Below are 57,671 nucleotides of genomic sequence, written 5' to 3' on the forward strand. Positions count from 1 at the left end.
ATCCCCAAAAATATCGAACCCCGCATTATTAAACATAGACACCGCATGAAATATGCCATAATAAATCGCTTTTCCCAGTGGCATATCAAAAGCCCAGCGAATAGACAGCAGCAAAGCGGCACAGCCTTCTATGACAAGAGAATATATGAGGACTCTTCGGATCAGCCGCACAATTCCTTCCATAGAGCCTTGATTCATGGCTTCCTGTAGGATTAGCCTGTCCCGCAAAGATATTTTACGCTTTAACACCAGTGAAAATAGAGTGGCCATGGTCATAAAACCTAAGCCGCCGATCTGGATCAGGATCATAATTACGGTTTTCCCAAAAATCGTGAACGAAGTTCCGGTATCCAGCACAACAAGCCCTGTTACACAGGTTGCCGAAGTTGAAGTAAATAATGCATCAATAAATTCCACGGAATTCCCGCTTGTGCTTGAGATGGGCAGCATAAGCAGCAAGGCCCCTATCAGAATAATCGATGCAAAACCAAGCACCAGTATCTGCGGCGGCGAGAGCTTCAGAAACTTAAATTCAGAACTCCTGCGAAACTGTGAAGCCACTTTGCTCACCTTCTTATCAAAAATTCCAACAAAAAAAGCACTGGAAAACCAATGCTGACTTGGTTCCTGCAGTAAATTAGCCTACGAGGTTAGCTGTCGGATTCGGACTGTGCAGGCTGCCCTATTCGTTCCCAGAACGAAATTCACCCCTGATGAAAGTGCCATTTATCGTGTACACTCCACTTTTCATCACTTCTTATGGTTCCCCCGTTTTCACCAGAAATTCGGCTACTATACAATTGCATACAAATTATATACGTTATTTAGTGAATTCACAAAGACACAATTAATGCTCATTCGCATGAAAAAATGCGGTTTAAAGAGACTGCATCAAAAGGAGTGCCTTTTCTCATCACTTTTCCGTGTTTTCCCTGCAATTACACCGATTCTCATCATTCGTGCAGAAATGAACACGATAAAATTCATGGTATAAATTCACATGACTATTCTATACTATCTCTATTACCCATAAAAAGAACATATAATGTTTTTTGTAACCAACCAGGCACTAATACTATAATGGAACATAACATTGTCAGTACATAACAAGGAGGCGTTACATGAATCCCGTCGGCCAGCCCTTACAGCAACGTGCCCTCTCCAAGAGGCTCATCATCTCGGGCATTATCGGTCTTATTCTATTTATTATGTTTCAGATTTCCCCTTCACTGCTTAGTAGCCCTACAGGTGAAGATACCACCGTCATTAGCAAGGCAGAAGCCCGTGACCAAGCCGTATTATTCGCAGAACAAAAGCTCAATTACACCGAAGCACCAAACGATCAATGGAATGTACTTTACGAGACGGACTCTTCCTTTTATGGTTATATGTCTCGCGAGAAGCTTGTGGAGGACTATACCAAGAAAAAATTGGATCAAAAATATCCTTTTGATGTCTTTCGTGCAACGCTTACTCCGTCAGCGGATCAAGAGCCGCAAATCATCGTTGACCTCAATATGTATACCGGCGAGATTGTCGCTTTCTCAAAGGCTGCAAAAGTTGCCTCCGAAGAGGGGTCTGGCATTGCTTCCGTTGGTGCAAAAGAGGACAAGGGAGCTGACCTCACTCTAGCGCAGAAGGAGAATCTTGCTCGTCCTTGGCTTCAGGAATGGGAAGTAAATCCTGCCAAGCTACAAATTGAATCGAATACAGGAAACCATGGGCTGGTGTATACGGATAGCACTGTTCAGGTCGGCGAATCCTTATTGCACTATTATTTTGATTTCAGTGGAGAGCAGGTCTCCAGCTTTAATGCCGGATTCTCTGCACCGGCTTGGCATACCTCCTACGTACAAGGACAGACCTCTTTAGCGGAAAAGCTGACATTATTCGGTTACGGTATACCCACACTGATTTTAGGAATTCTGGCACTCGTCTACAGTATTCTTAGAAGAGAGCATACTTCCTTTAAACGTGGGGTATTCCTAAGCTCAGCCTATTTTGTAATCATGATGATCAGCACCTATAATATGCTGCCTGAATCAACAGGCGAAGGGCTAGAAGCACAGATTACCTCTGTCATTATGTTTATCATTTATGCTTTATACAGCCTGCTGATGTCCTCCTTGCTCTACTTCTCTTTAGTGGGCGGCAATGGCCTATGGCGAAAAGAGGGAGGCATGAACCCTTGGCCCCGCGCCAAAGAGCCCGGCTATGGACAATATGTGTTGGATAGTATCCGGGCTGGATACATGTGGGCTTTCGTTCTGCTAGGGGTGCAGACGGTTATGTTCATCATATTATCGTTTACCTTGCACAATTGGTCTACTACAGACGCCACCCAGTCTCCTTATAACATGAGATATGCTTGGCTTCTGCCTATCGTCGCATGGCTCGCTGGTTTATCTGAGGAAGCCATTTATCGCTTTTTCGGAATCCCTATGCTGAAAAAGGTGTTCCGGAACACTTTCGTCGCTTGCTTGATCACCACGCTGGTTTGGGCGTTTGGCCATACGTTATATCCGATCTATCCCATCAGCTCCCGTCCGATTGAGCTGACCGTAATCGGGCTGCTGTTCAGTTATATTTTCCTTCGTTACGGATTTATTGCTGTCATGTTCAGCCACGTCGTGTTTGACAGCATCCTGATGGGCGCTACGCTGATCTTTATGAAGGAGAGCGTAAATGTAGGCGCGGGTATCTTCGCGATTATTATGCCATTCATAGTCGCTTACATCGTCTATCGATTTAATCCACCACAGAAGACTAAGCCGGTGGAGCCTTCTTCTTTGATTTAAGAAAATAAAATAGTGTACATCCTATAACCAAATTTAAAAAAGGGCATCATAGCAGCTTTAGTCGCTGCTGTGATACCCTTTTTCTTTTGTCACCATTGCTATGAGGTTGGCTCTTCGTCCTTGAGCGCATCAAGAATTTGTCTTGCCAGCTTTTCTCCAATAGAAAGTGTACGGAAATCATCCACGGAGGCTTCTTTAATTTTCTTAAGCGATCCGAAATGCTTAAGCAGCGCTTTACGGCGCTTCTCACCTATACCAGGTATAGAGTCCAGCTTGGAGGTAACCATGGACTTCCCGCGCTGTTCACGGTGGAAGGTGATCGCGAACCTATGGACCTCATCCTGAATCCGTTGCAAAAGGTAAAATTCCTGACTGTCCCGGGCTAGCGCGACAGGTTCTGGCGGATCTCCAACCAAAAGCTGAGCCGTCTTATGCTTATCATCCTTAACAAGGCCGCAGACCGGAATGAATAATCCCAGCTCATTCTCCAGAATATCAATAGCAGAGGAGATTTGCCCTTTCCCGCCATCGACCACGATAAGATCCGGTATCGGAAGATTCTCCTTCAATACCCGTTCATATCGCCGCCGAATGACCTCGCGCATCGTTCCATAATCATCCGCACCCACTACCGTACGAACCTTATATTTACGATACTCTTTTCGTGCAGGCTTGCCATCAATGAAGACAACCATCGCTGAGACCGGGTTAGTTCCCTGAATGTTCGAGTTATCGAACGCCTCAATGCGGCTCAAGCGTTCAAGACCCAAGCTCTCACCTAAGCTGATCGCTGCTCCAGAGGTACGCTCTTCATCCCGTTCAATCAGCCGGAATTTCTCGTCGATAGCCACTCTTGCATTTTGACAGGCCATGCCAACCATCTGCTTCTTAAGGCCGCGTTGTGGCACAAGCACCTTAATGCCCAGCCACTCCTGCAGAATGGAAGCACCGCCGGCGGCATCCACGATCCCAGCTGCAGCAGCTTCCTCCGCCGCCGTCGCACGTGCCTCAGCCTCTTCAGCCGATTCAGGAGTATCTTCACCCTGTTGTAAATCCGCTTCTGCTGGAGCAGCTATGGCGATCTCGGGTTTACTCTCTTTATTAGCCAGAGACTCCTCATCGAGCACATCCGGCAGCAGGATCTCCTGCGGCAAAGCGGGATTATCACTATAATACTGCGTCACATAAGACATAAAGTCACTGTAGGCTTCACCATAGAACGGGAACACGGAGGAATGGCGCTGAATCATCTTCCCTTGTCTCATGTACAGAATCTGTACACACATCCATCCCTTGTCTACAGCATAACCAAATACATCCCGGTCCTTAGTATCTGTAGTGTTGATCTTCTGCTTCTCCATCAATGCATCGATATGGATAATCTGATCCCGCAGTTCCTTCGCCCGCTCAAAATATAACTCCTCAGCAGCTTCCTGCATTTTTTGCTGTAAATCCTTTTTAACCGCCTCATGACCTCCGCCTAGAAAAGCAGCGATATCCTGCGTAATCTGCTCATACTCGGATTTCTGAACCTCCTTCTCACACGGTGCCAGACACTGGCCCATGTGATAGTAAAGACAGACCTCCTTTGGCATCACACCGCATTTACGAAGCGGGTACATACGATCTAGGAGCTTTTTTGTCTGCTGAGCAGCATAAGCATTAGGATAAGGGCCAAAATATTTTGCTTTATCTTTAATCACCCGGCGTGTAACCTCAAGGCGCGGGTGAGTTTCATTCGTTATTTTTATATAAGGAAACGTCTTGTCGTCTTTCAAAAGCACATTATAACGCGGCATATGTTTCTTAATCAGATTACACTCTAGAATGAGCGCTTCCATGTTACTGGACGTAACGATGTATTCGAAATCAGCAATATTAGCGACAAGCCGCTGCGTTTTACCATTATGACTGCCTGTAAAATAAGACCGCACCCGATTCTTGAGTACCTTCGCTTTGCCCACATAAATAATAGTGCCTTCCTGATTCTTCATCAGATAGCAGCCAGGCAGATCGGGTAGTAGTGCCAGTTTATTGCGGATATTGTCCAAAATGATCCCCTCCAGCTAAATTGGACCCATGATTAGTTGGCATTCAGCACACAAAACGCCTCCGGAATGAACCGAAGGCGCTGAGTGGCAGGGCCGAGGCCCGAACAGTAGCATCTATCAATTATTGATGTTTTGCTACGATATTTTTCAGGGATTCTTTGGAGTTCAGTCCCACAACTTTATCTACCGGTTGACCATCTTTGAAGAAGATCAGAGTTGGGATACTCATAACACCAAAACGGGAAGCCGTTTCCGGATTCTCATCCACATTCAATTTTGCAATTTTCACGTCGTCTCCCAGCTCTGTGGACAATTCATCCAAGATTGGAGCGAGCATTTTACAAGGACCACACCAAGGAGCCCAGAAGTCTACTACTACAGTACCTTGACCTTCCACTTCGTTACTGAAGGATTGGTCAGACACGTTCACGATAGCCATGATATTGTTCCTCCTTTAAGTTTTGCGAAGCATTACGCACATCTTAAGCCAAAGCTTAGTTCATGGAAGCTGCTCCGAAATATGAGTTAATAAATTGTTTCATGTAATATGATAACCAAATTACCACTTACCGACACATTACAAGTATAACATATCTTTATGGGATATGTGAAATATCACTCGCAATTATATTGCCTTCAATGTATTTTTTTTGCGTACTCTTTTCTTTACAACCTCCCCAGCATTTCGGTATACTTAAAGAAAGCGCATTAATTGTCAATGACTTATTTCATAAAACTAATGTCAATTTGCATCTAACAATACAGGGCTTGTCCCTGTAAGGAGGCAGAAACTATGGATGTTAACGCGCAAGTACGGGACCCACGAGAACATATCAACGAAGAACCCCGCAATGATCTTGGGGATTTAATGACCGGATTTTTCGGAATGACCACGTTTATGACGGTTGTCTTTTTCGGAATGGTCATCCTTAAATTCATTCTCTCGGAGTAAAGGAATCATCGCACAATAAAAAGAAGCTGTCTCAAAAGTAGTGAATGCTACTTATGGGACGGCTTCTTTTTTTGAGAATAATGAGGGAAAACCTCCCTGATTATAGCCGATAATTGCTATAAATGAACAGAATCAGGGAATTCCTCCCTAATAATCGGGAGAATATCTATTTTCGCTGACGAATCAGTTCATTTTTAGGGAGATATTCCCTAATTAGTAGTCTAATGAGCAGAAACCTCTGAATTTTAGGGAGGTATTCCCTAATTATCGATCAGAGTGAGTATGCCCGCCAGATGTTGCAACCGGAAAGTGTGTTTGGACAATTAAAGTACACTCAAGACTTCCGGCGATCCTGCTTCGCAGCATGGAAAAAGCGGCGTTTGAGTTCGAATAACTAAAAAAACGAAGAGCAGCCATCCTCCAATAAAAGGAGAACCACTGCTCTTTTGAATTTTACATTATGAATATTCCAGCTTATCTATTGGCCCCTCGCTGATTCTCCCCATGCAGTGGAAGCACATCCACAAAAGGAGCAATGCGATCCATTAGTCGTTGGCCTTTATAGACCTCTTCACCATCTTTGCTCGTAAAGCTAAGATGTTTCTCCAAGCCATCCAATGGATAATTCGAGGTATAGAAGGTTGGTTTGCGGTTCATCCGATAATTCAAGATCGCCCCAAGTACATGATCACGAGCCCAAGGATTCAAATTTTCCGCACCAATGTCATCAAAAATAAGCAAATCACAGTTTTTCATCGTATCGACAGTTTCCTTCATTTTCTGGCCATCCATCATGATCGATTTCAAGTCCTCTATAAAGTCTGGCATGTATACGATCACTCCGGTATATCCAGCAACAGCAAGCTCATGCAGCAAATAACACATCAAAAAAGTTTTGCCTGTTCCGAAAGAGCCATGTAAATAAATGCCGCGTGAAGTCAGGCCTTCCTCTTTAACACTGGTGATATAATCAAATATTTTATTCACAGCCGAGACCCGGCGCGGGTCTTTGCCCATAATATCTATCTCATCATAACCGCCGTTAAGTACACGCTCGTCCACATAAAAGCTACGAATACGTTTGCGGATATTATCCTGATTATCTTGTGCCACTTTAAGTCGGCATGCCGTCTTGCGTTCATATAGATCCACTGAACCATTCACAGTTTCTACCGTTAGTTTACTATAATGGCCAGGAAAATCATTTGGACACTTCTCTAGTCCTGGGCAGTTCGCACAGTTTCGGCTTTCCTCTACATATTGATACAGGCGACTCATATGAAGCCGCAGTCGTGATTCGTCCAGCTCAGGATGTTCGGACTGTAATGCCTTCACAAGTGGATGATTGAATAACCCCTGTTCAAGATCGCGTTGACGCTGCCGTAGAGTTGGATTGTTGATCGAACGAAGTACATCGCCCATAGACTCCATTGTTCCACCTCTCTTTCATTAAGGCGTTTGCGATACGCCTTTTTTCTTACTAGCCTTAATTTCTGCCGCTTTCTTCATCATCGCCGCGAATTCCTCTTCCGATACTGTTCCGGCACTTCCATCATCCAGCACAATCGGAATTTCCGGTTTATTGGATCGGCCTGTATTTTTGGCATAAGAACGTGATCGTGTTCCTCCAGCAGTATTAGGCGTTGTCCCCTTGCCCTTCACTTTGGACTGATCTCTAATATATCTTACAGCCTTCTCATAGGTGTTCACTTGTTTAACCAGCATATTGGAGGCGATAGCCTCTACAAAATTGCGGTTCATCCGCTGTTCTCCACCCGAAGCTACCATAGTCATTAAATAATGAATGAGTACATTAATTACTTCACCGCTCAGCTTATAGTTCAGATCTATTTTCTCGAACATATCCATCAGATGGCTGGGCACTGCACCCGGGAAAAAGGTTTGTAGCAGTCTTGTATAAGGTTCGTTACGCAGCATCATATTATATTGGTGAATGTCGCATTTGGACAAAAATTGTGGCGGTACTTCTACATAATACTCCATCTCAACTGATTGCTCTGGTGGTGCTATAGAATCATCATTCTCTTCGGTCGCACTGGACCGGATGGAAACAACTTTTGCAGCCGCAATTTCACGTTTTTCCTGTCGTTTCATATCTTGCCTGAAATGTTGGCTCGCTTTATATTGCAACGCATCCAGCATTACCTCGCCCTCCGGTGAGAACACTCCATCCTCATCCAGCAAACGACATAAATCCTGCGGACTCAGTTCGTATTTATGAGCAACATAGTTAATTACACCCATTTGAGTATGGTCAAAGCGCAGTTTTTCTACATGAGCCCGATTCACAGACTCCCGTGGAAAACGCAAAATAATGTCACTATATCCGATTGCCTGCTCTCCGGATTCAAGCGTGCCGGGCTGTCGAACAGAGGCTACCTCCGCCAAAGCTTGCTCCAACTCATAATCAATGACATGTGTATTAAGTTGAAAAATATCATAAAAAGGCACGGAAATATTCTCTTTGCCTATAGATCTGCGACTCCACTCTTCCGGCTCGCGATTCCAGAACTGTTCCCGTAAGGACAGCACAGCAAATTTGCCAATCTTATCACGTAACAGCAAGGTTAAATGCTGAGTGGCAAAAAAGTCGGCTGGCGATAGCGGCGGCATTAGCTCATATTCATATAAATAATCATCTGTTTCCGGCACATAGATTCGACAGGTCTGCAACAGACCCACTGCTTCTAACCGGGAAGCCTGATCAATTAAATATTTGCGGCCTTTCTCATTGGGTTCAACACCCAAAGTCATAAATAGCCTGCGCTGTTGCTCCACTCCAGAATAGCCAATGCTATCTGCTGGCACATGTTCAACCAGCAAGCGATAGAAACTGATTGCAAAGGCTCCCACCATAGGTTGATATACAGAGCTAAGCATACGTCCATCTATAACACTAAGACCAAATTCGCGGGAAACGCAGTACCGATGATGTTCGGTGAAATGATGTAAGTTACTCATCCGCATCTACGGATACCCCCTTGTTTACACGAATTCATACAGGATTCTATTCTATCACAAATTAACATAGCGAAAATGTAAATAAAATCCCAATTTCGACTCTTTTCGCAATATAATCAACTTCTTCTTACGAATATCTACCTCTATTAAACAAGAAGAAACGGCTTCGCCGTCCTCTAAAGAGGAAGGTATCCCGTTTCTCGCAGAAATATAAGACTGATTCATAACATAGGCTCTTTCGAATCTTTAAAACATCTTGTAACCGCCAAAGCGCAGCTTTTGAATGGTCCATCCACTAAGTATAGCACCTGCAAGACCAGCGACACCTGTAAGATAATCAACAAAGTGGAAACTGGAGAGATGCTCCCAGAGCGACATCGCGTTTCTATCCCAAATAGAATAGATTACGACGGGTAGAATAATAAGTACGAATAGATAAGCGGGGAACCAGGTTGTCTTCATTAACATGTTAAGAATAAAGCCGATACCAAACATCATCACAAAGAATAAAACGGCTAGGATAAACACTGGAATAAATCCCATCTTACCGTCTCCACCCCTTTCTATAAAGAAGCGCACATCTTTTACAAGCTAGTAGTAAGTTTACTAGAAAAAATGTCACGAAGCAATGAACTTTATTCAAATTCACGCACTAATTCGCACACTTACAGGATGCCTCCGTTTGCTCTTGGCGGCTTGATTGCGATACAATGCAAGTAGATTAATCAGATCATACATAGCCTATGAAGCAGATGCTTCGTAAGACTAAGTTTATGCTTCAATTGCGAGTTTTACGCGATGTTATTTTGGGCGAGGCTTATGCTTCGTAAAACTAAGCGTGCTTTGGGAGCAAGTTTTACGCGATGTTATTTCAACGAGGCTTATGCTTCGTAAAACTTTTAAGGAGTGAGATCATGATCGAAGCCGCTTTGACACTGGAAGGCTGGTATGCACTGCATGACTTCCGCTCTCTGAACTGGACCGCTTGGACGGCAGCAGATGATGAAGAACGTGCCGTTGCCCTGGAAGAACTACATGCTTTTATGCAGGAATGGAGCCCTGTTGAGGAAGCTAAAGAAGGCAGCACCGCAGTATACTCCATAGTGGGCCAAAAGGCCGATTTTGTAATGATGTTTTTGCGCGAAAGCCTAGAAGCTTTGAACCAACTTGAGACCGCCTTTAACAAAATCGCTTTTGCTCAATATACAACCAAAGCTTATTCATATGTAAGTATTGTTGAATTAAGCAACTACGCTGCTGGTGGCAGTGGCAGCGACGGCAGCGATCCAATGCAGAATCCGCATGTTGCCGCACGGCTAAAACCTATTTTACCGCAAGCGAAACACATCTGTTTCTATCCTATGAACAAAAAACGCGAGCTTGCCGATAACTGGTACATGCTTGATATGGACAAACGCCGGGAACTCATGGCTTCACACGGGTTAATTGGACGTTCATATGCAGGCAAAGTGAAGCAAATTATCACCGGCTCCGTCGGTTTTGATGACTGGGAATGGGGCGTGACTCTGTTCGCTGAAGATGCACTGCAATTCAAAAAGCTGGTATACGAAATGCGTTTTGACGAAGTAAGTGCTCGTTACGGCGAATTCGGACCTTTTTATGTCGGCAATCTGCTGACTGAAGAATCTTTTGAAGAAATGCTCAAGCTGTAATAACAAAAAAGGGTGTGTCTCCAGTTCGTATGGAGACACACCCTTTTTATTACCATATTATTAGATTAAGACACCGAAGTTCCTGAATCCTCATCTTCGTTATCCTCTTCATCTTCACGTAAACTTTCCAGATATTCAGCCGTGGCCCGATCCCGAGCGCGCCCTTTATCCTTCAGGCGTTCGATACCAGGGAGAATGAGCAGATCAATTTCCTTCTGAACGATATAAGCCAGATCATACTGGTTCTGATCCTCCAGATAAGATCCAACCTCTATCAGTCCGTTATAACGGTCCAATTCTTCACGAGTCAGCAGTCCGCGTACCTGTACGCTGCAATGGCGCATCTTATAAGAATCTTCCTTTTTTCAGAACCAGCGGAATTCCGCCGATAATGAACAAGTAGCGCATATCTACAACTTTTTTCAACTGAGCGGCAGTCCAGCCCTTGTAAGTTTTGCTGCCTACTACAGCGATTCCTTGGCCTTTGCCTAGGGAAGCTACGGTTCCTTTATTGCTGAATGCGAATTTCTTCGGCTGTTGATTGCGGATTGCTGCCACCAAATTATGCGCACAGCATTCACCCTGCTGCATAGCAATTTGAGCGGTTGGCGGGTAAGGGCGTCCTTCCGGATTAATCATAAGGGAGCCATCACCAATAATGAAGATATTCTCTTGACCCGGTGCACGTAGATATTCATCTACCTTCACGCGCCCACGCATAGCTTCAAATCCGGCAGCCTCAATAAGACGATTGCCACGGATTCCGCCTGTCCAAATAATTGTGGAGGCTTTGATTTCTTCGCCTGATGCCAGAATCACCCCGTTTGGCAGACACTCCTTGATCGCAACCCCCATCTTGAAGGTAACTCCCTTTTTGGTGAGCAAGTCCATCGCATACTCAACAAGCTCAGGAGCAAAACCAGGGAGTGCTGTCGGAGCAGCCTCTACGTTATATATATTAACCATACTTGGATCAACGTCATATTCTTTACACAGTCCAGGGATACGGTCAGCTAATTCAGCTACAAATTCGATACCGCTAAAGCCGGCACCACCGACAACAAAATTAATATGCTCCTGAGCATTGTTCTCGTTCTTGTACTTAGCGAATTGATATTCAATATGCTCGCGAATTAAACGAACGGAATTGATGCTCCGGATTGTCAGTGCGTATTTATCAAGTCCAGGAATACCAAATGTTTCAGGCTCTCCACCTAAAGCAATGACAAGATAATCGTACGATAGGGTACCATCCTCCAAAATAATCTTTTTCTGCTGAGTACGAATTTCCTGAACAGATGACTTCACGAGGTCGATCTTGAATTCATCGATTAGTTTCGAAATGGACACCCGAGTGTGTTCAATACTGTCCGTACCCGCGGCAGGCATATGTAGATGGGTAGTAAAATAGTGGTACTCGTGACGGTTTACAAGCGTGACATCCGCTTCATTATAATTCAAAGCCTTCTGCAAGCGCTGTGCGGTCAAAATACCCCCATAGCCCGCGCCTAAGATAACGATTTTGGGAATACTACTCATGTTCCGGCTCCTTCCAAGAGGTAAATCTGTCTTTGTATTTTTTATTGAAACAATGTACGGTCCTTTTTGTGAATTTATACACTTATATTTAGAAGAAATTCCAATCAAACTTGAAGCATTTCTAAATTGACCATATCCATTGTAAACCTTAGTGTAGCATTAATCAAACATTAAAATACTAAAAAACGTCACACTTTTATTGACTTCTAAAGTCTTTCTTTGCAGGTGTGTGTCACAATGATTATAATAAGTAGGTACACAAGTATGGCAAAATGAATATATCAACTCGGAGGTGTAATATCCCGTGACCCAAGAGCAATCCAGCGTTCCTATGAGCGACCTTTTAATCATAGGTGGCGGGCCAGCTGGCATGTTTGCCGCATTTTACGGCGGAATGCGTCAGGCATCAGTAACCCTTATTGAAAGTATGCCCCAATTGGGGGGACAACTTGCTGCCCTTTATCCAGAAAAATACATTTATGATGTGGCAGGTTTTCCAAAAGTAACAGCACAAGAATTGGTCGACAACCTGTCTCGGCAAATGGATATGTTCCAATCCAATATCCGGCTGGAGGAGAAAGTGATTTCTGTTCAAAAACGGGACGAACGTCATTTTGTGGTTACAACCGATGTAGCCGAATACCACAGTAAGGCGATCATCATTACAGCTGGTGTAGGTGCATTTGAACCTCGTCGTTTGGAATTACCCAACGCTGGACGTTTTGAAAAAGCAAACCTCCATTATTTTGTAAATGATCTAAATGCCTTTAAAGATAAAAAAGTTCTGATCAGCGGTGGCGGTGACTCAGCAGTTGACTGGGCACTCATGCTGGAACCCATCGCTGAACAGGTAACCCTGATTCACCGCCGGGATAAATTCCGTGCGCATGAACATAGCGTTGAGAACCTGATGGCTTCCAAGGTTAACGTAGTTACCCCTACTGAAATTACAGAGCTGCATGGTGAAGAGTTCATTACTAAGGTTACATTGTCAAATATCAAGACCAAAGAAACTCAAGAAATTGAAGTGGACAGCGTTATTGTTAACTTCGGATTCATCTCTTCCCTAGGTCCTATTGCCGAATGGGGTATTGAGATTGAGGGGAACTCCATTGTTGTTGACTCGCGTATGGAAACAAGTATTCCAGGCATATTTGCTGCCGGCGATATCACAACTTATCCTGGTAAGCTGAAGCTGATTGCTGTAGGATTTGGCGAAGCTCCAACGGCTGTGAATAATGCTAAGGTGTACATTGATCCAGAAGCCAAGCTTTCACCGGGTCACAGCAGTAATATGAAACTCTAAATCTATTAACACAATAAAAAAGGGTATTCTTACAGGCCTGTTGATAACAGCCTGTGAGGATACCCTTTTATGTTTGTTTGTGCCTCGCGGTTTTATATATGTAGCCTGCTACAAAGTTATCCTTTGCGCTTTTTAATGAAGAACCGCATGTACTGGAGAGTGTAAGTTTCGTTTGCGAATTTCAACGAGTAGAAGAGCGATGAAATCATGCTCTAGTTGCAGCTCTATTGCTCTATGGTAAGAGTCAAGCAGCATCTCATCCGACAATTCAACCATAAACTTCATCTACCTTTCCTTTATTTGGATCTGAATCTATCATATCAAACTATCATTTTTCGAACAAGCGTTCGCGTTATCCACAAGTACATGTGGAAATCCTGTGTATAAAATGTGTGTAAGCGTTATAAAGGTACTAGCTACACAGTGGACTATGGGGATAATAGTTATACACAGGATTGAACCACTTGTATACAGCTAAAAATATATTTTTATTGTAAATAAATTACAATGTTATTTACCCCAAAAGAACGCAACTAAACGCAATTTTATCTTACTACTCTATTATCGTCAATTCTTAAAATAATTGTTAATTTATTGAGGTCTTGTATTAACCTCCAGAATCCATATTTTCCCTGAATAATCTACAGCATAATCAAAGCCCAGCTCACCTATTCCCGGAAAATGCCGTTCCATAATTCCGATACATACATGGGTTAGTCTCCGCATTTCTGCTTTCTTCGCTGAAGCTTTAATCCGCGGCAACGATCTACGAAGTCCTTCACGACATGATAGCATCGTTCCCCCTTTACAAAGATTGGTCACGAACAGACCTGGCCGAGCCAATCTACCTACCATGGAGCGAAATTCCCAAACATCACCATTTTTAACTACTTTGACCCGATAATCAATAGGCCGCCCGCCGATTCTCGCCAGGGAAATCCCTTGTTGAATCAAATATCTGCGTCTTGCTTTCACAGTATTAAGCGCACGTCTCATGGATCCAAAATCCTTGTAAATTCGAGTTCTGTCCATATAGGTGAATCCATAACCGCGACTATCCCGAAAAACTTTGATTACACCGTAACCTCCGCCACCCACAATAGGTTTAATGACAACATTTCCATATTTACGAAGCATTGCCAGGAGCGTTTCTGCCCTGTACCCCCTTGTCATTGGGATATAGGGTGCAACCCGAGCATCGGTCAGCAACGCCTCTGTCTTCAGCCACTTACTGGCCAATTGTCTTCCTGCCATCGTCCTTTCCCTCCCTTCACAATCCAGCCTACCCTATACATTACTCAGAGAAGGTCTCGCCCTCTTGTATGATTGTCCGTGTAAGATGCCGCTCTTAGCAAAAAGGGCTTAGTGTTTAGCACAGCATCAGTCGACAGCGACAGGGTACAACCGCGGATTTTGTAGATTCAGTTCTCAAGAAATTCGACATCATTATCTTAATGGATGAGTTCACTATAACTAGAATAATCTTCAAAATCGTTGTATTATTAATAGCGGTTACATTTTCAATTTCTACTATTATAGTGAGTACTAACAGAATCACTAAAAAGCACAGCGCGGGGAGGGCTCAGAATGGCACAGTTTTTTGAGGTTTTATATTGGGTGGCTATGCTTGGGATGTCCATTGTATTGGCTGGAACGACTATACTGATCTGCGCCATCGGCTTTAAATTTATTAAAGACAAACGCAGAGCACTGGGTACGGGCTGTATCGCCTTCTCCCTTGGAGCTGCAGCGCTCATCGTATTTATGATTAATTACAAGTTTATTATTCCAGCCTAATGTACGCAGGGACTGCCTATAAGCAGCTTATTTCTATGAACAGACGGTCCGACCATCGCAAAAAAACAACAGAGCAGCGATTCTCCAGTTATGTGGAGAATCGCTGCTCTGTGTTTTTAAACAATAGCTATCTGCTTCAACAGCGTCTTTAACCCATGAGCATTTCGGACCCATATGACGTTATTTGCAGATTTTCAACCTTTTAGGCGTGGTTTCGGACTCCAGTGACACTATTGCTTAAAAAGAGCTTCATATTTACTGATTTTCATAGCAATAGCGGCAATGCGGTCCGTTGGCACCACAAATATGGGGAAATGCGGCGTTTAGGGTCATCTGTGTCCGATACAAGGTTCGCGATACATGGTTTGCTTCCTATGTAAAAGAATAAAGAGCTACCCCAGCGCACATTAAATGGCTTCTGAGAAACTCCCCTTTTACTCATAAATCTAGCGACAGGCGTATCATATCTATGACTTGAATCCCATTTTCAAAGATCTCTTCGCTGTAATGCCTAATAAAAAAGTCTCTATCAATTCCGGTGATTCTGAATCCGCATTTCTGATAAAGTGCCAATTGTCCAACGCTCGAATTTCCTGTGCCAATTTCAATGGTTTTTGCCCCAAGCAGCTTGGCATTCTGAATCGCATGGTTCAGCAGCTGTTTTCCTATACCTTGCCCGTGTTTATTTTCGTCGACGGCGATATTAACAATCTCTACAGTCTCCGGTCTTGTCTGCAGCACAACGTAGACTCCGATGATGCTGTTATCTACCTCAGCCACACAACATAACCCTCTTCGTAAATATCCGTTAACTAAGCTCTCCGAAGGATCTGCTAATAGAAGTAATTCTAATGGAGGCTGTTCACCAGCTTTTAATTTTCTGATTTCCATTTCCGAACTCCTTGTGATGATTTTTGTCATTGAGAATAAAAAAAACTCCAAGCCTGTGTTGTTAGAATCCAACACGGGGCTTGGAGCCGTGATAGCTGCTATTAGCAAGGCTCTTCGTTAGGTTTCCCTGCATCCGTAGCTGTACGGAAGCTTGAGCCGCAGCCACAGGTTGCAGTAGCATTAGGGTTGTTGATGGTGAAGCCACCCGTCATGCCGGATTCTTCAAAGTCGATTTCGAGACCATCCAGGTAACGAAGGTTCTCCTTCTCCACAACCACTTTCATGTCTTGAATGTCCATATATACGTCCTGATCGGTTTCATTATCATCAAAGCCCATAGCGTACGAGAATCCACTGCAACCGCCGGGCGTTACTCCAATACGGAGGAACATGTTCGGTACTTCTTGTTCAGCAAGCATCGCCTTTAATTGTTCTGCTGCCTTTTCACTAATATTAATCATGATCTCATCCTCCTACAAATTCGTCTCACTTCATAAGCGGAAACTTATGTTTAAGGGGCCTTCCGGCCAAAAGTTATTTCTTAAAAATATAAGAAAGTATAAGTGTTGCACCTATTCTTTATGTCTTATATTTCTCGCTCAAACGCTTATCACCTTTATAAGGATGCCAATGACGTTTATGCTTGATAAATTCAGTATAACCGACTATTCCGTTACCCTCAAGTCACAACTGCCTTAGGCATGACCCTTCACAGCAAAAAACACCATCAATATCAAGCTGTTGATACCCTTAGGAGAGTAGGTTTATAATAGGGAAGGCACTCTAAGTAAAAATTCGGAAATTTGTCACGGAGGCAAGCTCGCCTCTTTCTTTTTTAGAATGAACAGCTACCACTTGGGTACGTCTGGAATTTATCTTCGAGCAATCTGCTCGTAAACTTTCAGGAGGAAATCATAATATGTCTACTCTTTTTACCCCCCACACGGATGCCCGAATGGCGAACATTATTGATAAGGTTCGCAGCGGCGAAAGATTGAATTTGGAAGATGGCGTTTATTTATATCAAAGCAACGATTTACTTACCATTGGCCAGCTAGCGAATGAAGTCAATATCGCCAAGAATCACAACCGGGTATATTTTATCGAAAACATGAGTCTATATTTCACCAATGTTTGCGAATCGCACTGTGCATTCTGCAATTTCCGCAAAGATGATGGAGAAGAGGGAGCCTATACCCTTTCCGGTCAGGAAATGGTGCAATATGTCGAACAACATATCCACCCAGGCGTACGCGAATTCCACATTGTTGGTGGCCATAACGACAAGGTTCCCTTCCAATATTATGTGGATTCTTTAAAGGCTTTGAACGAACGTTTCCCTGAGGTTACCTTAAAAGCCTACACTGCCGCTGAGATTGATTTCTTTACCCGTATTAGCGGTTTGAGTATTCGTGAGGTACTGGAACAATTGCGTGCTGCTGGACTTAAAACACTCACCGGTGGTGGCGCAGAGATATTATCCGACCAATATCGTAAAAAAATGCGTGTAGACAAAGCTAATGTGGAAGAATATCTGGAAGTCCATCGGACAGCACATCAGCTTGGGATGAAGACCCATACCACTATGCTGTACGGCTCCATTGAATCTCACGAAGACCGTATCCGCCATATGATGCAAATCCGTGATTTGCAGGACGAAACCAATGGCTTTATGGTATTCATTCCATTGTCCATGCAGCCTAAGAATAAAAACGCTGGCATCATGCGCCGCAACTCTGCTTATGAGGATCTGAAGACCATTGCGATCAGCAGATTGATGTTGGACAATTTCGATCACATCAAAGCGTACTTCATTAACATTGGCCCTCAGCTTACTCAAGTTGCGCTGAACTTCGGTGCATCAGACGTGCATGGCACAATTCTAAAAGAACGGATCAGCCACGCGGCTGGCGCCTTAACACCGGAAGGTCTGACTCGCGACGAATTGATCTGGCTAGTGAAAGGTGCTGGACGAATTCCTGTCGAACGTGACACTTTCTATAATGAGGTTAAGGTATACGAATAAGAAGACTACCTGAGATTTGTTATCCCATATTGGAAAGGAAGTTCGGTCAGCATGAGAACAATACTCGTTCTTGGCGGTGGCTACGGCGGCCTAGCCTTAATTCAAGAATTACTCAATAATCATCTTCCTCATGATGTTGAAATTATCTTAATTGACCGAATGCCTTATCAAGGAATCAAAACGGAATATTATGCGCTCGCCGCAGGTACCGTAACTGATTATCACCTGCGCATTCATTTTCCGGTTCACCCCCGGCTTACTGTCCGGTACGGTGAAGTGAATTCCATTGATTTGGAGAGCAAAATAGTCAGTATGGAATCCGGTGAGATTGTATCTTATGATCTCCTAGCCATTGCTCTTGGCTGTACCGACAATTACCACAACATCCCTGGTGCTGATCAATATACCTGCAGCATCCAGACCTTTGCTGGTACTCGGGAAACCTACCGCCGTTTAAATGATGTGAAGCCTTACGGAACGATAAACATCGTAGGTGGAGGATTAAGCGGTGTTGAATTAGCCGCAGAGCTTCGGGAGAGCCGTCCAGATCTTAACATCGCTATTCTGGACCGCGGTGAACGTGTTTTATCTGCCTTTCCGGCAAAGCTGTCACAGTACGTAGAGGAATGGTTTCATCACCATCAGGTGCAAACGCTGGGACGAATCTCTGTATCTCATGTAGAGAAGGATTCGATTTTTAACGGTACCGAGGAAATCCTTTCAGATGTAACAGTATGGACCGCAGGGATTCAACCTGTAAAAGTAGTTCAAGATTTGAATGTGTCGAAGGACCGCGGTGGACGGATTATGCTGGATGAGTATTATCGTATACCGGATTATCCTGAGGTATATGTGATTGGTGACTGTGCCAGTCTGCCATTCGCACCAAGCGCACAAGCCGCTGGAGCACAGGGTGAGCAGGTAGCTCAGGTTATTCAAGCCACCTGGCGCGGTGAGACTCCTAAGCTTCATCCTATTCGCCTGAAGGGTACTTTAGGGTCACTAGGCAAAAAAGCAGGATTCGGACTTATGGGACAACGCTCCGTCAAAGGACGGGTTCCCCGCATCCTCAAGAGCGGAGTGCTCTGGATGTCGAAACGCACTTTAGGATAAGCCTAAGATTGGTTCATAAGTATTCAACGAAGCTACTCTCAGATAAACACGAGAGTAGCTTTCTTACGTTATTGGTGCGTATACCCTACGGACTCAGATATCCTTATTCGCAAATTTTTAGCCTTTGGAGGAGAGTTTCGGACTCCAGTGAAGTTATTGCTTATAATGAGGTTCATTTATGCTGCTTTTCAGGTGAATAGTGACTATGGGGTCCGATAGCAATCCAAATGTAGGAAAACACTCAATATAAGGTCGCCTGAGTCCGGTGGCACCTTCACGATAGCACCTGCACTCTCCAATATGTTGCCTAATCGATCAAATTGGTGGATTTTGTTCAAGTAAGGTTCCAAAAAGAGGGAGCACTCCATAATTTAGATTATGGAGTGCTCCCTCTTTTTTTCTCGAGAAATTTAGTCAAGATCTATATTAAACCAAGCCTCAAGCTCTTTGATCTTGGCCTCAATTTTCTCTTCTAGCTCTGCAACAGTGTCTGCTGCAATAATGTCACCTTCAACCATGGCGAAAGGCATTAAATAACACTCTCCACAATTGTTCAGACATCCGTATTCAATGACATCATAATCCGGATTTTCCTCCAGCTTATGCATTAGCTTGTCTGTTCCGTGACCCATGTTGCTGGAACAAAATTCAATAATTGGTCTCATGATGATCTCCCTATTCCGCCTAACCATTTTATTTTTTAACTTTTTGTACTATAATGAACTTACGAAAGGAGTGATTGAGAAATGAGTGAGAATGCACAAAGCACCGAGATGTATGATGAAGTACTAGAAGTGCTGGATAAGCTTCGTCCGTTCCTGCAGCGCGATGGCGGTGACGTAGAACTGGTCGATGTGGAAGACGGCATCGTTAAGTTGAAACTTATGGGTGCCTGCGGCAGCTGCCCAAGCTCCACGATCACCTTGAAAGCCGGGATTGAACGCGCCCTCCTTGAAGAAGTAGAAGGCGTTGAAGAAGTAGTTCAAGTATTCTAAATCCCGTTCAATAACCCTCCCGATCCTCCTGTAAAGGAGATCGGGATTTTCTTATTATAGAGGATTTAACATTCTCTCACAACCTTAGAACATAAAACCCGCAAGCCAACTTGGCTGCGGGTTCTTGTTATGACTATAGATGAATTTAACTTAATTCCTTAAAACGCTGGAATGATCGCACCTTCGTACTTTTCTTCAATGAAAGCTTTAGCTTCTGGAGAATTCAGGGCAGCAACCAGCTTTTTGATGGCTTCGGAATCTTTATTGTCTTGACGGGTTACCAAAATGTTAGCATAAGGGGAATCTACACCCTCGATGAACAGTGCATCTTTAGTTGGCACAAGACCAGCGTCTAGTGCAAAGTTCGTGTTGATCAAAGCAAGGTCTACCTCATCCAGTTGACGTGGGAGCATTGCTGCTTCCAACTCAATGATGTCGAGGTTTTTCTTGTTTTCAGTGATATCTGCTTTCGTTGCAGCAATGTTTGTATCATCTTTCAAGGTAATCAGACCATTTTTCGCAAGTAGGATTAGTGCACGGCCACCGTTAGTAGCATCGTTCGGAATGGCAACTTTTGCACCATCAGCCAACTCATCGATCGATTTGATTTTTTTGGAATAAGCTCCAAAAGGCTCAACGTGAACGGATGCAACGGAGACCAGATCTGTTTTATTATTTTTGTTTTGGTCATCCAGATACGGTTGGTGTTGGAAAAAGTTAGCGTCTAACTCCTTCTCATCAAGCTGCACGTTAGGTTGAATATAGTCAGTAAATTCTTTAATTTCAAGTGTAATTCCATCTTTTTCAAGCAATGGAGCAATAGCCTTCAAAATTTCAGCATGAGGCACAGGTGAGGCACCAATAACCAGTTTCACAGGATCTTTAGTAGGTTCACTTGTTGCTTCTGCGTTTGGTGCTGTTGTAGCAGCCGAGCTCCCAGCATTATTAGATGCATTGTTGTTACCGCAAGCCGCAAGCACCGCAACCAGTGTCAGGCTAAAAAATGTAAGTAGTACTTTTTTCATTGTAAATCCCCCTCTAATCTATATTTTGTATTGAATAAGGATATATATGGATGTACCTTATTTCCGTGTGTAATGTTTTACGAGCCGGTCACCGGCCATTTGTAGCAATTGCACCAGTACGACAATAAATATTATAGAAATAATCATAATCTCCGTCTCATAGCGGTGGTAGCCGTAACGAATCGCCAAGTCACCTAATCCGCCGCCCCCAACCATACCAGCCATTGCTGTATAGGAAACCAGTGTAACCAGTGTGATCGTAACTCCAGCTAGCAGACCTGGACGAGCTTCTGGCAAAAGAACACGCATAACGATTTGATTCGTCGATGCTCCCATACCTTGTGCGGCTTCGATGACTCCGCGGTCTACCTCTCTTAACGACGTCTCTACCAAGCGGGCAAAAAACGGAGCTGCACCAATCACCAGAGGTGGAATCGTACCGAGTACACCAATGGAGGTTCCAACAACGGCTTTGCTGAAAGGAATTAGAGCCACCATCAAAATGATAAAGGGTACGGAACGTAGGATATTTACAAGTAATGATAAGACCGAGTAAGTTACTCTGATTACTATACTATTCGATTTCCCCCATAAATACAATAGAATTCCGAGTGGTAAACCAAGAATAATTGTGAACAATCCTGAAAAAAATATCATTTTTATAGTAGCAACCGTAGCATCCATCATTTCTTGCCAATTTAGATCTGCAAAATTCATTACGAAATCACCTCCACATCAAGGCCTTGAGCAATTAGTCTGGAGATCGTTACAGCAATTGCCTCAGCTGGCCCTTCAAACCGCACAATCATCTGTCCATAAGGCACATCTTTAATCGTTGAGATGGTACCATGTAAGATTGCAAAGCTCACACCCGTATCACGCACGACATCGGATAGTGCCGAGCCGTAAGTTTTTTCTCCGAAAAAAGTAATTTTGACAGCTTGAGAGTTATCCCCGGCAGCAGCATCAAGCGCCACTCGAAGAGGCCCTTCATTCTGTGTCTCACTGCGGATGAAATCGCGTGTAACCTCATGCTGCGGCTTGAGAAATACCTCTGTAACTTTGCCTTGTTCAACAATCCCACCACCATGTATGACCGCGACACGGTCGCAGATGCTCTGGATTACATGCATTTCATGCGTGATCAGCACAATGGTCAAATGGAATCTTTTATTAATATCAAGCAGCAGCTTAAGAATGGAATCCGTTGTCTGGGGATCAAGCGCAGAAGTGGCCTCGTCACACAACAGCACATCAGGGTCACTGGCTAGTGCCCGGGCGATGCCGACCCGCTGCTTTTGTCCTCCAGATAACTGAGAAGGATACTTATCTGTATGTTCTTCAAGCCCAACTAGAGCGAGCAGATCTTTCACTTTTGTATCAATAGCTGTTCTAGATGTACCTGCAAGTCGCAGTGGAAAGGCAATATTATCATACACAGTCGCCGAAGAAAGCAAATTGAAATGTTGAAAAATCATCCCAATCTTGCGCCGCTGTTCCTGTAATTGACCTTGGTTAAGGCTAGTTAGTTCAACACCGTCTACCCAGACCTCACCTTCTGTCGGACGTTCCAACAGATTAATGCAACGGATCAATGTACTTTTCCCCGCTCCAGAGTGGCCGATGACTCCGAATATTTCACCTTTCTCGATGGACAGATTCAATCCAGAAAGCGCTGTTGCCGCATTACTCCCTTTTCCATAAACCTTTGTTATCCCTTTTAGATTAATCAACTCTCGTCGCCCCCCCTTTATATTTCACTTATTCTATACAAAAAAACCTCCAACGATCGATGCAGATCGCAAGAGGCTCTGTGGGTTTATTAAGACAATGCCTTCTCATCTGCCAACGACCGCAACCTGCGCCATTGTAGGAATTAGCACCATGACATTTGTACAACGCTTCCCGCGCTGGATACAAATCGGTTGCCGGGCTTCATCGGGCCTATCCCTCCGCCGCTCTCGATAAGATAAAGTTATGAAATTATATTTTTTCTGAAATCGTACATACTTTAATGCAAGCATAAGTATAGTGAGTTTATCGATTTTTGTCAAAAGGAAATATATTGAACGATTACGATTTTATGCTCTTTGCCCTGCTTATTTCCTTACGCAGCTGTTCATTGCTGTAGCTGAATGCCGCGATTAATGTCTTACAGTTCATTTCGAGCGATTGTTTTAAATCCTCAAGATGGCTATCCAGATCCTCGAGCTGAATTTTATCATGCAGACCTTGATGCCGCTGCCACAGATCATCCTGCATTTCAGAATTCATATAATGAATTTCAGCATTTCTGCGCTTGCGTAAATTCTCCAATGGATCGCGGTAGGAGTTCTTGATCTGTTCCAGTTGATCCGCTAATGCAGGATGCACATTCAATAATTGAAGCTGACGCAGCACTGTAAAGTAAGAAAAGTGCGTTTTTAATTTGGATGTTTTGAGATCATAAAAATGATTCAGTACCGTCCCAAGCTTGTCCAGAAGAGAGAAAACCCGGATAAAGCCATCTTTATAAAAATAAACATAACGTGCATAATCGCCCTGTTCCACCGGTGTCATATCATCCATATAACCCGCGATCACTAATTTCCGGTAAAAAGCGGCCGCGAACCAACTTTGCTCCAGTTCATCCAGAGAGGAAATCAGTCCACGTGTCCAAATCTCCAGCTTGCGGTATTCATGGTCATTATCCTCATGGGCACTCATTTCCTTGCGCAGCAATGCTGCAAAAGTGGCCATATTCTCCATCGCATCAGCCAACACACCACTGTTCTTTCGAGGCGGCTCTCCAAGTAATACCCGCAGCATATCCCAGTCCTCCTAAAGTTTTGTTCAGCGTCTGCTTCCATGGACTGCTTCGTACAAAACTCGCGACGTAAGCATCGGCCAATCAGCTCCACGATATACCGGATTTCCACTTTATTATTCCGCGGGTGAAGCGCCTCTATCCACGGAGGGAATGTTCTACCAAGGCGGTGGAATCATTGGGTTCGTTACATTTTTTCCAGACACGACACTACCCGCACGATTTAGCTGCCAGACTCTTACACTCATATAACATAAGACACCAAACAAACTGGCAATCAGCAAAATATGAGCCAAAGCGGCAAATATGTACAATCTTTCATTATCTAGGGTGTAAACCACAGCCGCCCCACTAAACACCTGCATCAAGCATAACAGCACTGCAGCTACACCTAGCGCTCTAAGCTCTGGATAATCCTTATGTTTCCAAAATGCTAAATGCCCAAGCAGCGCAGTAAGCATGAATAAGAGCAAAGCCGCAATCCGATGCGTAAAAACAACACCTACACCTCCGGAAAGCTCCGGAACCCATTCTCCATTACAAAGCGGCCAACCCGAACACCCGCCCTGTGAATCCGTATGACTTACAAAGGCTCCAATATACACGACAATATAAGAATAGATGGCAGTAAGACAAGTTAAATTGCGAAAAGCCTTACTTACGGGTTTCTTTTGAGCCTCCAACGTATGATCATATTCGCGCGATTCATGCCATCTCTTGGTTCCAAGAGCCAACATCATAGCGCTCGAAAAGGCGATCAAAGAAAAACCCATATGCAGCGCCATTACAGCAGCAGATTGGGATTTAATTACTGCAAGCGCTCCCATACCACCTTGAACGATGACGAATAATAAAGTCATAAATGCATAGCCCAGCAAATCGCGCCGAGTACGGGCATAACGCCAAAAAGCAAACATCGAGGCAAGTGAGAATAACCCTGCCAAACCGCTAAACAAGCGATGGGTGTATTCAATCATCGAGCCTATAGTATAAGCCGGAATTAATTTCCCATGACAGAGCGGCCATTCATTTCCGCATTCCAAGCCCGATCCAGTCTTCGTCACTACCGCTCCTCCGAGTACAGCGAGGAACATGATAAGGCAAGTAAGATAACTAAGCCATTTCAACTGATTTGTCGTCAAAAATATCACCCGCAGTTTTTAGTAATGAAGAAGCAGCCAGACTTATATTTCAAAAAACCACCGCTTTTGCACAAACAGGCGAAAGCGGTGGTTCCTTAGGAATTACTTTTGAAGGCTTTGATGCACTTGGACCGCTTTATCAAGGAAATTTTCAATCTCTTCACGGGATTTGCGCAATTTATTAACGAATCTAACCAATTCCCGTCCATCCGAATATGCGACGAAGCTTGGAATACCCATAATATTTTGTTCTTGGCTAACATCGCCCACGGCATCAACATCTACCTCAACCAGTGTAAGGCGGTCTGCATAAGCCTGCTCTACCTCTGGGATAAAAGGATCGATAAATTTGCAATCCGAGCACCAGTCAGCCTTGAAGATGGCCACTGTTAATCGAGGTGATTGAATGGCTACCTGAAATTCAGCAGGAGAACTAATTTTGTCCATGATTTACTCAGTCCCTTCTTCAATATCTGTCTATTTTCTACTCTTTAAGTGAAGCAAAATGCAGGGTAGAAGTCAAACCTATTCTCTCATACGAACACGTGCAGGCTGTAACTTCATCAGCGGATTCAATAATTTTTGCAGCGCCCGCGGATAACTGGAGATTTCCTGTTTAGTCAGCACGCCCAGCACAATAAGCAGTACTAGATAAATAACAACAACTGCTGCTCCTACAACAAGACAAGTGATCAGAAACGCCAAACGTGCCGGCATCAGATCTGTTAACAGAATCCCAGCCTCATTCAAGCCATAACCAATCCCGCCGGACACAAGTACCGCAATCGCGAAACCGCCCCAACGTTTGCCCATAATTTCAAAAGGCACGATCGATTTCAGCATGCGTAAGTTAAGCAAAGTAATGACCACGAAACAAAGTGCTGTTGCACCGATGATTCCGTAGATGCCAAATACCTTACTAAGTAATAAGCTTGCCACTAATTTTACAATAATACCCGCTAACACATAATACATGGAAATTCGCGATTTGCCCATACCTAACAAAATAGAGTTCGTTGTCATCATCGTAATCTGAAAGATCGTTCCTAAAGTAAGCATGGCTACGATACCACTGCCATCTAAACTGGCGAACAATAATCCATTTACAGAATAAGCAGCTGCTACAAGCGCCAATACAATCGGCATCCCTGTCAAAATAGAAATCCGCAGAGCAAGCGTTATCTGCTTTTTCAAATGCCCCTCATCACGGCGGGCATAGGCAGCCGAAATGATCGGAATCAATGAAGTTCCAAGTGCGATAGCTAGAACAGGTGGAATGCCCGCTACACTCTGAGCACGATTGGATAAAATACCTAGCGCTGAAGTGGCACTATCCCTACCTATCTGATCAATCAATAATCGTACCGTAAGAGAAGTGTCAATTACATTCACAACCGGAATCGTAAGGGAAGACAGCACAATGGGAATAGACAGTGTAAAAATATCCTTGTAGATACCCCAAATCGGTAATTTTTGAGCAGTATCATAATTCAATCCTAATTGCTTGTCCTCACGGCGAAGTTTGACTGCAAAATAAATCATTACGCCAAACGCCGCGATACTACCGATCACGCTACCAAAGGATGCTCCCGCAGCAATTGTAGTGTTGCTATAACCTTGATGTAATAAAATATAAGCCAGCAAAATAGCGGTCAGTACGCGAGCGAATTGCTCCACGATCTGAGAAATCCCACCTGCCATCATATTGTTGCGGCCTTGAAAATATCCACGCATCATCGCTATTGCCGGAAAAAGCAGCAGCGCAGGCGCAATAGCTTTTATCGCCATCGCCGATTCAGGGACATCAGCAATATGAGTTGCATAAAATGGAGCCCCTATGTACAGCAAGACAGTCATAAACACCCCTGCAGCCACTGAAAACAGCAGTGCAGCATGATACACTTGTCTCGCCTCTTCAGGACGATTCAAGGCGTATCGTTCAGAGACCATTTTGCTGAGTGTACTTGGAATCCCAGCGGTGGCTACGGTTAGAAGCATTAAATAGATATTGTTAGAAACTCCGAACGATGCTCTCCCCACACCGTCAAAGATATGGTCCAGCGGCACCCGCTGGACAAGCCCGAGTACCCTTGCCACCAAAGCTGCAGCAGCAAGGATAAGCGTGCCTTTAACAAAAGACTCTTTCTTGGACAAACTCTTTCCCCTTCTTCACTGTTAAATTAAAACCGGGCGACCCATATAAAAAAGAGGACGACCATAATTACCTGCAACACGATTTTGACCAAGGTGCTGCTAAATAAGCCGAGTATGGAGCCAACACTTACCTTAGCAGCTTTAGAAGGTGAAGATCCCACGATCAATTCTCCAATAAAAGCCCCTAGAAATGGCCCAATGATAAGACCAAAAGCCGGGATAACAAAAGGTCCCAAGATCAGCCCGATCGTGCTCCCGATAATCGATGAACGTGAGCCGCCAAATTTTTTGACACCCCACGCTCCTACAACATAATCAGCAACAAAAAGAACTACAACAATCAGTGTTTGAATAATCCAGAACCAAACCCCAAAGGGCTCAAAAGAAAAGAACCAGCCGTATACAAAAAAGGCAAGATAGATCGCTAACGCACCCGGCAGTATGGGATACACAGCCCCTGCCAATCCTACAGCAAACAAAACAATGATAAGAATCCAACCCAGGATCGTCAATTCCTTAACCTCCTACTAGCATAATGCTCCATGGATTCACTTCGCAGTACTGCTTTTATTATTTGCTGCCTACAGAGGCTGCAGCTTCGGTAAAGATATACTTTTGGATGACCTCGGCAATCCCGTCTTGATTATTGGTCGCCACCACAACATCAGCCTCTTGTTTAACCGTCTTTTGCGCGTTGCCCATGGCAACCCCAAGTCCAGCCTGCTGGATCGCCGCCAGATCGTTAAGGCTGTCGCCCACAGCTACAACTTGTGACATTTCTATTCCCAGCAGCTTGCAGACTTCCTTTATTCCTGCTGCCTTATTCACGCCTAGAGGATTAATCTCCAGATTGTGCGGAGAAGAGTTCGTAATCTCCAGTCCACCCATATCTTGAAGACGAAGCAACAGCTTATGGCGAAGCTCATCATCTTCAGTGTGATAACCGAACTTAAGCCATTCTCTACCCGTTACATCCCCATCCCAGTTATCCTGTTTGAGAACTTCGTCCAGAGAATAAGCCCAGAACCAGATGTCATCTGCTTTTGCAAGATCATACATTTCTTGTACCAGCTTGGGATCCATTAGCGATCTCCGGTATATTTCATGTGGCGCTCTCCACACCTCACTGCCGTTCACAGTGATCATCGGTGTCTCTAAACCTAGCTGCTCTGCATAGGGTAAGGCACTTACAAATGCCCGGCCTGTCGACAGACAGACATGAACGCCTGCGTTGACCGCCTTTTGAATCCATTCCACCGTTGTGGGTGTAATTATCTGTTCATCATTCAGTAGGGTTCCATCCATATCCAATGCAAGCAGGCGGTATTTGGCAATCATTTGCCACCCCTCCATTCTTGTATGCTCTCTATTGAGAAGCTGTTTATTTTTTTAAATCTTAGCCATAGGGTCAGAGTTACTCGGTACCTGTAGTCTCTCCCTCCTTCGCATTATCATTAGTATTATTGCCAGACTGGAGACTTTTCTTTGGAACTCCATCAAGCCCATATTCCCAATCATAGGCATCAAATATTTTACGTGCGACTGGTGCCGCACTTTGTGAACCAAAGCCACCTTCAGGGATTACAACCGCCACAGCCAACTTAGGATTATTACGTGGAGCATATGCAATAAATACCCCATTATCGCGAATTTCACCCTTAGCTACTTGCTGAGAGGTTCCCGTCTTACGGGCAAAGTCATAAGGGAAATCAGAAAAAGCACTAACTTCACTTCGCATCCCCTGCTTAATTTCATTCCAGTAGGACTTATCGAAGTTTGTTACTTCATCAAGCACCTCACGTTTAAATTCTTTGATTATATTTCCATCTGCATCAGTAATCTTGCTAACCAGTTGAGGTTTAATCCGCTGTCCTTCATTAGCAAGTGTAGTAACATACTGTGCAAGCTGCATTACTGTATAACTTCCTTGTTGTCCGAAAGAGGCATAGACCAGTGCGGACTGCGCACTACCAGCAGCTTCTATATTGGTATAGTTTCTTTGACCCAAGAATTCATTAGGCAGGTCAATTCCCGTAGATACACCAAGGCCGAACTCTTTCATATAGACATCCCAGATGTCTATCCCTTTGCTTTTATATTTGTCATACAATCTTTTACCGACCATATCGACCATAAATGCATTCGAGGATTTCTCAATGGCTCTAGCAGGATCCAAAGAACCATATACGTGGTTAGAAGAGTTTCTTACCTTCGTTTCATGCCCAGACTTACCAAAAGTCGCAAAACCTCTATCCTGATAATAAGAAGAAGTTGAAAACAACCCTTCATTCAGGCCCACGAGTACACTCAAAGGTTTAATCGTTGAACCTAGAAGCAGTACAGATCTTAGTCCGTTCCCTGAGGTTCCCGAAGAAATAGGAGTGATCGTACCGTTCTGATAATTATCCATAATACTGTTCCAGACATCTGAAGACAAAGAACCTGATGTCCAAACATTCGTATCATAGTCAGGCATACTCGCCATAGCGACAATATTACCAGTATCCACTTCCATCGCTACTGCATATCCCGTTAAAGCATTCGGATGCGTTCTGCCTTGTACGGTATTAGAGTGCAACCATTTGAGCTGATCTGTTATCGCCTGTTCTGTCTTCATCTGAACGTTCTTATTAATTGTTGTCCAGATGTCATTTCCTTTGACAGGCGGAACGACACGCTCAATTTTCTCCGCCATATTCTGTGGATTGACGGAAATTTCCTGATAGCCGTTTTGCCCGCGAAGCTCACGCTGATATTTCAGCTCCAGCCCATCGAATCCAACAAATTCGTCATCCTTATACGTTAGCCCTGGCTCCGGATTGTTTTTCATAGCACTAAGAATGTTTTTATAAATATTAAGACTGTTCGCGGATTTGAAGGGTTTGATATAACCAATCGTCTGTACAGCAACCGTATCTTTATCATAATGACGAATGCTCTCCTCGACAATCTCAAGCCCCGGATATTCTCCTTTATGCTCCATGAAATAAGCTACTTCTTCAGTAGTCAGATCAGCCTTAATTCGCCGTGCCATAAAGCCAAGTGATTTACGAAAATATAAATCCAGCGCATCAAGTACATCTTTCTCCGTCATCTTCTCTGCATTTGGATTACCATATTTATTGAAATCAGCTACCAGCTTGGCTGCCAAGGCATCAGACTTGGCCTTAGCCTCTGGGGTCAGCGTTGTTTTACCGGTGACTTTATCTGTTTCCTTAGCCGTATACTCTTTATTGAGCGTGATATACAGCGATTGAACAGGTGTGGAATAAGCTAGCTTCTCACCGCCTGCAGCGTATATAACCCCTCTCATGGAAGCTAACGGTACATTTTTAGTATCTCTACTCGTCTCTACCTCAGTTAAAGTTGGACCTTCCACGAACTGCAGGACAGCTAGCCGTATGATGATTACGCAAAATATAACGAACGTGCTAAAGAAAAACACGTTGAGTCGCAGGCCAATGGAACTTTTGCTGCTGGTCTCGTCAGGAGGTGAGGCCTGCTTACGGAAAAAACTCACAGTTTTTCTCTCCTTTTTCTCTAATTTAAGCTTATTGTTCTTGAACGGGATCTGCCACAGGGGGAATATTCTTCTTTGGAAGCCCATCCAGCCCATATTCCCAATCATAAGCATCAAAAATCTTACGGGCAACCGGAGCTGCACTATTGGAGCCAAAGCCGCCCTCCGGAATCACAACCGCTACAGCCAGTTTCGGATTCTCACGTGGAGCAAAGGCAATAAAAACCCCGTTATCACGGTTTATATTTTTTCTATCCGTTTTTTCAGAGGTTCCTGTCTTACGGGCAAAATCATAAGGAAAATCGTCAAAAGCACTAACTTTACTGCTCATTCCCTGTTTGATTTCTCTCCAGAACGATTTATCAAAGGTTACTTTATTAAGCACTTCTTTTTTAAATTCCTTAACCACCTTACCTTGCGCATCCGTAATCTTACTTACAAGCTGTGGTTTAATTCGCACACCTTCATTTGCAAGTGTAGTAGCATACTGGGCAAGCTGTAATGTAGTATAACTGCCTTGCTGGCCAAAAGATGCGTAGACGAGCGCGGCCTGCGAGCTCCCTGCAGCCTTGAAATCCGTATAGTTAATCTGACCTGGTGATTCACCGGGAAGACCACTTTGTGTTGACACACCCAGTCCGAACTTTTTCATATATTGGTCCCAAACCTCTACGCCTTTATCTCCCAGGTATTTCTTATAAAGTTGCTTTCCGACCATATCCACCATAAATACGTTAGAGGATTGCTTGATAGCATCAGCCGGATACAGTTTTCCATAGACATGACCTGATGAATTTCTAACCGATGATTTATCATCCTTACCGAAATAGGTAATCCCCACATCTGGATAGGTGCTCGAGGTGCTAAAAAACCCTTCATTTAAACCAATTAATACACTTAACGGTTTGATGGTCGATCCCATGAATACAAGAGAGCTAAAATCATGACCCGATCTCCCGGAAGAATTCGAGGTAATAGTACCATTCAGATGATTGTTCATAATTTTATTCCAGACGGATGTAGGCAACGAGTCCTTTGTCCATACATTCGAATCGTAATCCGGCATACTCGCCATAGCGACAACATTACCAGTCTCTACTTCCATTGCTACTGCATAACCTGTTAAAGCATCAGGATGAGTTTCGCCTTGAACAGCATTGGTGTGCAGCCATTTAATCTGATCCAATATGGCCTGTTCAGTCTTCATCTGAACATTCTTATTAATAGTCATCCAAATATTATTGCCTTTTACAGGGGGAACGGTCTGTTCTACCTTCTCCGCCATATTTTGAGGAGTGACCGAAATGACCTGATAACCATTTTCTCCGCGCAGTTCGCGTTGATACTGCATTTCCAGACCATCAAATCCTACATATTCTTCCGTTTTATACATAAGTCCCGGTGAAGAATTGTCTTTCATTGCACTACGAATATTTTTGTACATCGCTATGTCTTCGGTTGATTTAAAAGGTTTGCCAAAACCCACCGTCTGCACAGCTACCGTATCTTTATCGTAGTGGCGTACACTTTCTTCCACAATGGTAATACCTGGATATTCATCCTTGTGTTCCATGAAATAAGCTATTTCTTCTGAAGTTAGCCCTGCTTTTATACGACGCGGTACATAACCCAGATACTTTTTAAAGTCCAGATCAAGTAAATCCAGCACGTCCTGCTGCGTTAACTTGGGGGCATCTGCACTTCCATATTTCTCAAACTCCGCTACTAATCTTGCTGCAAGGTCATTAGACTTATTTTTCGCTTTTTCCGTTAGTGAGGTTTCACCCGTTACTTTATCGGTAGTTTTAGCTGTATATTCCTTATTTAGGGTAAGATAGAGCGACTCAACAGGTGTAGAATAGGCTATCTGCTCACCCCCGGCAGCAAAAATAATCCCTCGCATGGCTGCCAGCGGAACAAACTTCGTATCCCGTTTAATCTCTTCTTCTGTCAGCAAAGCTCCCTCAGTAAACTGCAAACCTGCAAGACGCACAATAATGATACAAAAAATAAAAAAAGTGCCAAAGAAAAACAGATTCAATCTCAGACCTACAGAATGTTTCGAAGATTTCCCGTCCGCAGGCGGGAGCTGCTTCCCAAAGCTCACCAGCTTTCTTCCCTTCTATATAAAAATAATGTCTGAATTGCCTTAGCCAGCGACATTGCTCTTATAATGAAGGTGATTTCTAAGAAGCTGATTGTGAGCATTGCACTCGCATTTATGTTAGAGCAGTTGGTATGAGTTTATTGTACCACACGGAAGGAGTGCGGCGCCCTCACTCAGAGTGCGTTCTCCCTAATATGCGTATCGTCAAAATCCTTCGGATTAAACCAATCTCCGCTGCTCGCCCAAGTGGGATCCAATGGAATCCAAGCTTGCCGGTCACTTATATAAACTTCATTCCAGGCATGTGCGCCATACCCGCCTCGACCATCATAGCCTTGCCCCGTTACAACGCGCACCTGTAACCCTTGAGAGCGGGCCATAACAGCGTAAAGACGGGCATAATCAATACATACCCCTATGCGTGTGTCGAAGGTATCCTGCGGAGTCTGTTCATGCCAAATTCTATTTTTTTCATAATTTTCCGCTTTGGCGTAATCATAAGTTACTCGTGTTCCTACCCAATCATACAGTAGTCTGGCTTTCTTCTCGTCTCCTTGCGCTTGTCCAATAATATCTTCAGCAGCTCCCACAATATCTTGTGGAATGTCATGATCGATAACTTCATATTTTCTGCGCAGAATATCATTCATCTCAGCTGCAACGGTCTTCGTCAGAATAGGCAGCTTTTTCTGCACTGTCTCCCCAACAAAGGGTTCAAATACAGCGGCAGCGCTTTGACTGTAGATCGGAGAAGATTCCACATAACGGCTAAATTGACTTTCTGGATTTAGGCCAACACAAATGAAGAGAGCGAGCACAATAATTAAACCACGAGTCAAGCCTATAATTAATCCTATGATAGCTCCACCCATACGGCTTACTTGCGTAATCTTTCTGTCCTTAAATGTCTTGGTGCGCCGTAGCTGGTGGAATGGAAGCAGCATAGACAACAATCCCAGAAGCATGCGAATTAAGATATAAGAGAGCAATAACAACAATAGAAACCGCACCAGCGGCGATTCCGCCAGCACAGATACAGCCGTATAATAAATTTGCTGCCACTGGGTCAGCTGTTTATCAGGCAGACTTATTCCTGCTGCCCAAGTCTGAACATGAGGATTGAGATACGCCGCAGCAGGAATGGCCAGCACCAAAGAAGCTATTGTAAACAGTCCTGTTCCCAGCAGACCGAATAATCTTCCGGTAGCACTTGAGAACCCTCTGCTCCAGCCTTGCAATAGTGAAAAGACTACTACCAGCAGGAGGGCGATGGAGATGATATTTGCATCACTCAGACTAGTCAACCAACCGTTTATCATATCCAATCTCCCCTTTCAGCCGCCCGCTTGCTTGTTTTTGATAATGATTTAAACTGAGGCCGTTTATTGATGTTTCCGAGCTTCCTCGATAAATGTTTGTGTGGTATCAGTAATACTCCACTTCCCAAGACTAACTCCGCGGAAAGTAACCTCTACCTTATCTTCACCAGTAGTACCTTTCACTTCAATATTCGGAGTTGTGATCGTAAATGTTCCGTCACCATTTGAAGTGTACTTCGCATCCTGCGCCTCTTTAAGCATGACCTCTTGTGCTTCCTTCTTCAGCGTGCTTACCGTTCCATCTGCCACCTTATTCACAGCGTTACCAATTTGGTCCATTGTCACACCACTATAGATGAATAGACCTACAACGATAATAATGACAATCGCCCATTTCAACATCGTTTTGACCAAATTAACAACCGCGAACAACAGAACAAGCGCAATAACAATAACTAACCAATTCTCTCTAATAAACTGTGACCACACCTCTGGATCCATCAACCTCACAACACCCCTATCGCCTAGTTTCGTCCTAAGGATTATCTCCTCCATAGACATGACGCCAATATTAATTATTATACATGAATGCCCATCATAATTCATGGTTCCACAGCCAGAGAAAGGTATACCTGCTTACAGGAATTAAAAAAGCGGTATAAGCCCTCTCTGTCCCACGTAAAGTACAAGTAGTTGCTTAAATTTGATCTTCTTAAAATACGCCTTCCTGCATTAACCTTTATTGTAGGTGGCTCTCGGAGGTGTTTCCCTGTGAAAACTGCGCTATGGCTGTACCTGTTTCTTTTTCTGGCGTTTTTTGATTTACATGCACAGTATCCTATTCTAACGCCCTTTGCCATCTCTCTTGGTGCGGGACCCGCCTTTATTGGCTGGATGATGGGCATGTATTCGTTGACCCATCTTCCTGGCAATTTGCTCGCAGGCGTACTCGTCGATCGTAATGGCAGCCGCCGCTACATCGTCTTTAGCCTTGTTACTGCGGGAGCCATTCTATTGCTGCAGGCTCACGCTCAGCTTCCGTGGCATTTGCTGATGCTACGAGCAGCAAGCGGGTTCGCGCTCGCCTTCCTCTCTCCGGCGTGCATGACCTTGCTGGCTTCATTATCATCTGATGCCACTGAGCAGGGGAAATATATGTCCGGACATGGTATCGTTCATACCTTAGCTTCAGTGGTATCCCCAGCAGCGGGTGCCTTTATCGTAGCTAAAGCTGGCTATTCCGGCACCTTCACCACATTGGGATGGCTGCTTATCGCTACAGGAATCATGGCTTTTTTCAGTGTACCGGCGCCTGCCCGGCGTTTAGTACGCCCTGTAAACTCAGCAGCACCTCCTTTAAAAAATCAGGATCTTCCTTCGGTCCCTATATCCGATCCCAATCCAGTTTCCAAACGTTATTATCTGCTGCCTTTTTTCGTTTCTTGTTCACAAGGGGTTCTGTTCTTTGAGCTTCCTCTATCTCAGACCGGAAGTAATAGCATTGTTTCCACAGGTATTCTTTTATCGCTCCTTAGCTTAGGGGCTTTGGTAACACTCAGTTTGTTCTTCCTGAACCGCTTTTCCCCAGGAGGAAGAATAGCCGTGGCCTTGCTAGGAATGGCCCTTTGTTTTTTTGCGCTCGCCTCACTTCACAGCATTCCCGCTTCCGTTATTCTCTTTATGCTGGGTGCAGCCAAAGGAATATTATTTCCTGCAATGGCTTCGCTCTTTATTAGTCTAGGTGGACCAGGACGTATGGGACGCACCTTCTCCATGCAGTCGATAGCCATGTCACTAGGTGCATTCGCAGGGCCTGTGGCCGCAGGACAACTAAGAGACGTTGTTTCGCCTTATTTCATTGCCTTTCTATTGCTGATGGTTGCACTATTACTGCTTCCGCCAAAAAATTCAGCCAAGCTGTCCACCTACTCTTCCAAATGGAATGGGCGGGCCGCATGATTTATTGTTTTTACGACATTTCCCGGGGAATGAAGATTTTCCTGTAGAAACAGTTGTTAAAACTGCTCCTCCTTCGGTAAACTATAATGAGTCTGAAAGTTCAGGCTTCATTTCCGGAGGTGATTGTCAGCAAATGTCCATTACGATTATTGTCGAAGGCAAAAACGATCGCAGCAGATTACGACGCGTGCTGGTACCGGAAGTCGAAATCCTCTGTACCTTTGGTACATTAAATACGCTCAAACTCGAGTCCCTGCGACAAAAAGTAGGAGATGGAGAAGTATATCTTTATATGGATAACGACAGTTCAGGCAAAAAAATACGCGGGATTCTCCGCGATGCCTTTCCCGATGCTGGTCACATCTATACGCGCCGGGGTTATGCCGGAGTGGAGGGCACTCCAGATGAATACAATATTAATCAGCTTGAAAAAGCGGGTCTGGAAGAGTTCATCATTTACCCTGAACCCATTCCTTTTTGATTCGCGATATATTGCCTAAGAAATTAAAAACGCCTTTTTCGTTATCCCTTCAATAAACGGGATTCGAAAAAGGCGTTTCTGTTATGCGGTTATGTTCTATTCACGAGCCAATTCATTCAGCCTATCGGCAAGAAATTCAGGCGTTACGTTATCCGTATCTCCTGCGTCATACAATGCACGGAGACGATTGTCCCGATCAACCAATGCTATGCGATTGGCATGTACGAAATTTTCTTTACTATTCCCTGCAATTAGTACTTTAAAAGAATCAGTTGCCAGCTTACGAATCACTTCCTGATCCCCCCGTAAGAAGTACCAACCCTTATAATCTGCCTGGAAACGGTCCGCAAAGGTCTTAATGGCTTCACGTGTATCATTCTCTGGATCAAAAGAAATGGAGACGAACGCCGTATCTTTTCCAAAGTTGCCCTCGTCAACCAGAATCTTCTGTGTCTGGGATAACAGGAACGTAGTTATAGGACATACATCCGGACATTGCGTGAAAAAAAAGTATACCAGCCGTGCCTTACCTTGTGTATCAGCCAGAGTAATCTGGTCTCCATCCACATTTTCAAGTGAAAAGTCCTGCACTTCTCCGATTACCGGCAGTTTTTCTTTTCCTAAATTCAAAGAATTAACTGCCAGATAACCAGCCATTACCAAAGCAAGCAATAGTAGAATCCAGGTCCATTTATAACGCTTAAAGGTCTGCACGGACAATAATACCCTCCCTCTTCTTAACCGTGAATCGTATTTAATACAAGTACGATCAAACTTACCGTTAGGTAGTTAATGGAGAAGAGGAAGTTCTTCTTCGCCCAGACTTCGTCATCTTTTGCTGCAAAGCCCATCAAGGTTATGATTAACCAAGCCAGGGACAGCGCTGTTGAAATCACCAGATAAAAAATGCCTGCATAATCGTAGGCGTACATTAACACTGGAATAGGCAGTAACAGTGCTACATAAGGAATCATTTGAAACTTCGTACGACGTGTTCCTTTGACTACAGGCAGCAGTGGGAAACCTGCGGCTCTATATTCTTCTTTACGTCTAATCCCGAGCGCCCAGAAATGGGGAGGTTGCCACAGAAACAACATCGCAAACATCAGCCAAGCCCCTAGATCAACTGTTCCCGTAACTGCAACGTAGCCAATTACCGGTGGCATAGCTCCAGAGATCGCACCTACTGAAGTGCTCCATGTTGATGTCCGTTTCAACCAAAGGGTGTATACTACAACGTAAACGAACATCCCTACAATCCCGAACAGACCGGCTAAAACTCCGGAAAAAGCAAACAGCACAATCAAACCCGCAATCCCAAGCCCAATAGCATACAGCAATACGGTTTTGGGTTTCAATCGTCCTGTAGGAAGCCCACGATCGCGCGTTCTTTCCATCTTCATATCCAGATCACGGTCGAAATAGTTATTAAAAACACAGGCCGAAGCCATAACCAGCATTGTACCGAGCAGAGTCAGAACTAATCTGCCGTATTGAACATCCCAACCTGAAGCCAGCCAATATCCTGCAAAGGCAGCGATGAGGTTAGATCGGATAATACCGGGTTTTGTTACGGTAATGAAATCACGCCAACTTGCACCTTCCGGTGGAGATTTTGCAGACATAGCTGCAGAATCGGAAGAAGCTTGAAATGTTATATGATTATCCACACCAAATGATCCTCCTTCTAAACAAACTTCTAACGTTCTAGCCGAAGCACTAAATAGACTTCGCTGTTAACTTTATCATATCAAACCCGAGGAGACTTTGACAGTCATGGCACAGTATGTTCATGAATTTGACAATTACGTGACAATATTTATTTTCAGCCCCTTAATAACCTAAGCCGTATTTGGGTAATTATTAATAATGTACTTCCGAACAACAAAGGAGAACTGACCAATGGACACCGCTACACATTTAGTTATGGGCATAGGGTTAGCCGGACTTTCTTTCGTCGATCCCGTCGTTGCTTCTGACCCTAAACTGGCCGGGGCCGTTATGCTGGCAACGATTTTAGGCTCACAGGCTCCTGATGCCGATACCGCATTACGACTAAAGGACAATGCAATATATATTCGTAATCACCGTGGAATCACACACTCCTTGCCTTTCCTAATTTTGTGGCCCGCTCTGATTGCCCTAGTCTTAGGGCCTCTGTTTGGGTTTACTGATTTGGCAGCTTTAAGCCATGTTGCACTCTGGGGTTTCATAGGTGTAGGCGTGCACGTCTTCTCTGATCTGTTTAACACCTATGGAACTCAGGCGGCCCGTCCATTCACTGAGAAATGGATCGCCTGGAATATCATCCACATTTTCGATCCATTTATTTTTGGCAGCCATATCGCAGCTATTCTGCTCTGGATCACTGGGATTGTTCCGCCTAAACCTTTATTTATTACGCTTTATGCCTGTACCATTCTTTATTATATTTGGAGAACGATTGTTCATGCCCGCCTTACACGAAACATCAAGCTTAAAGATATACACCATACTGCTGGCGAACGTTATATTGTAATCCCTACAATTTCACTTAAACGCTGGAACGTAGTTAAAGTGAAAAAAGACGGCAGTTATGACGTTGGGCAGCTACTGAACAACCGTCTGGAATGGTTCAAACATGCGGTCTGCTCGAATCATCCCGCTGTGGAAATATCCAAGTCGCATCCAGATATTCAGTCCTTTTTATATTTCACCTCTTATGCGGTGGCCGAAGTGGAGGAGCTTCCTTCAGGATATATGGTGCGCTGGGGAGACGTTCGTTATTTACACCGCAAACAATACCCTTTTGTGGCTGTATTAGTTATGGATAACCAATATAAACCTTTAAATACTTATGTAGGCTGGCTTAGCAGCGATAAGCTCGACAAACGATTTTCCATCGACCCTGGTTCTTTACGATGAAACTGTAGACTTACTGAGAGAACTATTCTATAATCACAAAAAATCCCGGAGTATTTATAATACTCCGGGATTCATTTTAGCAGACACGGAAAGGAAGGCTCTTAATGGGTAAAGGACTCTCACTTTGGTTCGCTTGTTCTTCTATTCTTATTCTCACTGCCGCTTCAATCGCGATCAGCTATAGCTTCTGGCTGGCACTCCTGCTTGGTTTTCTCTGCGTATTGAATATTGGCTGGGGATTTATCCTCAAAGCCAGAATTAGACGCAAACAGGAAAGTTTAAGCTCTGATTAGATTAACGAGCTGGCAGAAAGCCCATCCGCTCTTTTACGCCATTCAATGTCTCAGCTGCAACAATACGTGCGCGTTCAGCACCTTCGGCAAGAATATCAGTGATCGCACCTGAACTGCGAATTTCATGATATCTTTGTTGCAAAGGCTCAAGTGTGGACACAACCACTTCCCCAAGATCCTTCTTAAAGCCACCATACATTTGTCCCTCATAACGATCGGCAATTTGCTGGAGGGACATTCCAGAACATTCCGAGTAAATACTCATCAAGTTACTAATCTCTGGCTTATTAGCCGGATCAAAGATAACTTCACGTCCAGAATCAGTCGTTGCGCGGCTGATTTTTTTACGGATCACATCCGGCGAATCCAACAGGGCAATATAGCTGCCTGCATTTGGGCTGCTCTTGCTCATTTTTTTAGTGCCATCATCCAGAGACATAATGCGTGCGCCCACTTCAGGGATATACGGTTCAGGAATCGTAAAGAATTCGCCAAAACGGTTATTAAATCGGCCAGCTAAATCACGGGTCAACTCCAAGTGCTGCTTCTGATCTTCACCTACTGGCACAAGATCCGCATTATAAACAAGAATATCTGCTGCCATTAAAGAAGGATATACGAATAGGCCCGCGCCAACCGAATCCTTACCTGATGATTTATCTTTGAACTGTGTCATACGCTCAAGCTCGCCCATTGCCGTTAACGTAGTCATGATCCAACCCAATTCCGCATGCTGAGGCACATGGGACTGCATATATACATTCGAACGCACAGGATCAATTCCTGCCGCGATAAAGAGTGCAGCTACAGCTTCAGACTGCTCACGCAGTGCCGCAGGATCTTGAGCAACGGTGATCGCATGCATATCGACAACCATAAAGAAACATTGATGATCGTCTTGCAGCTTCACAAAATTTTTCAGCGCTCCGATATAGTTACCCAAAGTTAGAGAACCGCTCGGCTGTATGCCTGACATTACTTTTTTCAACATAATATAGACCTCCGTTAGATGTGATTTCCAATTTCCGAGAACGCAAAAAAAGCCTCATCCGCAAGGGACGTGAGACCGTGGTGCCACCCTTATTCGCTGCTTAACCTTTGTATAGTCAAAAGGAAACAGCCTTAGTCTTCCGTTAACGGGGAAGATCCGGCCGGTCTACTAGGGTATCTTGCTCCCGTTCAAGCGCGGCGCTCAGGGGTCCATTCATCAGGAGTGTCCTACCGGTTCGCATCAACCACCGGCTTTCTGAAGGTACATTTCCTGCCTACTTGTCCCCGTCATCACATTCTCATCATAATTTAATGCCTTCATCATAGAACCATAAAGAGAAGTTGTCAAATCACTTAACCACTTCCGTATAAATCTGTTATGATAAGGTTATCCATGTTCTATTCGATTACAGTTACGATAAAGGAGCATATCTCATGAAACAGGTGACCAAAGGGCAGTGGGGCGGTTATGATACTTATATTTTGCACAGCCGCGAACTGGAAGTCACGCTTTTGCCGCGACTAGGAAACAACGTGATTTCATTGTTTGATGTAAAGGAACAACGGGAAATTCTGCGGCGGCCTGATGAAAGCGATCAAGCTTTCTTTATGCAAAAACCTTACCATTTTGGCATCCCGCTCTTAATTCCACCCGGAAGAATTCGTAAAGGAAAATTTCAATTCGAGGGTACAAGTTATCAATTTGACCAGAATACCGCTGGTGACAATCATATCCATGGTCTACACCGGACTCAATCCTGGTGTGTCAGCGATATTGAAGAAGACGAGGACGGTTGTGCAGTCACTACTGAATTCCTTACTGAAGATGATCCACACTGGATGGAGCAATTTCCCATTCCACTCAAATTCGAAATGACATTCAGGCTTCAGGATGCCCGGCTCAGCCAGACTTTAAAGGTTACAAATCTCGGCGATCATCGTATTCCCTTTGGGATCGGTTATCACACCTGGTTTATGATCGATGGAGAACCTGAACGCTGGAATCTCAAATTGCCCGTAAACAGCATTTATGAACTAAACGATGAATTGCTCCCTAGCGGCAATCTAATTCCACTCGGTGATCTAGAGTCTCTAAATTCTGGAATTAACCTACAGGGAACTAATTTTGATACCGCTCTGCGTATTGGTGACAAGCAGCCCGTAGAAGCATTGTTATTACGCGATGATGGTTATGGTCTTCGTTATACGGCCGACGAGAATCTTTTTCGCCACTGGGTCCTGTATACCAAAGGACCAGCCGATCAATTTCTGTGCATCGAACCTTATACCTGGCTCCCGGATGCTCCTAACGTTTCCGACGATCCTTCCTTCACTGGCTTGCTGAAGGTAGAACCAGGTCAAAGCCTTGAGCTGTCCACTATGCTGGAAATGATCTATCCCGAGAATTAAAGCAGATATACATTATATCGGTCTTCCCTTGCGTTTACGTAAGAGAAGGCCGATTTTTTGTGCGAGCTTAGTTATTTAGGCTTTCCTACCCTTACTTTTAATCGACTAATAATTACCATCCTTAAAACCTTTCGATAGCATGCATGAATTAGCCTCTTAGCGCTCATACTATCTTCACAACGGGCGAAGGAGGTGACACACATGGGTCAAGCAGGTCAAGGTCGTAGCAGCCGTTCCAATAACCTTGTAGTTCCTCAAGCAAATGCAGCGTTGCAACAATTGAAATATGAAGCAGCACAAGAGCTTGGAGTAACGATCCCAGCTGACGGTTATTACGGGAACTACACTTCCCGCGAAACTGGTTCTTTGGGAGGTTACATCACTAAACGTCTAGTACAACTGGCAGAACAACAACTGTCCGGTCGTCAGTAACATCGTTATCTTAAGTGTTTTATCCGGCTGAGGTCTTAAAAAGCCCATTGCCGACTAGCTTTCAAACCTCTCACACTTCTTCCAGAAGCTGTGGGAGGTTTTTCTAATTTATACCCTATAATCCGAGCTGCATGCAATCTTTATGTAAAACGTTTAACTTAAAAATTGATCAGCACTCTCGGCGTAAGCATTACGGGGAGATCGAATCATCAGATTCGCCATATTATAATTGGACTCCAGCGTAGCATCTACGATTAGCTTTCCCTGTCTTATAGCGAATTCATAGCTGATCTCACCATGAGTCCAGCGCCGTTTGTATTTCAGACTCTCCAGTGCCATTAGACGAAAAGAAGACTGCTGACTCTCCGTTATTCCTTCCTTTACTTCTGTGAATCCACCACCCCGACCGGCTAGAGGGTGATGACGTATGCCGAATTTGCCAATGGTATTATTTCGTATTTGCACAAATACCGTACCGGAAGATAGTCCCGATAATTCCTCTTGCAGTTCCCTAAATACCAAATCCATCTGTCTTGCTAATGATAGCTGTTCTGTCTTAAGCATATCTTTCCTCCTAAAAGTTTTGTGAGCTTAGCTTCTTCGAGTTCACTTCGTCTTTTATAAATCGAACCCTAAATATTTAGGCTAAGGATCCGTCGCTACTGCGGGGAATGTTTGGACTTCCAGCCGCTGTTGTCTCCAAATTTCTTGAATTCTTACGCGTACAGCGGGTGAAATTCGGAGACAAAGGCGGTCGCTCCCGCTCTTACAGTTCCAAAATTCCCCTCCGCCACTCCTTCCCCTTTTCCCAAATTTCTGGTTCGATTTATATTGTTTGTGAGCTTAGCTACTTCGAGTTTACTTCGTACAAATCGGCTTAGTAAGCGCTTACTTAAGCTTTTTGAGCTAAGCTCATTAGTCTTCCTTGCAAGCCTTATATAAGGCTCAAGGCTCATTATAGACCCCTTAAATACGTCAAACAACATTATTCTACAAAATTGGGTTATTATCCCTAGTAATGCGCAAAATTCATAGATCATTCGTATATTAATTTTTATAAAACGGGAGTTTTCGACAATTAACCATTAAAAAAAGACCCCTTAACCGGGGTCTTTGCGCGTTCACACTGAAATTCCGTTATTTTTAGCGCACTGAAATTTGTCTTATTTTAGACATTTCATGCTAAATGCTCAGTCATCTCCAAGAACTCGTTGATATCAGCCACGATCAAATCTGTAGCCCCTTGCCAGAAATCTGGCTTAGTCAGATCCACACCCAAATGTTTGAGCACCAAATCCTCCAATGTCATCACGCCGGTATCCTGCAACAAGCTATCATATTTGTCTGCAAAGGAAGCTCCCTCTTGTAATGCCAGACGATATAAGCCTGTACTGAACATATAACCAACAGTGTACGGGAAATTATAGAAAGGTACATCTGTGATATAGAAATGCAGCTTCGACGCCCAGAAGTGAGGATGGTATTCAGAAAGCACACCACAGAAAGCTTCTTTCTGTGCTTCCACCATCAGAGCAGACAGTTCCTCAGCATTTACAAGGCCTTCCTTACGTTTTTCATAAAAACGAGTCTCGAACAAGAATCGAGCGTGAATGTTCATAAAGAATGCCACACTGTTCTGTATCTTCGTTTCAAGCAGTGCCAGCTTCTCCTCTGCATTGCCCGCAGCTTTAACCTGAGCATCAGATACAATCACTTCTGCAAAGGTTGAAGCGGTCTCTGCAACGTTCATTGCATAATTCTGATTAAATACAGGTTGATCATCAAGCAAGTAGGAATGATAGGCATGTCCCAGCTCATGGGCCAATGTTGAAACATTGGAAGGTGTGCCGCTGTAGGTCATGAATATCCGTGATTCTTTGCTCTCAGGGAAGGAAGTACAGAATCCACCAGGACGTTTGCCATTACGATCCTCAACCTCGATCCAGTTATTATCAAAGGCACGCTCTGCAAACTCAGCCATCTTAGGACTAAATTTACGGAACTGTGTGACGATATCCTTCGCAGCTTGATCATAAGGGATTTTGCCGGAGGATTTGCCTACAGGAGCTTCGACATCGACCCATGAGAGGGAATCCAACCCCAGCAGCTTGGCTTTGCGCTGAAGGTAGGACACGAGTACAGGTTTGCTCTTCGTAATTACGTGCCACATCGTATTTAAGGTGTCCTGTGTCATACGATTGATGCTGAGCGGATCTTTTAGAACATCGTCCCAGCCTCTGCCCTTATAGAGCTTCAGGCGGAAGCCTGCTAAGTGATTTAAAGTATCTGCGCAATTATCTGCCGCTTCAGTCCAAGCCTCTTCCCATTTATGGAACATCGCTTGACGCACTTTTGGATCTGGATCATCCAGCTTATTAAAAGCTTGACCTGCAGAAAGCAGCTTTGTTCCTTCTTCATCCTCAAATGGGATCTTGATTGAGCTTACAATCGTATCATAGTGTCCGCTCCATCCATGATATCCGTCAACAGCTAATTCCAACGCTAAGCTTTCCAGCTCAGGGCTCATCTTCTCACGGGCCAAATCACGGCTCTCGCTCAGTACGAACGTTAAAGGAGCAATCTCTGGACGAGCCATCCACTCAGCCCATACCTTGTCCGTAGTCTGACGAAGTACATTGCTAAATTGCGAGCTGATCCCTTCGAATCCGGCGCGCATGCTTGTCACTTTGGCTGCCAGTCTTACCGCACCCTTGTCCATCTGATTCTGAGCGCCTAGACAGTCTGCGAAGGAAGTGACCTCCACAAGTCTTCCTGAACAGCTCTGAAGCAATGCTATAACCTCATCCAATGCTTTTGTAGACGCAACATCCGTTGGTGCCACAGCATCCTTCACAAAGCCCTGTAAGGATAAAATATCTTTTTCAAGCTTGCTCAAGAAACCTTCTAGCTCTGCAGACGAAGACCCCCCCGGAAAAATAGTATCCAGTTCCCAAGTCAGTGATAACGGTTGTTTCATTTGTACTCACCATTCCTTTGCTTTCATTTGACTTTCTTTGTAATTGTCTTAACACCATGGTAAAGTGAATAACGATATCTGAACATTTATAGCCGATAAACTTTAGGAGGGCATTCATATGAAGCCACTACAAATTTCACCGGAAACAGCCATTACGTTATCCAAGCAACTAGGCGTTCCTTTGGAACACTTGATGCATATGCCCCAACATATTTTACTACAAAAAATAGCGGAGCTATCCAAAAAACAAAATCCCCCACAAACTGAGGGCGAAAATGAAGAGACTCCTTCTGGGAAGGACTCACAATGATTCCTTTTAGTCATACCTGGCCTTATGACATCATTCTAGGCGATATGTATGTGCAATACTGTCCATTCTGCAACTCAGAGAATGTGCTTCTGCCTATGAAGCCAAAAGAATTACAAATCGTTCGTGACGGCAAGAAAAAACTGCTTGTCTTCCCCTGCTGCAGCGCCAGTCCTACAGTTATAGATAATGACGGCGATTACCTTTTGTTCGATCGAGCTGTCAGATAAGCAAATCCTAACACTTTCTTTCTACAAAGCGCAGAGGAGAATTAAATTCTCTTCTGCGCTTTTTGTTGTTCGCAAATCGTTATGAACTTGAAGACAAGCCTTCGACATCAACCTCAACCTCTACAGCCTCAGCACGCATTTGCTCCCGTAAAATAACCCACTGCTCACGTGCCGCTCGAATCATCGCCGCATCCATAATCTTCTGATCATTAATCAGACGGGAGAACCACATCACAGCCACTGAGTATTCTCCGATGCGCCGATTAAGTTCGCCGATCAGGTACATGAGCCGGGCATCATTGCCGGCAATGCCATCTTTTTCATAGACCTTAACATACTCGTCCAAAGAATAACGTAAAAAACGCTTCTCCTGCTCAGTCTCCCCTTGGTAGCGATAGAGCCAAGCAATGTGATGCAGCAGACTTGCAATAATCCGATCTTTATCGTTAATACTCTGAGCACATAAAAGCGCCAGCTTATAGGTCTCGAGCGCAGTTTCCCAGTCTCTTTTCTCCCCAAAGTCTCGGCTCTTCCAGCGTTTCCCTACCTGCTCATTAAATGCCTTACGCTGACGTTCCGTCAGCTTGTCAGCCGAATTTTCTGTGGAGGCAAACCCGCAATTGGGGCAGACCCGTACAACATAATAATCCGGATTCTCATTTTTATAATATGCGCAGAAATCAGCATCACGCCGAATAGCCTTTTTTAGGCTAGGACGTACCCGCGAGGTTGAAAATTCATTTTCACAGTTGCAACACTTGACCTTTATAGAATATAGGGGTATTAACTCTGTCAAGTACTCTCATTCCTTTCAGGATCAACCTGTCCCTTGTTATTCCTGGGGCATGTTAACAAAATGATGTGCAGGACCTGCAAGGCGGCTAAGCACGAATGAACGCAGTGGTTCTTCGACTCCAGTCTCCACCAGTGCCTCTTTCATACATTGTAGCCACTCATCAGCACGTTCTGGAGTAATAGGAATATGCATATGCCTTGCTCTCATCATGGGATGTCCATGTAATTCCGAATAAAGCGGACCCCCGCCAAAAAACTGTGTCAGGAATTGATATTGCTTCTCCAGAACTGGAGTAATATCTTCAGGGAACAAGGGTCCCAGCTGCGGATGAAGCTGTACCTTGGCATAGAACACTTCCACCAACCGATGTAGTGCTTCAGCCCCCCCTAGATTGTCATATATACTCTCATTTGGATTCATTGAGGTTACCAGCCTTCTTCCATATTAATGAAACGTTACGTATTTTATTATACCAAAGATAAGCATAACACGGATATCCGTCGAAAGTGCTCTCTAAAGTACAGAAAAAAGACGCTAAACTATAGTTCAGCGCCTGAAGAGTAAGGTTAGTAGGTCCTAAATTCCTCATCACCAGGAGGGACGAGAGAGACCCGGATTACATATACAAAAGCACAAACGAGAACTCCGGCTATAACGCTCATCGCCATCACTCCATCCCATTTAATCGTGTAACAGAGGGTGCATTTATTTATTACATAATATCATAATTCCTGCGAAAAAGCACAGATAATTGTAACCGCTTTCTCCATTTTTTTGTGCTGTTTGTCCCTCTTTTTGCATACATCTAACCATAGACCAGGAGGCGTTAATTATGACTTTTAAAAAGATTGGCGGCCCGCTGCTGGGATTCATATTGGCTGGTTGTATGCTGCTGATGTTACTTCATCCTGAAGCATCTCTTGCCGCAGCCTTACGTGGCCTGGCCATCTGGTGGGATGTGCTCTTCCCTTCACTGTTTCCATTCTTCGTCATTTCTGAAATCATGCTAGGCTTAGGCATTGTCCATCTCTTCGGCGCTTTACTTGATCCACTGATGCGCCCCCTCTTCGGTATACCTGGCAGCGGTGGTTTTGTCGCGGCCATGGGATATGTATCAGGATATCCCGTTGGAGCCAAATTAACCGCTAAGCTGCGGGAGCAGAAGCTGATCAGCAGAATCGAAGGTGAACGCCTTGTAGCATTTACAACCTCCTCCGATCCTATTTTTCTACTAGGGGCGGTATCCGTTGGGTTCTTTCGCGATGCTTCTTTGGGGCTAATATTGGCACTAGCCCACTACGGAAGTGGCTTAATGGTTGGTCTCCTAATGTCATTTCATGGACGTAAGGAACAAAAGACTCCCACCCAAGACCCAACAAAAAGTAGTTCTGACGCCCCCTCTGCTCCAGCAAAACAAGGATTCGGCAGAATACATGCCGCACTCCTTGCGATGTCCGAAGCCCGGCGCAAGGATGGACGGAGCTTCGGGGAGCTGTTAAAAGGAGCGATCCAATCCTCGCTACAGCTTATTATTGTCGTAGGGGGTCTGGTTGTATTCTTCAACGTGCTAATGGAGCTGCTTGCCCGTGCCGGAATCCTGCCCTCACTATTTAGCCTGGCCGGATCTCTCGTCTCCCTTGTTGGAGGGCCTCCCGAATTAGCTCAGGCCTTGATCAGCGGATTGTTCGAGGTCACCATAGGTGCTCGTTCTGCTGGTGAAGCCGCTTCTTCCATCCCGCTTCAATTCAAGGTCGCAGCAGCTGCCTTTATTCTCTCTTGGGGCGGATTATCTGTACATGCCCAAGTCGCCAGTATTTTGAACGGTACCGGGCTGCGTTATCTGCCGTTCTTAACTGCACGACTAATACATGCCATACTCGCAGCAGGTCTCGTGGTGGTGCTATGGAAGCCTGTGATGGGATCAGGATTGTCTTCTGCCTGGGTCTCTCTGCCTGCCTCCACTGCCTTTACACCATCAGCCTCAGGTGTCACTGCCAGTCTAGCTCTACTGAGTCTTATACTAGCCGCTGCTCTTCTAGTGTCACTGCTTATCCCTGCCTTTATGGCAATGCTCCGATTGATGCGCCGAAGTTGATTACATATTGTGTTCCGGGGCAAGATTGATTATGATCGGTGTATGACGGAATTATATAAAGGAGCTTGTACATCTTGAGATATTATGTTCTGGACCGCGGTGATGAGCTGTCAATCAAACTTGCCGAGCAATTTCACAAGCTGGCGGCGGAGCGGGATTTGCAACTGGATGCCGAGTCTCCGGAAATCGTCATCTCGATAGGTGGAGACGGCACAATGCTGCACGCTTTTCATACCTTTATCGACCAGATTCCCAACTTAGCCTTTGTAGGTGTGCACACAGGACACCTCGGCTTCTATGCGGACTGGCAAGCAGAAGAGCTGCCCACCTTAATCGATTATATGTGCGGAACCGGTGAATCTGAGCCGCAGAAACCGCGTATTGTGAAATATCCATTAATAGAGCTGGAGATTCACAAAAAATCGGGATCTTCGTCTCACATTGCCCTCAACGAATTTACCCTTAAAGGGGTGGATGGAACTATAATGATCCAAATCGACATCAACGATGTCACCTTCGAAATGTTCCGGGGCGATGGACTTTGTATTTCAACTCCCTCTGGCAGTACAGCTTATAACAAAAGCCTAGGGGGCGCTATGGTTCACCCTTCAATAGAAGCGCTGCAGATTGCCGAAATCGCGTCTATTAACAACCGTGTATTCCGGACAATGGGCTCGCCGCTACTACTGCCAAAGCATCATCATTGTGACATTTTTTCATGTAAAGACCAGCGTTTGCTGCTCACCGTAGATCATAACAACATTCCTGTTGATGACCTGATTTCAGTACGCTGTCAAGTTTCAGACAAAAAAGTCAGCTTCGCAAGATATCGTCCGTTTCCGTTCTGGAACCGTGTCCGTGAAGCTTTCTTAGTCTGAGATCAGGGGATCAAAAAGCTGGAGATTTCAATATCTCCGGCTCTTTTTGGTGTGACAAAACTAACACCAATTGATAGACATAGAGAGAAATCAAATGGTATAATGAGGCTATTTTACAAAGAGTTACATAAAAGGAGAGAGTACTGTTGAAAAAATTATTATCCCTCTTGAGCATAAGTCTTCTGGCCCTGATACTGGCGGTCCCGGCTTTTGCTGCTTCAAAACCGATTGATGTTTATATCAACGGCAGTAAGGTTTCCTTTACCGCAGGAACCCCTTACTTAGCGAACAATTCTGTACTTGTCCCTTTCCGGGTCATCTTCGAAAAGCTTGGACTGCAGGTGCTTTGGGATGCCAAGACTGGAACAGTAACAGGTAAAAGTTCAAATCTGGCGATCAGCCTGAAAATTGGCAGCAACCGTGCAACCGTTAACGGAACCGTGAAAAAACTGACCACCGCACCAGTCTCCTCAGCTGGCACTACATACATTCCTTTACGTTTTATCGCAGAGGCAACCGGAGGCACAGCCGTCTGGAATTCAACCAGCAGAAGCGTCCAAATTACCACCCCAGTATCCAAAGATAAGGACGAAGCAGCGATTACAGCATTAATCCGTTTGTCTAATAAGTATTTCAATGAAGAAAAAGCGATTAGCTTCTATTCCCTTATGGATTCAGAATCCTCTAATGCGGAGTCAGTGGCGGATCTCAATGCATCCTTTGAGATTTTTGATATAAAAAATACTATTGAAAGTTTGGAAATCATTGATATTACAGGCGATGACGCTACTGTTTATACATTGGAAAGCTCTCGCCGGACAGGTGGGGCTTATACGCCAGATACAGAGGACGAATACATGTATACACTTGTCCGCAAGAATGGAAGCTGGAAAATATCATCTGTGGAATCCCAAAGCTCCGTGATACTGCTGACTCGTGAACAAGCTCTAAAAACAGCAGCTAACATTCCTCAAAATGATGCGGATGCCATCAAAGGTAATATCACCAAATATTATCAAGCTATGAATGAACAAAATCCGGCGGCTGTTCTTTCCACCATGACTTCATACGGAGAAGAATATGATACCTCCCTTAAGGAAGATCTGGAAGATTTCTTTACTTCATACGACGTCACTTATACTCCAAGCGTTTCAAATATCTACTATTTTAGCGCCAAAGAAGCAGCTATTTATGTGGAAAACAAAGAGAAAGATGCCAGTGAAGAGGAAACTTTTGAGCAAGGCACTATCTTCATTTTATCCAAGTCGGATAGCGGGGTATGGACTACTGATAACACCTATAGCGTTTACTATAAACTTGTGAAATCCTAAAACCATACGTCACAGAAAGTTAATTCGTGCAGTGTATACTTTCTTATCTTATAAATTATATAAAAAGGGCGTATGATTCCATGAAATCCAATAAAGTAATAAGTGCACTTCTAGGCAGCTGTCTGGCTTTATCCCTAACTTTTGCTCCAGTAGTTTCTGCTGCCGATGCCGCTCAGGCATCTACAGATAACCGTGATCTTATCAATGAAGTCATGAATATTCTGGAGAACTATAACCTCTCCGGTGTAGATAAGGATACTTTGATTCGTGGAGCCATTGACGGCATGGTGAACACCCTGGATGATCCTTATAGCCAATACTTCAATACCGAGGAAGCGGCACAATTTGAACATGATGTTGATCTGGAATACGTTGGTATTGGTGTTAGATTGCAATATACCGCAACAGAACTCTACATCGAAGACATAACACCCGGTTCGCCTGCAGAACAAGCAGGTCTGAAACGCGGTGATACGATAGTCAAAATTAACGGAATCCCCGTTGAAGAGACCGAAGGAGACGAGTTAAGCGGAGCCGCAGGCACCAAGGTCACTCTGCAGGTGCTCCGGAATGGAGTGACTAAATCATTTCGTGTAACCCGAAATGAAATCAGCTCGACTTCTGTTACCGGAACTATTGTTGGACAGAAGATAGCCTACATCACACTGAGTGGTTTCACACAGAATTCCGATGAAGAATTTGCCGCTATGCTGAAAAAGATGCGTGCAGCAGGTATGAAATCGATGGTGCTTGATTTGCGTGACAACTTAGGCGGCTATATGGATTCGGCATACAACATTGTCTCCAATTTCATGGATAAAGGCATCATGATGTATACCTCCGATCAAACCGGAGCACTTACTCCAGTAACGATTACCAGTGGCAGCAAAATAGGCGTACCCGTCGTTATTCTAACGAATGAGTACACTGCCAGCGCTTCTGAGGCGCTTACTGGCGCATTACGCGACAATAAGCTCGCTACCGTCGTAGGCACTCGTTCTTTCGGCAAAGCACGTATTCAGAGCCTGCTTCCAATGTCCAATGGAGACATGCTGAAGCTGACTACGCAGAAATACCTAACTCCAAATAAAGAAGACTTTAATCACATCGGGCTTGCACCGGATATTGAGGTTAAAGGCAAAACTGCGCAGCTGATTACCGCTCTACAGATTGCAGGAATGAAAAGCATTGAGGTTTCCGGTGATCATCATATCTTGAATGTCAACGGGGTTGCCTTTGCTGGTAATGTGGGTCTAATAAAGCAAGGAGATAAGACTTATGCTTCTTCGCTCGTACTAGGTGCACTGATCGAAGGCGACATCACATGGGATGCCAAGAACAAAAAAGTCATCGTAACGAACGGGACAGGTAAAGCGACCGGCTTTACGTTGTCCTCCAAAGAGGCGCTTTCTCAGAACGGCGAGACCTTCATTGAATTAAATGCCTTTAAGAAGAAGTTCCCTGCTCTTGTATGGAGTTACAATGCAACACAGAAACAATTGAAATTATCTGTAAAATAGATCCTTAATCTAGCTAATCATTAAGCTGCTGAATCAAGCACCCATGAGTAAAAACAGGAGTTGTCACATAAGCCATGAAATGGCCGTTGGGACAACTCCTGTTTTTTGTTTAGTTTGATAATATTTGCACCTACGAAACATCTGTAGCACCTATCGGACATGGATGACCCTAAACGCAGTATTAATCCATATTTGTGGTGCTATCGGACTCCATAGTCGCTATTGGTATAAAAAACACCATAATTACTCCTCTTTCTAAAGAATAGCATCATTGGAGTCCGAAACCCTGCTCAAAAGGCTGAAAATTCGCAAATAACGGCATCTGGGTCCTTAAGCCTCAGGGGTTGATGACACTGCTAGGTCAAGCTGCCAACGACTAATAGCATAGAGCAGCAGAGCAACACAGAGTAGCAGAAACACTGAGCAGCATAGTAACAGAGCAACACTGAGCAACACCACAACACTGAGCAGCGATCTCCAAGTACCGGGAGAAACGCTGCTCTGCTATTTTTTATAAGAAAAAAAGCTGGCTCATTCGTAGAAGGACTCTACTTATGGTTCAGCTTTCATCATTAAGGTTGCGAATTTTCTATGTTTTGATTGTTTTGATTGTTTTGATTGTTTTGATTGTTTTGATTATTCTGGTTGTTTTGAGCGTTTTGAGGTTTTGGTGTGTTTTGGGGCTTCTGAGACTGACCTTGTGGCGGTCTGCCTTGGAAATCCTTTTTGGATTTCTTGCCCTGTGAATCCTTGCCCCGGTGATTTCGGCTCTGATGTTCTCTCACAGGTCTATCCTTCGCCATATTGTCCTTAGAAGAAGTCATCTCTTTAAATGCCAATGAGTGATTCGAGCCTTGCTTAGAGGATGTTTCTTTAGCAGAAAACTCTTTATCTGCAGCCGCTTCATCACTAGCTTCCGATTCTTGATCCAAGGCCTCTTCATCACTCGGCTCTGGTATTTCTTTGATCAAAATATCCTTGAACATGCCTTCTTGTGGTACCTCTTTCAATTTATGCAGCACAAAATAAGCGCACCCAAAATTGCAGTATTCATTAATATAATCAACCATACCCGAAATCGCTGTATCCCGATTCACCTTAGGATGGTTGTCCCGGTAAAAACCTTTCAAACGTAACTGACTGTAACCCCAGTCACCGATAATATAGTCGTATCTTTCCAGCACCTCGCTATATCTCCCGCGAAATGCCTCCGGATTCCAACCATCCTTATGATCCAACATAAGTTCATAGCCTTTTCCGCCTATTACGATCAAACCTTTTGCCGCCTGCCTTTCTTTGGGAATCATGACGTTGATTATACCGCCATCTATGTGGAATATTGGGCTTTCGGTCGCTGTTCTCGAACCGCTCCTACAGCTCCAATATTCCCCTCCAATGACGCAAATCAACGATTTTTATGGGTAACCTAAGAGCAGAGATTTCAGAACGCTGTCGCTCTTCCTCCTCTTACTAACATTCTCCGTGAATTAAACCACAGAAAAGCAATAATTAGCTAGAAGAAACCGCACGCTCCTCGCGAGCTTGAGCTGCAGACTTCACCTGCTCATGCGCATGATAAGAGCTGCGAACTAGCGGGCCTGATTCCACATGGCTGAAGCCACGCTTCATTCCCTCTTCCTTCAACAGTGCAAATTCCTCCGGTGGATAATATTTCTCGACATTTAAATGTTTTGGAGTGGGTTGCAAATATTGTCCTAAAGTCAATATATCACAATTTACGGCTCGCAAATCATCCATTGCTTGTAAAATCTCATTCCACTCTTCACCGACACCAAGCATGATGCTCGATTTGGTTGGAATATTCGGTTTCATTTCCTTGGCTCTGCGCAGCAATTCCAAGGAACGAGGGTACTTCGCTTTAGCCCGTACACGATCTGACATCCGTTCCACGGTCTCAATATTATGATTAAGAATGTCTGGATTACTGTTCATGACAATCTCAAGACTATTCCGGTCTCCTAAAAAGTCTGGAATAAGCACTTCAACACTACATAACGGAAGGCGTTTACGAATCGCCGCGACCGTCTCAGCAAAAATCTGAGCGCCACCATCCGCTAGATCATCGCGGGCCACACTAGTCACCACACAGTGACGAAGATTCATTTTCTCTGCAGCTTCAGCTACACGTTCAGGCTCCTGCAGGTCCAGTTCTGTAGGCATCCCTGTATTTACTGCACAAAAACGGCATGCGCGTGTACAAATATCACCTAAAATCATGAAGGTAGCCGTACGGTTTGCCCAGCATTCATAAATATTCGGACACCTAGCTTCTTCACATACGGTATGTAAAGTTTTGGAACGCATCATGCTTTTGATTTCCTGATAGTTGTCACCGGTAGTTAGCTTAATCTTAATCCAATCCGGTTTAGGTTGCTTTGCTGTTTTATTAGACAAAATGATAAACCCCGCTTCCTCCTGAATGTGATGCTGCAGATGAAAGTTGCTGCCTCATATTATAACATGTGCGATTTACAATTGCCTGTTTTTGTGAAATATGCAGGGTGTATCATCTGGAGTTTCCAGCGAGATTTTTCTGGTACCTTTAGACAAGAACGGATAAAAAGTAGTATTTTGCACCAATCTATAAAAAAGCTTCATCCGAAGTGACTACATTCAATTTAATGCCCGGACAAAAGGAGGCTGTTATCTTGCTGGCCCTATTTAAAAATATTAAAAACCGGAGAACCCTGTTATGCCTGTCCGCGGCCGCTATCCTTTGGGGTGGTTTAAACCTTCCCGTTGCAGCAGCTGTAGCGCGGCCTACTATCCAACCGGTGATGAGCAGCGGGGATCCCGCTAGTGCTAGCAAAGAAGCGCAATGGTCTGGCCGTAGACAGATTTATGAGCAAATGAGCGCAGCTACTGGTATCCCTTGGTTTAGGTTCGCAGCCATTGATCAATATGAACGCACGCTCGCCAAAAAGGGAGCCTCAGGGCAGCCTGTCTCCACGCGCCTTACAGCCATAAAAATCCCGGCACCGGTATGGGCTGGTCCACTTAACCCGGATCAAGGGGATACTTCCCCGAAATCCATTAGCTTCTTTGATGGTTTTGGCAGTGATGGCTCAGGAGACGGCATTGCTGATCCAGAGAATGATGCGGACGTTCTGTATAGTATGGCTAGACACTTATTGAAGTATGGACAATCCGCTAGTGATTTCAGTATCGGGGTCTGGGAGTATTATCACAATGGCCGCGCCTCGCAGCGCATTACCCAGTTCGCGAAGTTATATGAACATTTTGGACGGCTGGACCTATCCGGCAATGCCTTCCCGCTTCCCCTAAGTAACCTTTATTCTTATCGTAGCACTTGGGGTACTGGAAGAAGCTGGGGCGGAGCACGTATCCATGAAGGAACAGATTTATTTGCACCTCAAGGAGTGCCAGTACGAAGCACCTGCTTTGGCTTAGTAGAGACAAAAGGCTGGAACCGGTACGGTGGCTGGAGAATTGGCATTCGCGATATCGAGAACCGTTACCATTATTACGCTCATCTATCTGGATATAACAAAACCATTTCTCGCGGAGATATAGTCACCCCCGGTGAGATTATTGGCTGGGTAGGCAGCTCGGGTTACGGCAATCCCGGAACACAAGGAAAATTTCCTCCACATCTACATTTTGGCATTTACCGCGATCGCGGAATTACCGAATGGGCTTTTGATCCGTTTCCGTTGCTGAAACAATGGGAGAAACAGGAATATAGAGACTTAAAGAACAAAAGAAGCAAAAAAAGTGCTGTAAATTAGAATAAGGTCCCTTTCCTTAGAGAGGGGCCTTTTCTTTTTTAATACAACATCAAACAGCCAAAAGGTTCAATGCTGACCGTAAGCTTATTATTATTTTTAAAAGTTGCTCCAGACAATAAATCAGTTAATTCGTTCTTATCAGCTCGATATGGGCTAAGCTCTAGTTGGTACGGGTTTGGAGAATTATTGATAATCAGCCCTATCTTCTCGTGCTCCACACCTCGTATGTAGCCAAGCACATTACGAACTTCATCAGTAAACCAAGGACGAAATGAACCTTTGCGCAGAACTTCATGGCTTTTTCTCAGAGAAATCAATTGTTGATACCACTTATGCAGCACTGCATTCTGAGCTTGTTCTTGCCATATCATAGCTTTTCTACAGTGGGGGTCTGTCGCCCCTTCCATCCCAACCTCATCCCCGTAATAGATCATTGGAATACCGATATAGGTCATCTGGAAAAAAACAGCCAGCATCATACGTTCAACAGCGGTACTCACGTGGTCCCAACCACGCCCACCTTCTTTACATGCCGTAAGAAACCGCAGGGTATCATGGCTGCCAAGCAACTGAAACATTGCCGAATTCGCCTGGTCATTATACAATGCCTCCTGATGGAGCAATTGCTCCATAAAGCGAACTGGCCCCGTAGATTGTTCCGCAAAAAATTCCAACACTGCATCACGAAGCACATAATTCATTCCTCCATCGAACTGATCCCCTCTAAGCCATGGCCCAGAAGCATGCATAATCTCACCGATCAGCAGGATTTCAGGATATTCAGATTTGAGCTCTTGCCGAAACCGGGACCAAAAACGCGGATTAACTTCATTGGCCACATCCAGACGCCAGCCGTCAATCCCTGTCTCGCGCACCCAATACTTCGCAACCTCAATCATGTAATTCGCCGTATCCGGATTGTCCATGTTCAGCTTTGGCATATGCGCTTCAGCTTTGGCAAACGTTTCATAATTGGGTACGGGCGTCTGCGTAACCGGAAAGGAATGAATGAAGAACCAATCTTTATACGGAGATAGCTCTCCTTTTGCCAACACATCTTTAAACGCGAAAAAGCGGTCTCCCGAATGATTAAACACAGCGT

At 44.4% G+C, this 57,671-nt stretch carries 57 protein-coding genes, 2 riboswitches and 1 other annotated feature (2 of these 60 only partly in view); of the genes, 21 read left to right on the plus strand and 36 right to left on the minus strand.

Annotation, left to right across the window (positions count from 1 at the left end):
- Window positions 1-561 carry the beginning of a TrkH family potassium uptake protein gene (locus tag NSS82_RS27360; protein ID WP_076272748.1) on the minus strand. It extends 798 nt beyond the left edge of the window, so 561 of the gene's 1,359 nt are visible here — the first part of the coding sequence; its start codon is at window positions 559-561; its stop codon lies beyond the left edge, outside the window.
- A 62-nt stretch (window positions 562-623) separates the two neighbouring features.
- A riboswitch (cyclic di-AMP (ydaO/yuaA leader) is annotated at window positions 624-801 on the minus strand.
- Window positions 802-1,121: 320 nt separating this feature from the next.
- Here NSS82_RS27360 and NSS82_RS27365 point away from each other — a divergent pair.
- Window positions 1,122-2,798 carry a CPBP family intramembrane glutamic endopeptidase gene (locus NSS82_RS27365; protein WP_076272747.1) on the plus strand — a complete coding sequence of 559 codons (1,677 nt, stop codon included), beginning with the start codon at window positions 1,122-1,124 and terminating at the stop codon, window positions 2,796-2,798.
- 98 nt (window positions 2,799-2,896) lie between these two features.
- Here the strand turns inward: NSS82_RS27365 and uvrC are convergent, their stop codons facing one another.
- Window positions 2,897-4,849 carry an excinuclease ABC subunit UvrC gene (gene uvrC / locus NSS82_RS27370; protein WP_306031596.1) on the minus strand — a complete coding sequence of 651 codons (1,953 nt, stop codon included), beginning with the start codon at window positions 4,847-4,849 and terminating at the stop codon, window positions 2,897-2,899.
- 121 nt (window positions 4,850-4,970) lie between these two features.
- The gene (gene trxA, locus NSS82_RS27375; RefSeq protein WP_036679814.1) at window positions 4,971-5,288 is read right to left on the minus strand and encodes a thioredoxin; all 318 of its coding nucleotides are present in this window, start codon (window positions 5,286-5,288) and stop codon (window positions 4,971-4,973) included.
- Window positions 5,289-5,642: 354 nt separating this feature from the next.
- Here trxA and NSS82_RS27380 point away from each other — a divergent pair, with 354 nt between their 5' ends.
- A complete protein-coding gene (locus tag NSS82_RS27380) occupies window positions 5,643-5,801 on the plus strand; it encodes a YqzM family protein (protein ID WP_094902239.1) in 159 nt (52 codons plus the stop codon).
- Between the two features lie 474 nt (window positions 5,802-6,275).
- Here NSS82_RS27380 and dnaI read toward each other — a convergent pair whose 3' ends face one another.
- The 3 genes from dnaI to NSS82_RS27395 all read right to left on the minus strand — a co-directional run bounded on the left by dnaI (window position 6,276) and on the right by NSS82_RS27395 (window position 9,326).
- A complete protein-coding gene (dnaI, locus tag NSS82_RS27385) occupies window positions 6,276-7,232 on the minus strand; it encodes a primosomal protein DnaI (protein WP_036685219.1) in 957 nt (318 codons plus the stop codon).
- Window positions 7,233-7,250: 18 nt separating this feature from the next.
- A complete protein-coding gene (locus NSS82_RS27390; protein WP_038573182.1) occupies window positions 7,251-8,789 on the minus strand; it encodes a DnaD domain protein in 1,539 nt (512 codons plus the stop codon).
- A gap of 240 nt (window positions 8,790-9,029) precedes the next feature.
- Window positions 9,030-9,326 carry a YuiB family protein gene (locus NSS82_RS27395; RefSeq protein WP_036685224.1) on the minus strand — a complete coding sequence of 99 codons (297 nt, stop codon included), beginning with the start codon at window positions 9,324-9,326 and terminating at the stop codon, window positions 9,030-9,032.
- A gap of 371 nt (window positions 9,327-9,697) precedes the next feature.
- On the opposite strand from NSS82_RS27395, the gene hemQ reads away from it, so the two are divergent.
- Window positions 9,698-10,456: a hydrogen peroxide-dependent heme synthase gene (hemQ, locus tag NSS82_RS27400; RefSeq protein ID WP_036685226.1), complete on the plus strand. Its 759-nt coding sequence runs from the start codon at window positions 9,698-9,700 to the stop codon at window positions 10,454-10,456.
- A 65-nt stretch (window positions 10,457-10,521) separates the two neighbouring features.
- Here the strand turns inward: hemQ and NSS82_RS27405 are convergent, their stop codons facing one another.
- Window positions 10,522-10,800 (minus strand): hypothetical protein, encoded by a 279-nt coding sequence (locus tag NSS82_RS27405; protein ID WP_076103726.1) that lies wholly within the window; start codon window positions 10,798-10,800, stop codon window positions 10,522-10,524.
- Window position 10,801: 1 nt separating this feature from the next.
- Window positions 10,802-11,995, minus strand: a complete 1,194-nt coding sequence (locus tag NSS82_RS27410; RefSeq protein WP_036685230.1) for an NAD(P)/FAD-dependent oxidoreductase — start codon at window positions 11,993-11,995, stop codon at window positions 10,802-10,804.
- Window positions 11,996-12,326: 331 nt separating this feature from the next.
- On the opposite strand from NSS82_RS27410, the gene NSS82_RS27415 reads away from it, so the two are divergent.
- Window positions 12,327-13,301, plus strand: coding sequence for an NAD(P)/FAD-dependent oxidoreductase (locus tag NSS82_RS27415; protein ID WP_036685581.1), 975 nt, complete (start codon window positions 12,327-12,329; stop codon window positions 13,299-13,301).
- Between the two features lie 132 nt (window positions 13,302-13,433).
- Here NSS82_RS27415 and NSS82_RS27420 read toward each other — a convergent pair whose 3' ends face one another.
- Both NSS82_RS27420 and NSS82_RS27425 read right to left on the minus strand, forming a co-directional pair.
- Entirely contained in the window at window positions 13,434-13,577 is a 144-nt protein-coding gene (locus NSS82_RS27420) for a sporulation histidine kinase inhibitor Sda (RefSeq protein WP_036685584.1), read from the minus strand.
- A gap of 315 nt (window positions 13,578-13,892) precedes the next feature.
- A complete protein-coding gene (locus tag NSS82_RS27425; RefSeq protein WP_036685231.1) occupies window positions 13,893-14,555 on the minus strand; it encodes a YheC/YheD family protein in 663 nt (220 codons plus the stop codon).
- Between the two features lie 333 nt (window positions 14,556-14,888).
- On the opposite strand from NSS82_RS27425, the gene NSS82_RS27430 reads away from it, so the two are divergent.
- Window positions 14,889-15,098 carry a hypothetical protein gene (locus NSS82_RS27430; RefSeq protein ID WP_036685233.1) on the plus strand — a complete coding sequence of 70 codons (210 nt, stop codon included), beginning with the start codon at window positions 14,889-14,891 and terminating at the stop codon, window positions 15,096-15,098.
- A 438-nt stretch (window positions 15,099-15,536) separates the two neighbouring features.
- Here the strand turns inward: NSS82_RS27430 and NSS82_RS27435 are convergent, their stop codons facing one another.
- Together NSS82_RS27435 and NSS82_RS27440 are read right to left on the minus strand one after the other, a co-directional pair.
- Window positions 15,537-15,989, minus strand: a complete 453-nt coding sequence (locus NSS82_RS27435; protein ID WP_036685234.1) for a GNAT family N-acetyltransferase — start codon at window positions 15,987-15,989, stop codon at window positions 15,537-15,539.
- 101 nt (window positions 15,990-16,090) lie between these two features.
- A complete protein-coding gene (locus NSS82_RS27440) occupies window positions 16,091-16,450 on the minus strand; it encodes a HesB/IscA family protein (protein WP_036685235.1) in 360 nt (119 codons plus the stop codon).
- A gap of 458 nt (window positions 16,451-16,908) precedes the next feature.
- Between NSS82_RS27440 and mqnE the strand changes: the two genes are divergently transcribed.
- Complete coding sequence (gene mqnE / locus NSS82_RS27445) at window positions 16,909-18,015, plus strand: aminofutalosine synthase MqnE (protein WP_036685236.1); 1,107 nt, start codon at window positions 16,909-16,911, stop codon at window positions 18,013-18,015.
- A 51-nt stretch (window positions 18,016-18,066) separates the two neighbouring features.
- A complete protein-coding gene (locus tag NSS82_RS27450) occupies window positions 18,067-19,128 on the plus strand; it encodes an NAD(P)/FAD-dependent oxidoreductase (RefSeq protein ID WP_038573184.1) in 1,062 nt (353 codons plus the stop codon).
- Between the two features lie 410 nt (window positions 19,129-19,538).
- On the opposite strand, the gene NSS82_RS27455 is transcribed toward NSS82_RS27450, so the two are convergent.
- Window positions 19,539-19,793, minus strand: coding sequence for a YuzB family protein (locus NSS82_RS27455; protein WP_036685247.1), 255 nt, complete (start codon window positions 19,791-19,793; stop codon window positions 19,539-19,541).
- An 81-nt stretch (window positions 19,794-19,874) separates the two neighbouring features.
- Between NSS82_RS27455 and NSS82_RS27460 the strand changes: the two genes are divergently transcribed.
- Window positions 19,875-20,123: a NifU family protein gene (locus tag NSS82_RS27460; RefSeq protein WP_036685249.1), complete on the plus strand. Its 249-nt coding sequence runs from the start codon at window positions 19,875-19,877 to the stop codon at window positions 20,121-20,123.
- A gap of 158 nt (window positions 20,124-20,281) precedes the next feature.
- Here the strand turns inward: NSS82_RS27460 and NSS82_RS27465 are convergent, their stop codons facing one another.
- The 13 genes from NSS82_RS27465 to NSS82_RS27525 all read right to left on the minus strand — a co-directional run bounded on the left by NSS82_RS27465 (window position 20,282) and on the right by NSS82_RS27525 (window position 34,697).
- Entirely contained in the window at window positions 20,282-21,148 is an 867-nt protein-coding gene (locus NSS82_RS27465; protein ID WP_036685252.1) for a MetQ/NlpA family ABC transporter substrate-binding protein, read from the minus strand.
- Window positions 21,149-21,205: 57 nt separating this feature from the next.
- Complete coding sequence (locus NSS82_RS27470) at window positions 21,206-21,835, minus strand: methionine ABC transporter permease (RefSeq protein ID WP_370511307.1); 630 nt, start codon at window positions 21,833-21,835, stop codon at window positions 21,206-21,208.
- Between the two features lie 29 nt (window positions 21,836-21,864).
- The gene (locus NSS82_RS27475; RefSeq protein ID WP_036685258.1) at window positions 21,865-22,881 is read right to left on the minus strand and encodes a methionine ABC transporter ATP-binding protein; all 1,017 of its coding nucleotides are present in this window, start codon (window positions 22,879-22,881) and stop codon (window positions 21,865-21,867) included.
- Between the two features lie 102 nt (window positions 22,882-22,983).
- Window positions 22,984-23,119: riboswitch (SAM riboswitch) on the minus strand.
- A gap of 102 nt (window positions 23,120-23,221) precedes the next feature.
- Window positions 23,222-23,956: a Cthe_2314 family HEPN domain-containing protein gene (locus NSS82_RS27480; protein WP_038573186.1), complete on the minus strand. Its 735-nt coding sequence runs from the start codon at window positions 23,954-23,956 to the stop codon at window positions 23,222-23,224.
- 156 nt (window positions 23,957-24,112) lie between these two features.
- Entirely contained in the window at window positions 24,113-25,096 is a 984-nt protein-coding gene (locus tag NSS82_RS27485; RefSeq protein ID WP_038573187.1) for a COX15/CtaA family protein, read from the minus strand.
- Window positions 25,097-25,198: 102 nt separating this feature from the next.
- On the minus strand, window positions 25,199-25,543 hold the full coding sequence (locus NSS82_RS27490) for a thioredoxin family protein (protein ID WP_036685265.1): 345 nt from the start codon (window positions 25,541-25,543) through the stop codon (window positions 25,199-25,201).
- Window positions 25,544-25,621: 78 nt separating this feature from the next.
- Complete coding sequence (locus NSS82_RS27495; RefSeq protein ID WP_038573188.1) at window positions 25,622-27,250, minus strand: putative polysaccharide biosynthesis protein; 1,629 nt, start codon at window positions 27,248-27,250, stop codon at window positions 25,622-25,624.
- 26 nt (window positions 27,251-27,276) lie between these two features.
- Window positions 27,277-27,762 carry a DUF456 domain-containing protein gene (locus tag NSS82_RS27500; RefSeq protein ID WP_038573189.1) on the minus strand — a complete coding sequence of 162 codons (486 nt, stop codon included), beginning with the start codon at window positions 27,760-27,762 and terminating at the stop codon, window positions 27,277-27,279.
- A 58-nt stretch (window positions 27,763-27,820) separates the two neighbouring features.
- Window positions 27,821-28,588 carry a Cof-type HAD-IIB family hydrolase gene (locus tag NSS82_RS27505; RefSeq protein WP_036685270.1) on the minus strand — a complete coding sequence of 256 codons (768 nt, stop codon included), beginning with the start codon at window positions 28,586-28,588 and terminating at the stop codon, window positions 27,821-27,823.
- A gap of 76 nt (window positions 28,589-28,664) precedes the next feature.
- Window positions 28,665-30,770: a peptidoglycan D,D-transpeptidase FtsI family protein gene (locus NSS82_RS27510; protein WP_076272744.1), complete on the minus strand. Its 2,106-nt coding sequence runs from the start codon at window positions 30,768-30,770 to the stop codon at window positions 28,665-28,667.
- Window positions 30,771-30,801: 31 nt separating this feature from the next.
- The gene (locus tag NSS82_RS27515) at window positions 30,802-32,877 is read right to left on the minus strand and encodes a peptidoglycan D,D-transpeptidase FtsI family protein (RefSeq protein ID WP_256718528.1); all 2,076 of its coding nucleotides are present in this window, start codon (window positions 32,875-32,877) and stop codon (window positions 30,802-30,804) included.
- A gap of 173 nt (window positions 32,878-33,050) precedes the next feature.
- Entirely contained in the window at window positions 33,051-34,196 is a 1,146-nt protein-coding gene (locus NSS82_RS27520) for a transglutaminase domain-containing protein (RefSeq protein ID WP_036685274.1), read from the minus strand.
- 63 nt (window positions 34,197-34,259) lie between these two features.
- Window positions 34,260-34,697 carry a hypothetical protein gene (locus NSS82_RS27525; RefSeq protein WP_036685280.1) on the minus strand — a complete coding sequence of 146 codons (438 nt, stop codon included), beginning with the start codon at window positions 34,695-34,697 and terminating at the stop codon, window positions 34,260-34,262.
- Window positions 34,698-34,967: 270 nt separating this feature from the next.
- On the opposite strand from NSS82_RS27525, the gene NSS82_RS27530 reads away from it, so the two are divergent.
- Both NSS82_RS27530 and NSS82_RS27535 read left to right on the plus strand, forming a co-directional pair.
- Window positions 34,968-36,155: an MFS transporter gene (locus NSS82_RS27530; protein ID WP_038573195.1), complete on the plus strand. Its 1,188-nt coding sequence runs from the start codon at window positions 34,968-34,970 to the stop codon at window positions 36,153-36,155.
- Between the two features lie 133 nt (window positions 36,156-36,288).
- Window positions 36,289-36,636 carry a DNA primase gene (locus NSS82_RS27535; protein ID WP_036685586.1) on the plus strand — a complete coding sequence of 116 codons (348 nt, stop codon included), beginning with the start codon at window positions 36,289-36,291 and terminating at the stop codon, window positions 36,634-36,636.
- Between the two features lie 96 nt (window positions 36,637-36,732).
- Here NSS82_RS27535 and NSS82_RS27540 read toward each other — a convergent pair whose 3' ends face one another.
- Window positions 36,733-37,350: an SCO family protein gene (locus NSS82_RS27540; protein ID WP_141118578.1), complete on the minus strand. Its 618-nt coding sequence runs from the start codon at window positions 37,348-37,350 to the stop codon at window positions 36,733-36,735.
- 23 nt (window positions 37,351-37,373) lie between these two features.
- Window positions 37,374-38,306 carry a heme o synthase gene (gene cyoE / locus NSS82_RS27545; protein WP_036685285.1) on the minus strand — a complete coding sequence of 311 codons (933 nt, stop codon included), beginning with the start codon at window positions 38,304-38,306 and terminating at the stop codon, window positions 37,374-37,376.
- A 232-nt stretch (window positions 38,307-38,538) separates the two neighbouring features.
- On the opposite strand from cyoE, the gene NSS82_RS27550 reads away from it, so the two are divergent.
- Together NSS82_RS27550 and NSS82_RS27555 are read left to right on the plus strand one after the other, a co-directional pair.
- Window positions 38,539-39,540: a metal-dependent hydrolase gene (locus NSS82_RS27550; protein ID WP_076105306.1), complete on the plus strand. Its 1,002-nt coding sequence runs from the start codon at window positions 38,539-38,541 to the stop codon at window positions 39,538-39,540.
- 104 nt (window positions 39,541-39,644) lie between these two features.
- Complete coding sequence (locus tag NSS82_RS27555; RefSeq protein WP_038573198.1) at window positions 39,645-39,833, plus strand: hypothetical protein; 189 nt, start codon at window positions 39,645-39,647, stop codon at window positions 39,831-39,833.
- Between the two features lies 1 nt (window position 39,834).
- Here NSS82_RS27555 and trpS read toward each other — a convergent pair whose 3' ends face one another.
- Window positions 39,835-40,821, minus strand: coding sequence for a tryptophan--tRNA ligase (gene trpS / locus NSS82_RS27560; RefSeq protein ID WP_036685592.1), 987 nt, complete (start codon window positions 40,819-40,821; stop codon window positions 39,835-39,837).
- Window positions 40,822-40,884: 63 nt separating this feature from the next.
- Window positions 40,885-41,124, minus strand: a binding site (T-box leader).
- Between the two features lie 134 nt (window positions 41,125-41,258).
- Between trpS and NSS82_RS27565 the strand changes: the two genes are divergently transcribed.
- Window positions 41,259-42,233 (plus strand): aldose 1-epimerase, encoded by a 975-nt coding sequence (locus NSS82_RS27565; RefSeq protein WP_076105307.1) that lies wholly within the window; start codon window positions 41,259-41,261, stop codon window positions 42,231-42,233.
- A 201-nt stretch (window positions 42,234-42,434) separates the two neighbouring features.
- Complete coding sequence (locus NSS82_RS27570; RefSeq protein ID WP_036685295.1) at window positions 42,435-42,665, plus strand: alpha/beta-type small acid-soluble spore protein; 231 nt, start codon at window positions 42,435-42,437, stop codon at window positions 42,663-42,665.
- A 153-nt stretch (window positions 42,666-42,818) separates the two neighbouring features.
- Here the strand turns inward: NSS82_RS27570 and NSS82_RS27575 are convergent, their stop codons facing one another.
- Together NSS82_RS27575 and NSS82_RS27580 are read right to left on the minus strand one after the other, a co-directional pair.
- Window positions 42,819-43,229, minus strand: a complete 411-nt coding sequence (locus NSS82_RS27575; RefSeq protein ID WP_036685297.1) for a hypothetical protein — start codon at window positions 43,227-43,229, stop codon at window positions 42,819-42,821.
- Window positions 43,230-43,842: 613 nt separating this feature from the next.
- Window positions 43,843-45,642 (minus strand): M3 family oligoendopeptidase, encoded by a 1,800-nt coding sequence (locus NSS82_RS27580; protein ID WP_076105308.1) that lies wholly within the window; start codon window positions 45,640-45,642, stop codon window positions 43,843-43,845.
- A 118-nt stretch (window positions 45,643-45,760) separates the two neighbouring features.
- Between NSS82_RS27580 and NSS82_RS27585 the strand changes: the two genes are divergently transcribed.
- Window positions 45,761-45,952, plus strand: a complete 192-nt coding sequence (locus NSS82_RS27585; RefSeq protein ID WP_076105309.1) for a YycC family protein — start codon at window positions 45,761-45,763, stop codon at window positions 45,950-45,952.
- Window positions 45,949-46,179, plus strand: coding sequence for a hypothetical protein (locus tag NSS82_RS27590; RefSeq protein WP_036685307.1), 231 nt, complete (start codon window positions 45,949-45,951; stop codon window positions 46,177-46,179). Before NSS82_RS27585 ends, NSS82_RS27590 begins: the two co-directional genes overlap by 4 nt.
- Before the next feature lie 79 nt (window positions 46,180-46,258).
- On the opposite strand, the gene NSS82_RS27595 is transcribed toward NSS82_RS27590, so the two are convergent.
- Window positions 46,259-46,975, minus strand: coding sequence for a DUF2225 domain-containing protein (locus tag NSS82_RS27595; RefSeq protein ID WP_038573205.1), 717 nt, complete (start codon window positions 46,973-46,975; stop codon window positions 46,259-46,261).
- Window positions 46,976-47,011: 36 nt separating this feature from the next.
- On the minus strand, window positions 47,012-47,395 hold the full coding sequence (locus NSS82_RS27600) for a globin domain-containing protein (RefSeq protein WP_038573207.1): 384 nt from the start codon (window positions 47,393-47,395) through the stop codon (window positions 47,012-47,014).
- Between the two features lie 412 nt (window positions 47,396-47,807).
- Between NSS82_RS27600 and ylbJ the strand changes: the two genes are divergently transcribed.
- From ylbJ to NSS82_RS27620, 4 genes are all read left to right on the plus strand, one after another.
- Window positions 47,808-49,070: a sporulation integral membrane protein YlbJ gene (gene ylbJ, locus NSS82_RS27605; protein WP_076105310.1), complete on the plus strand. Its 1,263-nt coding sequence runs from the start codon at window positions 47,808-47,810 to the stop codon at window positions 49,068-49,070.
- 74 nt (window positions 49,071-49,144) lie between these two features.
- A complete protein-coding gene (locus NSS82_RS27610; RefSeq protein WP_076105311.1) occupies window positions 49,145-49,948 on the plus strand; it encodes an NAD kinase in 804 nt (267 codons plus the stop codon).
- Window positions 49,949-50,115: 167 nt separating this feature from the next.
- Entirely contained in the window at window positions 50,116-51,279 is a 1,164-nt protein-coding gene (locus NSS82_RS27615; protein ID WP_341056124.1) for a copper amine oxidase N-terminal domain-containing protein, read from the plus strand.
- Window positions 51,280-51,359: 80 nt separating this feature from the next.
- Complete coding sequence (locus tag NSS82_RS27620; protein WP_051491374.1) at window positions 51,360-52,799, plus strand: S41 family peptidase; 1,440 nt, start codon at window positions 51,360-51,362, stop codon at window positions 52,797-52,799.
- 572 nt (window positions 52,800-53,371) lie between these two features.
- Here the strand turns inward: NSS82_RS27620 and NSS82_RS27625 are convergent.
- Both NSS82_RS27625 and lipA read right to left on the minus strand, forming a co-directional pair.
- Window positions 53,372-54,073 (minus strand): YutD family protein, encoded by a 702-nt coding sequence (locus NSS82_RS27625; protein ID WP_081386623.1) that lies wholly within the window; start codon window positions 54,071-54,073, stop codon window positions 53,372-53,374.
- Window positions 54,074-54,308: 235 nt separating this feature from the next.
- A complete protein-coding gene (lipA, locus tag NSS82_RS27630; protein WP_036685320.1) occupies window positions 54,309-55,214 on the minus strand; it encodes a lipoyl synthase in 906 nt (301 codons plus the stop codon).
- A gap of 254 nt (window positions 55,215-55,468) precedes the next feature.
- Between lipA and NSS82_RS27635 the strand changes: the two genes are divergently transcribed.
- A complete protein-coding gene (locus NSS82_RS27635) occupies window positions 55,469-56,569 on the plus strand; it encodes a M23 family metallopeptidase (RefSeq protein WP_036685322.1) in 1,101 nt (366 codons plus the stop codon).
- 38 nt (window positions 56,570-56,607) lie between these two features.
- On the opposite strand, the gene NSS82_RS27640 is transcribed toward NSS82_RS27635, so the two are convergent.
- Window positions 56,608-57,671, minus strand: partial view of an alpha-glycosidase gene (locus tag NSS82_RS27640; RefSeq protein WP_076272742.1) — the 3' portion only. The gene runs 637 nt beyond the window's last position; only the last 1,064 of its 1,701 coding nucleotides appear in the window; the start codon falls outside the window, past its right edge; its stop codon occupies window positions 56,608-56,610.

It is taken from the genome of Paenibacillus sp. FSL H7-0735 (assembly GCF_038008505.1).
Lineage (GTDB): Bacteria > Bacillota > Bacilli > Paenibacillales > Paenibacillaceae > Paenibacillus_AQ > Paenibacillus_AQ odorifer.

Bases quoted from the DNA above. Each gene is read 5' to 3' on its own strand.
- NSS82_RS27365 (WP_076272747.1), top strand. From the start codon at position 1,122: ATGAATCCCGTCGGCCAGCCCTTACAGCAACGTGCCCTCTCCAAGAGG.
- trxA (WP_036679814.1), bottom strand. From the start codon at position 5,288: ATGGCTATCGTGAACGTGTCTGACCAATCCTTCAGTAACGAAGTGGAA.
- NSS82_RS27380 (WP_094902239.1), top strand. From the start codon at position 5,643: ATGGATGTTAACGCGCAAGTACGGGACCCACGAGAACATATCAACGAA.
- dnaI (WP_036685219.1), bottom strand. From the start codon at position 7,232: ATGGAGTCTATGGGCGATGTACTTCGTTCGATCAACAATCCAACTCTA.
- NSS82_RS27390 (WP_038573182.1), bottom strand. From the start codon at position 8,789: ATGCGGATGAGTAACTTACATCATTTCACCGAACATCATCGGTACTGC.
- NSS82_RS27395 (WP_036685224.1), bottom strand. From the start codon at position 9,326: ATGGGATTTATTCCAGTGTTTATCCTAGCCGTTTTATTCTTTGTGATG.
- hemQ (WP_036685226.1), top strand. From the start codon at position 9,698: ATGATCGAAGCCGCTTTGACACTGGAAGGCTGGTATGCACTGCATGAC.
- NSS82_RS27405 (WP_076103726.1), bottom strand. From the start codon at position 10,800: ATGCGCCATTGCAGCGTACAGGTACGCGGACTGCTGACTCGTGAAGAA.
- NSS82_RS27410 (WP_036685230.1), bottom strand. From the start codon at position 11,995: ATGAGTAGTATTCCCAAAATCGTTATCTTAGGCGCGGGCTATGGGGGT.
- NSS82_RS27415 (WP_036685581.1), top strand. From the start codon at position 12,327: ATGAGCGACCTTTTAATCATAGGTGGCGGGCCAGCTGGCATGTTTGCC.
- NSS82_RS27420 (WP_036685584.1), bottom strand. From the start codon at position 13,577: ATGGTTGAATTGTCGGATGAGATGCTGCTTGACTCTTACCATAGAGCA.
- NSS82_RS27425 (WP_036685231.1), bottom strand. From the start codon at position 14,555: ATGGCAGGAAGACAATTGGCCAGTAAGTGGCTGAAGACAGAGGCGTTG.
- NSS82_RS27430 (WP_036685233.1), top strand. From the start codon at position 14,889: ATGGCACAGTTTTTTGAGGTTTTATATTGGGTGGCTATGCTTGGGATG.
- NSS82_RS27435 (WP_036685234.1), bottom strand. From the start codon at position 15,989: ATGGAAATCAGAAAATTAAAAGCTGGTGAACAGCCTCCATTAGAATTA.
- NSS82_RS27440 (WP_036685235.1), bottom strand. From the start codon at position 16,450: ATGATTAATATTAGTGAAAAGGCAGCAGAACAATTAAAGGCGATGCTT.
- mqnE (WP_036685236.1), top strand. From the start codon at position 16,909: ATGTCTACTCTTTTTACCCCCCACACGGATGCCCGAATGGCGAACATT.
- NSS82_RS27450 (WP_038573184.1), top strand. From the start codon at position 18,067: ATGAGAACAATACTCGTTCTTGGCGGTGGCTACGGCGGCCTAGCCTTA.
- NSS82_RS27455 (WP_036685247.1), bottom strand. From the start codon at position 19,793: ATGAGACCAATTATTGAATTTTGTTCCAGCAACATGGGTCACGGAACA.
- NSS82_RS27460 (WP_036685249.1), top strand. From the start codon at position 19,875: ATGAGTGAGAATGCACAAAGCACCGAGATGTATGATGAAGTACTAGAA.
- NSS82_RS27465 (WP_036685252.1), bottom strand. From the start codon at position 21,148: ATGAAAAAAGTACTACTTACATTTTTTAGCCTGACACTGGTTGCGGTG.
- NSS82_RS27470 (WP_370511307.1), bottom strand. From the start codon at position 21,835: ATGATGGATGCTACGGTTGCTACTATAAAAATGATATTTTTTTCAGGA.
- NSS82_RS27480 (WP_038573186.1), bottom strand. From the start codon at position 23,956: ATGCTGCGGGTATTACTTGGAGAGCCGCCTCGAAAGAACAGTGGTGTG.
- NSS82_RS27490 (WP_036685265.1), bottom strand. From the start codon at position 25,543: ATGGACAAAATTAGTTCTCCTGCTGAATTTCAGGTAGCCATTCAATCA.
- NSS82_RS27505 (WP_036685270.1), bottom strand. From the start codon at position 28,588: ATGATTGCCAAATACCGCCTGCTTGCATTGGATATGGATGGAACCCTA.
- NSS82_RS27520 (WP_036685274.1), bottom strand. From the start codon at position 34,196: ATGATAAACGGTTGGTTGACTAGTCTGAGTGATGCAAATATCATCTCC.
- NSS82_RS27525 (WP_036685280.1), bottom strand. From the start codon at position 34,697: ATGGATCCAGAGGTGTGGTCACAGTTTATTAGAGAGAATTGGTTAGTT.
- NSS82_RS27535 (WP_036685586.1), top strand. From the start codon at position 36,289: ATGTCCATTACGATTATTGTCGAAGGCAAAAACGATCGCAGCAGATTA.
- NSS82_RS27550 (WP_076105306.1), top strand. From the start codon at position 38,539: ATGGACACCGCTACACATTTAGTTATGGGCATAGGGTTAGCCGGACTT.
- NSS82_RS27555 (WP_038573198.1), top strand. From the start codon at position 39,645: ATGGGTAAAGGACTCTCACTTTGGTTCGCTTGTTCTTCTATTCTTATT.
- NSS82_RS27565 (WP_076105307.1), top strand. From the start codon at position 41,259: ATGAAACAGGTGACCAAAGGGCAGTGGGGCGGTTATGATACTTATATT.
- NSS82_RS27570 (WP_036685295.1), top strand. From the start codon at position 42,435: ATGGGTCAAGCAGGTCAAGGTCGTAGCAGCCGTTCCAATAACCTTGTA.
- NSS82_RS27575 (WP_036685297.1), bottom strand. From the start codon at position 43,229: ATGCTTAAGACAGAACAGCTATCATTAGCAAGACAGATGGATTTGGTA.
- NSS82_RS27580 (WP_076105308.1), bottom strand. From the start codon at position 45,642: ATGAAACAACCGTTATCACTGACTTGGGAACTGGATACTATTTTTCCG.
- NSS82_RS27585 (WP_076105309.1), top strand. From the start codon at position 45,761: ATGAAGCCACTACAAATTTCACCGGAAACAGCCATTACGTTATCCAAG.
- NSS82_RS27590 (WP_036685307.1), top strand. From the start codon at position 45,949: ATGATTCCTTTTAGTCATACCTGGCCTTATGACATCATTCTAGGCGAT.
- NSS82_RS27600 (WP_038573207.1), bottom strand. From the start codon at position 47,395: ATGAATCCAAATGAGAGTATATATGACAATCTAGGGGGGGCTGAAGCA.
- ylbJ (WP_076105310.1), top strand. From the start codon at position 47,808: ATGACTTTTAAAAAGATTGGCGGCCCGCTGCTGGGATTCATATTGGCT.
- NSS82_RS27620 (WP_051491374.1), top strand. From the start codon at position 51,360: ATGAAATCCAATAAAGTAATAAGTGCACTTCTAGGCAGCTGTCTGGCT.